The sequence below is a fragment of the Gordonia sp. w5E2 genome (genome assembly GCF_036540975.1).
Classification (GTDB): Bacteria; Actinomycetota; Actinomycetes; order Mycobacteriales; family Mycobacteriaceae; genus Gordonia; species Gordonia jacobaea.
In genome coordinates, this window is record NZ_CP144213.1 from 978,505 (window position 1) to 1,034,400 (window position 55,896).

Below are 55,896 nucleotides of genomic sequence, written 5' to 3' on the forward strand. Positions count from 1 at the left end.
CTCGATGTCGCCCTGGTCGAGCATCTTCTGCAGATAGCTCTGTGACATGCCGGCGATCCGCAACGACGCCGACGCTTCCTTGCGCCACTGCGACGCGCCCTTCGCCGGATCGTACGGTGCAGAGTCGACGAGACTGTACGGGTCGGTGACCTCCGGGTTCGTCGGCACATGGGTTCGGGAACCCCACTTCGATGACGTGCCCGCACCGCCATCGGTACCCGTATCCTCCTGCGCCTCCCCATCGCCCGATCCGCTGCCGTCGAGACCCTTGAGCTTGCGGTCGCGTTCCTGCTTGTACGGCAGCTCATCGCGGTCGTGCTGCTGTTTGAGCTTCAGCAACTCCTGGTCGCGAACACCCTCTTTCTCCTTGCCCTTGTACTTCTCACGGATCTGGCGCTGCTGTTCCTGATACTTCTGGTCACGCGGCAGCTTCGCGTTCTCGAACTCCTGTCGGATCGCGAGCTTCTCCTCGTCGGAGAGCTTGCGACCCTTGCCCTTGCCGGTTCCGGTGTCGTCGGCACTCGGGTTCTCCGACTGCTCCTTGCGGTAGCGGTCGGTGTTCTGCGCGATCTGCCATGCCTGCCCGATCGTCGTCTTCGACGGATCAGCGAGGAACGAGTTCTCCAGTCCGAACGTTTCGAGCAGTCCGCGCACACCGATCTTCGCGGCATCGGCGGCGACATCCTCGAGCTTCGGCGGGGTCGGCGGCTCAATGTATTGCCGCTCCTTCTTGTCCTTCGACTCACCAGAGATGTCGTTCTGCGCCTTACGATTTGCTTCCGCGTCCGGAATGTAGGGCGAGCGCGAATCAGACGGCGACGCCTCCTTCTGCGGCTGCGGGTTGATCAGATTCAGCGGCAGATGGAATTTGTAGGGGAACTGGCCGTCGAACGCACCAGCCGCGCCGCGACCCCACCGCACCTGCGACGGCGACGAGTTACCACCCGACTCGGTATTGACCGGGCCGTTCGCCGTCCACACCGTGGCCGCCATGTGCTCAGCCGAGGTACCCACCGTGAGCAGATCACCGTAGGAGGCGCCCGGCACCAGCCCGCCGGTCTGACCACCGATCAGTGTGTTGGTGGTGAACAAACGTTGCAACGGTTCACCTTTGGCGGCCTGCACCATCCACGACACCCACATCGAACAGTCACGAGCGCCCGTGATGTAGGGCAGGCCGTCGTTGGCGTGACCGACCTGCTCGGCGCGCACCAGGCCACCGAGACTGCGCTTCTGCGGATTAAGCAGCGATCGGCGGAACGCGAAGATCGCGGCGTGCCCGCCGGCGGCGGCGACCTGCTCGGGGAACGCGAAGTGCTCGCCGTTGGACAGGCGCACGTTCTGCATCGGTCCCGCCGACGCCGACGCCCGACCGGGGTACGAGGAGACTGCGGCGAGCCGCTCACGCAGCTGGTCATGTCCGCCAGCGGCGTCGACCTCACGCTTGGTGAACACATGCCCGCCAGCGGGTGCCACCGTCGAGATCGAGTCCGACGTCCCGGTGCCGGGTCCACGGATCGCGCCGTCCTTGCCGATACCGCCACCGACCTTGTAGCCGATAGGTCCGCCGTCGCGGCGGCCACCGCCGACAATGCCGTCCGTGTTCGTGTTCGGTGTGACTCCGATCGGCACACCCGCATACTGCTGGATCGGGTTGTAGTTGACGTTGATCGTCTTCGTCTCAGGCTTGAGGAGCTCGTCGATACGTTTGCGGGCGGCATCGGTCGCGGCCTGCACCTCGACACGGCCGTCCGGGAGCGTCTTCACGGTGACGCCGATGTCCTCGAGCTTCTTCTTCGCCTCATCCGAGATCGACGAAATGGTGATCGGCTTGTTGTCCGGAGTCTGATCGAGCTGATTCTTGATCAGGAAGATCTCTTGCTTGACGTGGTCGGAGCCGATCGCCATGAACTGCACGGCCTTCTCCGGCGGCAGCAGACTCATCTGCTGCATGAGCGCGTCGACGTCGACACCAGCCGCGCGAGCACCCTCTGCGGTCTTCATGAACCCGTCGTAGATGCCCTGCGACGCGATGACCGCCGCCTGGCGGGCCTGATCCTGCGACTGGCCGTTCTTGATCGCATACTCGTACGCCGCGGACGCCGCCGTGTTCATCGAGTTCTTCACATCGTTGATCGACGCCGACAATGCGCGAGCCGCATCGGAATCGACACGCACACGACCTGTCGTCTGATCGACGATGTTCCCGTACCCGCCGGCGGCGTCGGCGGCAGCCTGCCACAGTTCTGGCAGCTTCTCCACCGCGGCGAGGCCCTGCCCGCGGGCGGCGTCGACCGCTTCCGCACCGCCGGAAAGCACGTCGAGCGCGTTCTTGAGTGCCTTCGCCTTATCACTGGCCGATGCCGTCTTGTTACCGAGCACCTCCATCGACTCCGCGAGAGCGCGCGCCGCCGGGTCGGCCGCCTGCAGCGACGCCGCCTGCTGTTGGGCTTGTTTCTGCGACTCCGACAGATCATCGTTGGCCTGGCCGAGTTGCTGGCCGAGCTGCACAGCGTTCTTACCGGCACCGTCGAGCGACTTCGAGAACGTCTCGACGCCGAAGTTGCCCATACCGGCAACCTCGACCTTCTCGATGGCATCCTTGTTGCCGCGCAACGCAGCCGTCAGGACGTCCGCCGACACTCCACCACGCTCGAGGCTCTTCTGATACTGACCCCACGTGCTGGTCGCGGTGATCGACTTCTTCACCTGATCATCGAGAGCCTTGTTCACCGCGGCGACCTGAGCGACATCACCGCCAGCAGCTTGCGTGTACTGCTGATTGGAGACGCCGAGGTCCTTGCTCGAGGACAGCAGGTCATACGGGTTGGTCTTCTTGTCGCCGTACTGCTTACCGCGCAGGTTCGCCTCGACCTGCGCCTGCCCGGCACTACTGAGCGCGCCAGTCTGGGAGTTGATCGACCCGACTAGGCCGTCGACGATGTTCTTGTGACGAGCGGCCTCCTCGGCGGCCTGCTGCTGCTTCTGCGAGTAGAGGCTCAACGCGATCGCTGCGCCGCCGAGCGCGAGACCGAACGGCCCGCCCATCGCCGAGATCAGCCCACCCGCACCAACTTTCATGGCGGTTGCGCCACCCGCGGCGAGACCAGCGGCAGTGCCGAACCGGGATGCGTTGGCCGATGCCGTCTGGAACGATTGGCCGATCGCCGCGAGGTTGCCGGAACGCTCCGACATGGCACGCATCGTCCCCGACAACCGCGAGATCGGCTGCCCCGCAGCAGTAGCGCCAGCGCGGATCTGCGAAACCTGATCGGTGAAGCCGCGAGTGGCAGCGACCGCAGGGATCGTCGACGAGCGGTAGGCAGCCAACGCCTGCTGCGTGCGTGAGAGCGACGCTCCGTAGTTGTTCTGGGACGCGTTCAACGAGCGGAACAATGCGTTCTGGGTCGCCATCTCGCCACGGAACTGTTGCATCGCCCGCAACGGCGCGGGAGTCGCAATCTTGTTGCGCGCCAGAGCGAACGCACCCATCGCGATCGCCGCTGTCTGCACCGGCACCGGCAACCCGGCGAACACCGACAACACACCCTGGCCCGCGGCCGCGAGCGGCTTGATACCCGCCAGCGCCGTATTACCTGCAGCCTTCGCCGAATCGCCAGCCAGGTTCAGTGCGCCGCCGGCGTCGGTCGCGTTGCGGCCGATGGTCGCGAGGTCTTCCCCGACTGGACGCAGAGCGTCCCCGACACGGCGCAGACCGTTCTCGTCGCCGATCCACTCCGACAGCCCGGTCAGCTTCTCAGCTCCGAAGTTCGCCAGATCGGTGACCGGGCCCCGCATCAACTCGTACAGGCTGAGAGTGGTTGTCTCGGCAGCGTTCTGGATCTTCTCGAGCGCGCCCGGCAGACCGGCATTCATGTCAGCGGCGAGCTTCGACGCACCACCAGACTTGCCGACCTCGGCCGTCATCTTCGAGAACGCGTCGGCGTTCTCCTTCGCCGCGATCGTCGACAGGCGCATGGCGTCGGAGCCGAACAGCGTCGAGGTGGCGTGGTTGTACTCTTCCTCGGTCAGCGTCTTGTGGGCGCCGTTGAGCTGCTCGAGAATCTTGCCCATGCCGACGAACTTGCCCTGCGCGTCATAGGTTTTGATGCCGAGCGTCTCCATCGCCGCCGCAGCCGGTTTCCCGGTGTCCTGCAGGGCGAGGAGCGCCGACTTGAGCAGGGTGCCGGCGTCGGAGCCTTTGATGCCGTTGTTCGCGAGGACACCGAGCGTGCCGGCAGTCTCCTCGATCGACATGTTGAACCCGGCGGCCACCGAGCCGCCCTGCTGCAGAGCCTGCGCGATGTCTTCGATGCCGGCGGACGACTTGTTCGCGGTGTTCGCCAGGACGTCAGCGACATGCTCGGCGTCAGAGGCCTTGAGCTTGAACGTGTTGATGGCGTTCGCCTGGATCTCGGCGGCCTGGCCCGCGTCGATCTGCGCGGCCGCAGCGAGCGCGAGAGAGCCGCGCGCGGCGTCCATCGAGTCCTTGACCGACAGACCACCCTTCGACAGCTCGAGCATGGCTGTCGCAGCATCCGATGCCGACGTGGCCGGCAATGCCATGTCGTTGCCGAGTTGGCGAGCCTTGTCGGAGATCTGGGCCATCTCGGCGGCCGTCGCACCCGACGTGCCCCGGATGGTGTTCATCACGAGATCGAAGTCGCGGCCGGTGGTGATGATCTTCTCGAACCCGGCGACCACTCCGGCGGCGCCGAATGCCAGACCCATCGCACCGGCGGCACGTTTGATCGACGAGGTGGCGTTACCCATCATCCGGTCGAGGCGACGCGCAAGGTCGGCGTCGTTGAGTACGACGTCGATGCTGATCTGACCACCAGCCATCGGGCGTGCCTCCTCTCTCAGATGTGTTGGGGCTGGCCGAGACTGGCCAGCATCGCTTTCACGAACGCGTCGTGGTTGTTCTCCGACTCGGGTTGCGCGGTCGAGTCGTACTTCTCGCACAGCTGCTTGTAGCGGCGCATCGCCTCGGCATGCTCACGGGCGGGACGGTGCGCGACCGGCCGAATGATCGGGAACGGTGGGGGCTGCTTGCGGGAGCGTTTCTGCTCTGCCGCAGCCCGTTTCGCATCCTCGGGCGACGTCGTTGACTTCACGTACTCCAGCTCGAGCCAATAGTTCGCGAGGTCGTACAAGCAGGCGGTGTTCTCGTCGGTGTGCGTCCACGACGAACGAAGATCGAGGAGCAGTGCCGTGACGTCCTGCCACGGCTTGCCCCGCAACGCTGCCCGCAGATCCATGCCGTACTGGCGTTGGAACCGCGGGATGAGAGCGCCCCAGCCATCCCGGAACTGATCCAGGTAGGTCAGGGCGCTAAGGGGTTTCCCCACTGGTCAGTGAGACCGGCCTGCACATTCATGTACGCGTAGATGCGGCGGGCCTCCGGGATCGACCTGTCACCGACCGCGGCGAGAATGTCGTCGATCAGGTGGTGATCAGACTCGGGAATGATGATCTTGAGCAGCGCCCGATTACCCGCCTCGATCTCGGATGCCTTCATGTTCGTGGTGTCGCGGCGCTGCAGGTCCGCCCACTCCCAGATCGTCTCCGGCGCGTAGTAGCGGTTGATCGAGAACTCGATGTCGCGGAACTTCACCGGCACCGGCGGCAATCCCGGTTCACCGATCGCCAACGAGTCGAGCAGATCGATCCGCTCAACATCGGAGGTCGACACATCGTCGGACACAGCGGAAGCCGCCGCCGAGCCCGTGGGCTCGGCGGCGGACTTCTGCGACTTCTTGTTGCTCGGCATATACGTGCTCCTTGGCTCGGATCAGAGAACGGTCAGGCGGTCGGGTCGTAGTTGCTGATCGGGACCAGCGGATCGATCGCAAGGATCTCCAGCTCGAACCCGTCGAGGTCCTCACCGTTGAAGTTGCGCGGCGGCGGCGTCGCCAGGGTGGCGCGCTTGGTGTAGAAGCCGAACCGGTTCGTCGAGGCGTTGGACGGATCGCCGAGACGGAACAACAGCGCGAACTCTTCCGAGGTGCCCTGAATCCACTCGAAGATGCCGGTGGTGCCGATCTGCGTGATCGACCCTCCACACAGCGATGTCAGGACGGTCGCCGCGGTGAAGTCGACGGCCTTGAACTTGACGGTGTCCTCGCGAGCTCCACGACTCATCGCGTAGATGCTGTTGCGCTTGTTGAAGATCTTGTGCTTCTTGATCTCCTGGTCCGGTGTCTGCTCGAACCCCGCCTGGATGCCGCCGTAGGCCTTCCACGTCACGCCCGGACCGGTACCGGTCGTCAGCGGCAGGGTGTCGGAGAACGGGTTGGCCGGCAGTGCGGTCCCGGCCGGCGCGCGAAAGGCGTCGCCGTCCTGCCACACATAAGCCTTCGTTGAATCGGGTGTGGTGCTCACAGAGCGCCTCCTTCGTGTGTTCGCCCACGGGCTGTGAGCACGTCTGAGAATTGAGGGGGACCCCGACCGGAGTGCCGAGCAACGCCCCGGCCGGGGCCAATTCACCCGCCCGAACGCGGGTGAAGCATTGAGGTCAGTTCGCGCCGACCTTCATCACGACCTCGATCACCGCTCGGTAGATCGGGTTGTCCGCACCGCGCGCAATGTCGACCATCGTCGTCGGACCCGCATCCCACTGGCTGCGCCACGACGCGCCACGGAACACGAAACTCGGCCCCTGGCCCATCATTCGGCGCTGATCGAGGATCTGGCCGGCAGCAGCAGCGATGTTCCACGCCAGTTCCTCGGGGTCCATCGGGGTCGGCGGATCACCGTCGACGAGGATCTCGATCTTCGGCACCCACACCGACAGCATCAGCCGCACCTTCGACAGCTGAATGTTCTCGCGCCTGTTCACCGATGCCTGGATCGTCACCACGGGCCGTTCCAAGGGTGCCGGCAGCTCGCGCGTGGTGATCAACGCCGGATCATCGCCGACGAGGGTGATGAAATCCTCGTTCTGGCGCAACAACTCCCGTGCGGCACCGGGAGCGAACGGCAACGCCGCCATCAACTCCGAAGGCAGCGTGAACGGCACAACCGACATCAGTGCGGCTGCCAACCGGAGTAGCGGCCGAATCGCGACGCCGCGTTGGTCAGCGTCGCGTGCGCCGGGGTGTCCGACGTGCCGTACTCCTTGTACACAGCGTCAGGATCGCTGTCGACGATCGCGACATGCAGACCGTCGACCTCGACGCCAATGCCGTCACGGAACGCGCCCGTCAAGACAGGTGCGTCGGAGCGGGCCTCGCCAGCCGCCTCATGCCCGATGCCGGCGCGAGACTCGAGAGTGGTCGCGTACGCCTGGCGCCGAGCACGATCCCGGAACACCTGCGCCGAACGCACCCTCAACGTGATCACCGTCAGCGGCGTCCTCGCCGACGCGGGTCCGCGTCAGCGTTCTTCGCGTCAGCGTCGGCGGCGACGCTCGGAGGTACGGCAGGTGTCGCTTCGACTTCGGACGGTGTGGCGTCGACGGCCGGAACGCTCGCCGTCTCAGCCTTCGCGGGCGTTTCCACTTCGGCCGCAGGTTCCGCGGGCAGGCCGTTGATCGCCTTGTGGTCGGCCTCGGCGGCGAGCCACTTAAGCACGAAATCCTTGTAGGCGGACCCGAATCGGGATCCGCGGCAGCGGTTGCCGTTCTCGTCGTGCCACTCCACGAACTCGTCGTCGAGCGCTTCGGTCTCTGCGGGCGCGGTGGTCTGGTCTTCGGCCATGCGATCACTTCTCCTTGATGTCGGTGGCGCGCCGAACGACCAGCGCGAGATACCTCGTCGGCGCGCTGGGGCGGCGTCGACGTCGGGGCTTGGGGATTCGTACGATCGACCACACGGTGCCGTCCGGTCCGATCGCCTTGTGCGCGGCAGTGATTCCGCCCGGCACTGCGGTGTCGGCAGCCGGCGCGAGAAGCAACACCTGCTCGTCAACGAGCGCGTCGCCTACCTCACGTTGTTCGGTGCGCGGAAACCTCTGCTCAAGCGAGCCGCGCACGTCGATCGGATCAGGTGCAGGACCGAGGAGCGGATTGCCCGTCGAATCGTCGATGGTGGTGGTCCTGGGCGGCCGTATCTGCCATTGCTCGTCGAACCGCAAAGTCATTGACTCAACGACACGTTGTACATGCCGCCCGGATTCGGCTCCGGCGGCATCAGCGACTTGCGTTGGCTCTCCGTCATCTCGACCGTGAGCCGGTTCGCTGCAGCAACATTCGAGGTTTGCACCTCCGGATATTGCTCGCCGGTCGACCGGAAGCCGAGGTCGATGTTCTCGACCGCGGCGATAACCATGTCGACGGCCACACCCCGCACCCGCACCGCACTGAGCGTGCCCGCCGAGATCCGCGCATCCACCGCGACGACGCGGTGCCGAATCTCGTCGGCTGCCTGCTCACACAGCTCTGACAGCTGCGCGAACTCCAGCGAGTTGTTAGCAGGTACCTCACGCGCCAAGGTCGTGCACACGTTCTGCACGGTGACCAGTGGTGCGGGGGTGGTCATCGATCAGTCTTCCTCGGAGCCTTCGACCTTGACGATCTTGGACTCTCCGGTCTCGATGTTGCGTTCGATGTGGGCGAGCTTGCCGTCCGGGCGCACCTGCGTGTACTTCTCCACACGCGGTTCGTCCTTCGACTTCGCCGCCACCTTCTTGCGGGTGCCGGTCTTGCGCACCGCATTCACGGTGCCCGCCTTGACCGCCTCGTCACCCGGATCGGGCGTCACCGACGTCGCGACCTCGTCGGGATCGGTGGTGTCGGCGGGTCCGTCACCGGGTTCGGTGACCGAGGGCTTGGTCACGTCGTCGTCGAGCGTGGTCGTCTTCTCTTCAGCCATGATCGTCTCCTTCGATCTCAGGCGGCCAGGACGCCGCGCAGTCGGGCCGCGGCCTTGCCGCCGAACAGTGCGAGGCCGCAGTAGAACTCGATGCGGGTACGCAGCGCGGGCTTCTCCTGCAGCTGGCCGAGGTCGTCGACCATGACGCCGCCGTTGGTCAGACCGGTCACGGCCTGGTCGCCGTCCGAACCACCGAAGCGCACCGCGTAGATCGACGACGCGGCCGACGAGCTGCCCTGCGTCTCGTTCTGCGGAATGATCTGCGTCCCGGTCAGGCTGTCGCCGAGGTCGAGCATCGGCACGCCCTGCCACATCGCGACGCGCTTGCCGGTCATGTCTTCCTTGACCATGTCGACACCGCCGATGCGACGGCCAGCCGAAATGACCTTCGAACGCACCTGCCGGTTCATGTACAGCGCGTCGGCGTTCGGGCACGCCGAGAGCAGCTCGTCGAGCTTGTCGAAGAAGCCATGGGTGTCGGTGCCGCCGTTACCGAGGACCGGAGCACCGTTGGTGGCCGTGTCGATGACCTGGCTGCCGGTGAGCCGCTTCTTGAGACCGTCGAATCCCTTCGTGTCCACGGTGACATCGCCGTTGATGAACGAGTCCGAGAACTTGTAGCTCATGGCCTTGACCTTGAGCTTGTCCTGCTCGGCGCGCTGATCATGCACGTTGGAGCGAGTCTGCTGGATGAACCGATCCACGTCGGCATCGCCACCGAGGATGGCCAGCTTCTCGGTGAGCTGGTTGAAGGTGCCCGTCGACTCGACGTACGCCTCGTTCACACCACGGAACGCGACACCGGGCAGCGAGGCCTCGACGTCGTATGCGTACGCGTTACCCGCGATCGACATCAACGGCAGCCGGTCGAGGACCGGACTCTCCTGCACGAACATCTCGTGGATCGCCTTCGACAGCTGATCCTGGGAGAGGATCGCCGCCTGTGCGAGGGTTACAGCCATAGCGCTGTGTCCTTTCTTCTGGATTCCCGAGGGCTATGGCCGCCGGGGGTCTATTTCTTGGACTGGTTGGCGTAGTAGGCGTTCGCGCGACTCACACCGGGGGCCGCAGTCGCAGCGGCATCCCCGTCACCGGAGGCGCCCGCGCCATCGGTGCGCTGGCCGGCCGACGACCGTTCGTCGAGGTCCTTCTTCAATGCCTTCGCGTCGGCGAGCATCTCCTCGGGAGTTGTCCCGGCGATGCGCTCCACCCACTCCAATGACAGGCCCGCGGTTTTCGCGGCGACGGCCTGCTGACGGAACCGAGCATCGTTACGCGCCTGCGTTTCCTGCTTTTCGCGCGCCTCGCGGGCCTTCTGGTCTTCCGGCTTGTTCGCGTCCTCGAGCTGCTGCAGCCGGTCCTTGAGGGTCTTGTTCTCCTCGCGAGCGTTGTGCAGGTCGGCGAGCACTGCATTCTTCGAGTGCTCCGACTTGAACTCATCACCCGATCCGCCCGTCGAATCCTTGGTGCCACCCTGGGCGTCGTTGCCGCCGTTGGCATTACCCGAACCCGAAGCCGGTCCCTGCCCGTCACCACTGCCAGCGCCCTGCCCACCACTGTTGGCGCCACCGCCAGCTGCCGGATGACCATCAGGGTCACGACGCGGGTGCGACCGGCCAGCTCGAGCGGGTCTCCCACCCAGGTCGATCGGCAACAGTGCGGCAGCAGCCAACACACGACAGTTCAAGGCACGCATGGGTTCTCCATCTCGGAAAGGGCCGGATCTCCCGGCAGATACGCGAACGGCCGCGGCAACATGCCAGCGGGCCGGAAATGAGAAAACCCCCACGCCATCAGGGCATGAGGGAACCAACGAGATCAGTATGCCTGTGGATAACCTGCGACGCAAACATGTCGCGGCGTCGTGTCACAGCAGGTAGCCATTCAGCTTGAGCAGCCGCAACGCCTCGTCGCGACTCTCGGCAACCTCGTAGATCGCTTCCGGCATCAGCCTTTTGCGCTTACCCTTCTTGATCTCAGTCTCACGGCGCACGTCGTCGCCACGCGCGATCGTCTTGAACGCCCTACCTCGTTTGGTCATCGCCTCCGACGTCGTCGCCAGCTCGCGACCACCCGCGACCGCACTGTTACGGAGCCGGCCCGACGCGATCGCCGCGCGCTCGGCCGACGTCACCCGGCCGGCCGCCGACTCCAACCCGGCGACGCCGCGCCTCGCGTTGACGACCTGCGCCGGATCAGCGCCGTCGCGGATCGCCTGCGCGCCAGCGCGTGTGAACTTCGCATCCTGCTCAGCGGTCGACAGTGACTCGAAGAAGGAGCGCACATCAACCGCACTCCGGGCGAGGTCGGACCGGTGACGCGGCACATGCCGGCAGTCGCAGCGCGGATGCCGCTGGAACGCGGTCATCGACCCGTAGGTTCGGCCCGCGAGCACCGCGCATCTCGAGCACGACGACCCCACCAACAGCCGCGTGTATCCGGTGTGCGGACGCGCCGCTGTGCCCAGCCCGGTCGCCACGCGGCCGGCGTCGGCGATCGCGGTCTGCGCGCGCGTGATCAGCGCGGCCACTCCGTTCTCCGACCATGCACGCCGAACCACGTTGCGATCCGCACCGTCCGGAGCTTTCGCGATCGCCGCTTTCGCGTGGATCACCGCGCCATACATCAACGTGTCGAGCGGCCGACCATCACCAGCGACACCGACGAGGTTGTCGCCCACAGGATCAGCGTCCGGGGTGATGGCGCCGCCACCGGCAGCGAGAGCAGCGCCCACGTACTCGAAACCCTGCCCCACGGCCGATTCCTGCGCGGCGGTGAGGATCTCGACGAGCGCGTCAGCGTGCTCGGCAAACCATAGATCGAAGTCGACGGGTGGCCGGGTGCCCCACAGCGCGACGATCCGCCCGATCGCTCGCGCCGTGAGCCGACGCTGCCGCCCGTAGAAGGTGGTCGCCTCCTCGAGGACGGTGGTCATTCTCCGGAGGCCGGCAGCTGCAGCACGTTTGAGTCACCGAGATCCGACGTCGTCTGATCGAGCATCAAAGTCGACGCCCGGTCACGCTGCTCGGCCGCCCACTGATCCATCCACTGATCGACCTTCACCGGCGTCGCACCAGGAAGCATGTCGTAGGCGCCACGCCGCGGGAAGTCCGCCGCAATCAGCTTCGTCACGCCGTCGATGATCTGGGAGAAGCTCTTCGGCTCAGTGTCGGACCACTCAATGCGACGGTTACGTGGCTCCTCGCCGCGGGCGGCGTCGACGAGACGCAACACCTTCCGCATACCCGAGTTCGCTTCACGCTTGAGGTCATTCACCAACGATGTCAGCGTGGACTCCGCACCGGCGAGCGCATCACCTGACAGATTGGCCATGCGGTCGATGCCGTACTGCGGCGGCGTCTGAGCCTTGCTGAACAGGTCGGTGAGGAACTTGGTGTACACGGTGATGTAGTTCTGCAGATTCGACTCGTCGAGATCGAACACCTTCGTGTCCGAGCCCGGGAACACCAGCAGCCGGTCGACGCCGACACGACCGCTCGGCCGCAATTGCGGGATCGGTTGCCCGTCCGGGCCGACGATCACGTTGCCCTGCTCATCCTTGACATACACGATCTCGCCGTTCGCATCGCGCAGCACCGGGTCGTAGCCGGTCGCGACGCGCTGTCGGTACGCGGAGAACTGCATGGCGAGCAGCGTGTTGAAGCGAATCGTGTTGATCGCGTTCTGCATGGGGATCAGCTGATCGATCACCGTGTGGGTGCCGTTGTCGGCGTCGACGTTGTGACCGAACTCGACGAATGGGATCGCACCGAGGCCGTGCGGCGTCGACGCAACCCGAACCCAACCGCCCACACCTTCAGTGCCGGGCTTCTCGAACCGCACACACTCGGCCGCGTCGTACACGACGGCAACCACCTTGGCGCCGAGTGCGCCCATCGCCTGCGTCGGCACCCACAAGCCCGACGCCGGACGCTGGTTCTCCACCCACATCTTCACCGCGAACTGCGTCTCGAACGGATCAGCCGGGTCCGGATGCAGATAGACGCGGCGACAGTTCTCGACACGCGCCTTCACGCCGCCTGCAGCCGGCGACGTTTTCGACACCGACATGACACCGCGGCCCTGGACCATCATCTGCGTGTAGACGATTTTCTGCCGCGTCTCGAGATCGAACGCCACCCAGTCATTCCAGGCCTGCGTGTCGGTCTGACCAGCCTCGTCGCTGATCGACTCGACCTCCATGCGCTGCACCGGCGCATCCATCGCGGGCTGCAACCAGTTCGCGATCGCCTGGTTACGCAGCTCGTGGTATTCGAGCGACACACCCTCCGGCGCATACGGGAGCTGCTGATCGCCCTCGTAGTTCTTCTGCCGCGTGTCGAAATCGTTGTGCGCCGCCATCAGCGCTGAGACCCCTATGTGGAGGAACTCCTCGGCGTTGTCCACGCGTGCCTCCTTCCAGGTTGGGTCACGTGAATCCGTACATCACTGTCGAAATCTGGTTCTTCTTCGCAACATCCCAGCCGCCGTCGATGCTCGACGCATCACCAGCGGCCTCGCACGCGAGGACTGAAGCCACCGCGGCGTCGATCTTGCGGTGATACTCGCCGACCGGCTTACCGATGCCGTACCGCTGCTGGTTGCGGGCCACCTTCACCGCGTTCGAAACGTGCAGCGTCGTCAATGGGCAGCCGTCGTGCGTCGTCGCACCGGTCCGCAAGTCGGTCTCGAACCGCTTGAGTGCCTCGAACATCGCCTTGTCGCGGTTCGTCGGCCATTCCACAACGCGCTTCTCGCCGTAGGTGGCCGACCATTCACCGATCTCGGAGTACCAGCCCTGCGGGTCGCAGTACATGCGCGCCACCCGCCACCGCTTGAATACCTCGGCGACAGCGACATGCACCTCCCCGCGCGGAATCTCACCACCCCACTCGGCAGGATTCCAGATCGTCGGCCGACGATCCGGCCCATACCGCGGCGTGAACACCCGGCCGGTGCGGGTGCGGCATTTCAGCGCTGTCCAGTCGTCGAACTCCGATCCGTCGAAGCCGACGCAGATCTGCGTCCCTCGAGGCGGATTCGGCAACCACGTCATCTCACGCGCCGGCATACGCCTGCTCCCACAACCCGTCCTCGAGCCACGCGCCCATGCCGGTCACGAGCCGGTTACCGAAGAAGCGTTCGGCCTGGGCCGGGTCGCGCTGCGTGAGCTCGTCGACCTCGGCCTCAATCGTCGGGATCGTCACCCATGGCGAGTCCGCATACACGTACTGCAGGATCTTCCGCCGATCGCGACGATTGCCCCACGACAACGCTTTCGGTGGCTGTCGGTAAAACTTGAACACGTCTTTGGACTGAGATTCCCACGTGCGCTGCGCATCTGAGTTCTCGGCCGGGTCCCAACAGTTCGTCGTCGCCATCGACCGACCATCCATACCAGCCGCACCGCGACGCTGCGTCTCGGCCACCTTCAGGAGTTTGTTCTCCTTGGTGTAGAGGCCGTTCTCGTCATGCAGCGCAAACGAAATCGGGTTACCCAGACGGGAGTTCGCCGACGCCGTGACGATGTCGATGCGATTGTCCTCGCCAGGCAGTCGAATGAAGTCCTCGCGAATCAACATCAGGTCGGCAAGCGGACCGAGCTTGATCATGGTGCGCAACGGCCGATAGACGTTGTCCACCTGGTCTTCTGACGTCGCGGTCAACTGGATCAGAGGTGTCGGGTGCGGCATCCCCATCGGGTCGCCCTCTTTGTAGGCATACTCGAATCCACACCCGCACCCCCAATCCGAGCAGGCGTATCCGTCATCGACACCTGCCCACCCCGCGAACAACGACGGGCCGACAGCCTCAATCGCGACAACCGTCGCCGACCACGGCCCCTTCCCCGACTTCTGCGGCCCCACGATCAGCGACCGCCGATACTGGAACGCTTGCGACTTCATCGGACGTCGCGGCTGCCACTTCGCAGCCGTGCGCACCCGGTAATGGTTGGCCGCACACCAGAACTGCCAATCCGACCACACGAACGGCGCGCCCTGGTCGAAACCGTCAGGCACCAAACAGTGCTGCCGCACCCACTTGTCGTGCAGATGACCGAGAGTCGGCCACTCGACGATCCACTCCTCGGTGTCAGTCACGACGACCACGGACCGCGGTCATCCGTTTCCCGCCGCCGTTGGTGCGCGACGTACCTGCGCTCGCCTTCCGCTGCTTGTCCTGCTGATCCGGGTTCGTCGGCGCATCGTCGGCGACGATCAGCCAGCCGTTCTCCTTCAAACCGGCCGGCGTCAAACCGATCTGGTCAGCCAGACGCGTCGCGGCATTGATCGTCGCCGCAGTAGCCTCTGGATCTTCGGCGCGCACCGACCAGCGGACATACATCGCGACGACCCGCCACCGCCACTGCTCCCGAATCCACTCCGCGGCCTGTGGTGTGCGCCAAAGCTCGGCCCACACCACACCCTCACGCTCGACAGCATCGGGCATCAGTTCCGACAGTGCAGGGAAGTCGCCATCCCAACCACCGACTGGCAATCGCTTCGCCCGAATGTCTCGAGCATCCGACCGCGCCGAGTTCGCACTCGGATGCGGCCCCGACCGATTACGGGCTCCTCCGTGTCCAGCCATCGTGTTTCACCTCCTCCGACATCTCGTCGGATCGTGTGTCGTCGAGAACATCTCGCCCTCGGCATCGTTCGTCATTCGCTCGCCGCCCAGCCCTGGTACTTGCGGCTGTCCGGGTCCCGCCGCGGGTCGTACGAGCACCAGCCTGGGTGTCCAGCCCGTCGAGTGCACCCGCCCAGGCTCAGCGCGCCGCCCGTGTGGACGAACAACATGCAGCACCGTTGCGGACGTAGCCGACCATCAAAAGCCTTCATACTCACAGCCGAGTCCCTCTTCGCAGCTGCCACAGTCACACGCCGGCCAGGTCGCCAGCACCAGGCCCGACAGCGAGACATCGGCGTGGGGGCCGCGGTGGCCGTGCTCGAGCTGGCAGCGCGTTGAACCCTGGTACTCACCCTCGCCGAGGTCCCGCCAGCACGGTAGATCGCCGCAGCGGTCGTGACGGCCGAGCCGGTCGACATCGACGAACTCGCCCACCTCGGGGACGTCTTGAACCCTCCGCACCTTTCTCAGCCCTCCCCCGCGGCCACCGAGCCGCCGCGCTCCGAGGGGTACCCCCCAGGGGGTCGTCCCGCCAGACTCGAACGCCCGTTCGATAGGCGGTCCTGGGTGCGCTTGGCCTTACGGGAGTTGCACGATCGGCACAGCACCGCGAGCTCACCAGCGGGCGAGCCGCCCTCCTGCATCTCCCTGCGGTGGTCGGCGGTCAGGTCTGAGGCGCGGTGAGCTGGCCGCCCGTAGCCGGGGCACCAGTCGCCGTGACGGTCGCGGTGGGCGCGGACTGTGGCCTTGCGGCGGCGTCGGTCACGCGGCTCGGAGATCTTCGTCGGGACCGTGCGTCGCTGCTTCTGCTCCGCGAGGAGCCTGTGCGCCCGGCAGAGCGAGCCGTGCTGCATCTCAGGGCATCCGGGCACGGAGCACACCCGCTGCTTCGCCCTACTCATCGCTCCGCACTCACATAGCCGAGGAGCTTCCAGCTCGGGTCGACGAGCACGGGGTGCACGGCATGGCGGAGAGGTGTGGCGCGCAGCGTGGTTGCTTGGCGCAGACGATGTGTACAGCGACGCAATCCGCGCTGACGCATCGCCGAGTCCAACCCCAACGACAGAACCCCCACACCATCAGGGCATGGGGGAACCAACGCACCCAGTATGCCTGTGGATAACTGCGCCTGCCAAGCCACGGGTGTGGCGTGTTCAGGCGACAGCTCGACCAGACGAGCAGCGAGCCTCACCCGGAGCCACTCGCGCAGACCAGGCGGCTCGAGGAGATCTCTGCCGGAATCCAGTGGCGCATAGACGAGCGCGGCTTCACCCTCCCGTGCCGGCTTATCGATCAGTCGCCTGATGAACTCCGGTTCGTTCGTCATCGCTGCCTCACCTTGCTCATGCGCGGGAACCACTCAGTGCTTGGTGCGAAGTCCGGATGGTCACACCACACGTTCGCGACGGGCAGCAGGCCAGCCGCAACAGGATGATCGGTCGGGTCTTCGACGTCATTAGCCTCGAGGTGCGCCACCACCTGACCCGCGATCGTGCGCAGCACATCAACTGTGCGGCGGTACTTCTCGGGATCGGGCATCGCGTTGGCGGCGTCGGCCTCCTCGTTGAGCCTGGCGTCCACGAACTCGACGATGTTCGTCATTGCTGCTGTCCTCTCGAGGAAATGGCTGGCCCCAATCGCAGGGGCCGTAGAAGTCACGTGCGTGGTAGTGCCACCACAGTCCGGTCGTCGCACGCTGGTAGACGCGGCCACCGCACTCGGTGCAGAACGGGATGATCTCGGGTAGCTCCGCGAGTAGCTCGGCCTCGCTGACGAGGATCACTGCTCGGCCTCGTCGAGGTCGAGACCCGTCATCGTGTTGTGATCTCGGTCAGGCTTTGACCGATCGAACATCGTGAACGGGTTGTCCCAGAACTGCATCCACAGTTCATGGGAGCGTGCGAGTAAGCCACGGCGCGAAGGAGGCTCGGCCTTGACCATGTCGGGCCACAGCGCCGCAACGACGTGCTCGGCCCACTCGTCTAGGTCCTGGAACTCTCCTGCGGTCGGGTACTCATTCTCGCCGACACACGATGCACACCAGTACTGGTAGCTGCGGAGATTCGGAGGCGCGGCGCTTCGAATGGGTGCGTGGTCTGCGATTATGAGTGCGGCGACCGCGAGCGCCTGCTGGTCGTTCATATCGGCACACCAGCTGTCCAGTGCTGGAGCTCGTTCCGCACATCATCGGGAATCCGGGCAGGATCAGGACTGTAGTACCTGTTGCCTGCGCGGTGGCGGGTAAGGGTGATCGTCCATACCTCCTCGTCATTGCTGGCGGTGCTACTCACCGCAGTGACCGTGACGGCCTTGTTGATCGTCATGCTCTTTGCCCTTCCGGTGTTCCGAGTTGTTTTGCGAGCCATTCCCACTCGCGCATGTTCCAGGCGGGGCGGCCGTGCCAGCGGTGCCCGCAGTCTCGTGATGAGGGTGTGCAGTTGACGCCGTGGCACACGATCAGCGGGCCGGCGTCGCGCGGCTCGTCGGGTCGCGTGACACGGGTGGCGAACCCTGCGTCGGGATCGAACGGCGTCGCGAGGTCGACGTCGCGTGGGTAGTGGATGCGCAGCGTCGGCTCACCCGTCCCACGGTCGGTCAATCCGTTGCACCACGGGCAGATCCCGGCGAGATCCTGGCCGTCACGCACATCACCCATGAGTCGGGCGGCGTCGGCCGGCAACACTCCGAGACGTGCCTCCGTCCATTCGACAATCGAGTCGAGGTCGTCGACCGTCGCGTCGTGGGCCTGCGGCAGCAGTCGGGCAGCCAGCCGCAGCCAGGGCCGCGCATCATGCGACGGTGCGCGGCTCGGGCGCCACACCTCGATCCGATACTGCGGCAACACGTACAACGCCTCGTCAGCGACACGGCGTGCGACAGCGTCGATCCCGCCGATCACGTCGAGCACGGACACATCAGCGGCTGCTGGTCGAGGTACGCCCTTCCAGCCCATCGCGTCGAGCGCGTCGACGGACAGGTGCCGGCGCTGCTGGCTGTGTTGAGCCCATCGTTTGCGTGTACCCGGCACCCGCAGCGAAATCAGCCACGGCCACACCTCCGCGAGGTACTCGAGGTCGCGGACATCGTCACGCAGCTTCGCAGCGAGACGTCGGGCTCGTTGCTCGTCGGCATCGACCCGCGTGTGCTCGAGGTCCTGGCGGAGCTGCTGGATCGTCATGGTCATTCGCGACCGATCCAGTCATGCCAGTCAGCGAGCTCCTCTGACGAGAGATCACCTGATGAGGTTGTGTTCGGAGGTTTCATGCTCGAGGTGTCACCTTCTTCGAGTTGCGACGTCGACGACCACCACGAGGGCGAGGCCGATCGTCAAGGGATTCCGGCGAGGGAGAGTGATCTGGTGACCCGTCCCGTCCCGACCCGTCCCGACCCGACCCGACCAGTTCTGATAGATCCCGTACCCCTGCGATCTGTCCGGATCTGTCCGGATCAAGCAGATATCTGTCAGATCTCGCGGTGTCTGGTGGTGTGGCTGACGTTGTGGGGGTCCGGTCGGGAGCTGAGGGTGCGGTAGGCGCAACGCGCGTCAGCTCCGGGTCGGCCGGCGTCTGAGAGGTGACCAGTCCACTCTCCGAGGGTGCGAAGGGCGCAACGCGCGTCGGAGCAGGATCGGGATCAGAGGGTGCGCTGGGCGCAACGCGCGTCTGATCATCGGAGGGTGCGCTCGGCGCAACGCGCGTCCGTGATCCTGTGGTCGTGGACTGGTCGGGTGTCGGCGGCTGGCTGCCGTCGACGAGTCTCCCAGGCGGTAGGTGGCGGGCCGCGGGTTCGGGCACCGGTAGCCCTTCCGAGATCCGCCACTTGTTTTCTGTCAGCCACTTCACCGTGTACCGCGAGAAGTACGGTTCGGCGGGTGGATCGAGCAGAGCGGTGACTCCTTGTGGGAAGTCGCCGTCCTGTCGGGACGAGTTGCAGCCTTTGCAGCACACGACGTAGGTGTCGTACGTTGCTTCCTCGCCAGGCTCGATGTGATCGTAGGTTCCGGCTCTCCCGGACTTGCGGTCACTCCAGTCGACGATTCGGCCGCACCACCGGCAGCTGTCTCCATCTCGGAGACGCACCGGCACAATCAGATTGGGTCGGGATGCGTCAGCCTTACGCTGACGCTCCCACTCGATTTCCTTTCTCAACCGCAGGTGCAGGAACTCGGGATCGTCATCAACGAGCTTGTAGCCGAGAACGGTTCTCCCGTCGTCGGCGTAGAGCACCTCAGTGAACAAGCCAGCGAACAAACACACCTCGGTCAGCGTCTCAACCCTTGTGGCCCCGGCAATCTGGATCGCAGTGCCGCGCGTGACCACATAGTCGGTTGAGTGCTGACCGGACTGTGCTGCACACCGAGACACGAAACCGTGTATCTCGTTCACCAGTCGGTCGTCGCATTCCGGGTGCTCGAGCACCGTGAGCAGTAGGGGGTGCATCGCTGATCCATCACCCCATCGGACCCACGCCATCGAACACCTTTCACACCATCGGGAAACACAACACCAGGGGCAGAGCGCAGCGGAGGAGCGCGCGGATGTTGGGCGGGCATCAGATCCGTCCCGCGACAGCGAGTACCTCGGTGGCATTGAGTGCGTCGAGGTACTCCGCGCCGTAGGCTGCCTTCTTTGCCACGGACGCGAGTATCGAGAGACTGTCGTCCTCGCGGGTCGAAGGCACACGGCGGGCGATCTCACGGATCAACTTCTCTGCCGAGCCAACCGACATCCGAGGTTCGGGCACATACAGGATTCGTGCGGGCGCTTGCATCGAGCTTCCGAGGAGTCGCGACGAATCGACCGCGCGGATGAAACCGCCGTCAGCGCAGACCCATTCAGCATCGGAAGGCCACACTCCACGCACCTGGCGCACACCTGTGAGCACCCGCGTCCATACGCGGTTGATCCACAGCACTGCCGTGCCGATCGGTAGTTCGGTGAGTTGATCGGGCTCTATCGTCGGCAGCTCCCGAGGAGGCAAAAACTGGTCGACGTGCGCGGCGTCGAGCATCACCTCGACGACGAGGTTTCCGGCCTCGACAGCGGCGACGAGAACCGGCGTCTGGTTGCCGTCCTCGTCCTCAACGTTGTCGGTGGAGAGAGTGGCGGGCTGGTTGTCCGCAACGATGATCCGATCACCACCACCATGCTTGGCGACGAAATGCACGTCGGCGTACGTCTCGGTCTGGTTGTACGACATCAGATCTCCTCGAGTGCAGTGAGGGCGAGTTGAGTGGGAATGCCATATCCGCCGCCGAGAGCTCGGCGCGCGTACTGTCCGTGAATGCCCGTGGTCTGGTAGTGATAGGCCAGCTCAGTCGCACGCTGTATCCGCGACAGCAGGCCAGGTAACTGTCGAATGTCGCGCAGCTCCGGGATGTTGCGGAGCAGCCACACCACCGACAACTTCGGCAGCAGGTCGCGGACCCACTTCTCGGGTGCCTGCACCGACATCCACCGCGTGAATGGGTACACCAGGCGGATCAGCGAATCCGCCGGACACGCGGCGATCAAGTCACCGGGAAGCGCGTAGTTCTCCCACCGGCCCGAGATCGGACGCAGCGACACAGGGGCGAGCGGGCCGATAACACCAGACCCGCCAGGGTTCGGTCCGACCTGATCGTTGGGCGCCCGGTATGGGTTGCCGAACAGGCCAACGTACTTCACGCGCTGAGTCGCGCGGTCCTCACGCTCACGCAGGCATCGTTCAACGACCGCAGCGCCCTGGGAGAATCCGATGATCGCGACCTTGTCGCCCGCCCATGTCTTCGCGCGCAGTGTCAGGTGGAGCAAGGTGATGCCTCGCTGCAGGGAATCCTCGAACGACTCCGGCGTTCCATAGCTGGCCGGGTAGTCCACCCACAGCGGTTGCCAACCTTGCTGTTCGGCCTTCGTGGCGATGGCGCCGAGGAGACCCCACTTCGCCTCCCAGGTGCCTCCGACAACGACGAGTATCTTGCTCACGCCGCATCCCTCCCCGCAGCGAGCGGCGGCGTCCAGGGGCGCGCGATCCAGTACTCGACAACCACGTTCGGAGGTAGCGGACCGAGTTCGACGCGGTCACCCGGTGACCATCGCTCGAGCACCTCGCCGGGGATGAGTCCGGACACGTCGGTGACCCGTACCGCGTGCGACACGACGTCGGGACTATCGCTGGCGGTGACGGTGCGCTTCTCCAGCAGCTCGATCTGTAGCTGCCACTCCGGCTCGTCGACACCGTTGTCCTTGCCTGCGGTGAACACCGCGAGGATCATCGCTACGTCGGGCAGCGACAGGTCGATGTGCCCAACAACCGGAGTGTCACTCGAATCCCACACCGACACCAGCCCGAGCGCCGCCGAGAAGCGGTCCGTCGCAGCCACCGTCACGTTCTCGACGTCGACATAGCAACGGATGCGATTGATCATCGGGAGGTCGGAATCCCGGCACGCGTGCGGCGACACCGCGCGCAACGCCTGCCGGAAGTCCTTCGTCCCCACCGTGAACGACATGATCGAGGGACTCAGCACGATGCGACCGCGAATCGTCCGGTCGCCCAATCACGGGAGACGAGGGTGTCGTTAATCCACACTTCGCAGCCCGCGTAGTAGCCCGACGTCTGGAAAGCCGAGTTCGCGGCCTGGTACGTCGAGCGGGAGGTGACGCGTTGCACGCCTTTCCATTTCGAGTCGTCGGCATCCCACGACGGCAGGTGCGTGTTGGTGAAGCTGGTGATCTCGTTGTCTGCGTTGAACCAGTTCGACGACTCGTTGTCGGCGACGTCGGAGATGAACACGTACCCGATGTGGTCACCGGTGGTCGGATCGTCCGGGGTCGCGGCGGCGGGGCCGGCGAGAGCGGCTGTGGCGGCTGCCGCGATCAGCGTGGCGGCCAGGAAGGCGATCAGGGTTCTCATTGCTCGGTGTCTCCTGTGTGAGGTCGGGAAAGAGTTCTCGTTGGCCGGGGATCTCGGTGTGGTCGTGGGACTTTTGGGTGATCCAGGCGCAAATCTGTTGTCGGCGTTCGAGTGGCAGCGAATGCCACCACTCGTCCGGGTCGATCAACCGTCCGCGTCTTCGGTGTCCGGCTCCTCCTGCACCAGCGCCTCGCGCACCGCGTTGATGCCCTCGAGCTCAATGTCGGAGAAGACGTAGCCGCACGTCTCGAGGAGCAGTGCGTAGCGGTCGACGGCGCGCAATTCCTCCGCGTCGAGGTAGTTCGGGTTCAACGTGGAGACCAGGTGGCCGTCGATCCAGGTGAGGAACACCCAGGCGAGGGTCAGGCACAGCACGTACGGATTGGTTTGGCGATCAACCCATTCCGTGACGACCTCGCGCATTTCGTCCGAGCTCATCGACTGTCCGACGTACTCGTTGCGGATCGGCAGGAATGGCAGCACGTCACCCCACCCGAGTTCGATGTAGTCGCCAGCGGCCGGCGCGGTCTGGCCGGCCAACTGAGCGTGCTCGAGCTTTCCTCCCGCGATCACGCCAGCGATGAAGTCGCGGCGCACCGTGGTCGCCGCATCGAGTGCTTCCCTGCGCTGCTGCCGTTCGATCTGTTCCGGCGTCGGACCAACAGGCTCGTCCTCGTCGTCATCGTCGGCGGGCGTCGCCGGGTTCGGCGTCGCCGCAGGTGTGGGTGTCGTGGGCGGGGTGTCGCTGCCGACCGTCGCAGGCGCGGGTGCGGCATAGACGCGCAGCTCAGCGGTCGCCGCATTCGTGTAGCGCTCGATGAACACGAACGCGTTCTCCGGTGCGGCAAGCGCCCTGTCCAGCAACGACGAGGCCGGGGTCCAATCACGCAGACCGAGATTCGCCGACTCGATGAGTTCGATCCGGCGGCATCCCAGACGTTCGGCAATCTCATCTGTCTTGCCGCGTCGTGCCTCCCAGTCCGCGTCGATGACCGTCAGTCCGGTCTTGGCGATGTCGGCGAGCAGCTTCTTCTCACGCTTGCGGGAGGCGACCCTGTCGATCACCTTCTGCCTCGTGACAGCCCAGTTGTTGGTGCCCAACGCTTCTTCGAGGAGCGCAAGGTCGTCGGCGTTGTCGGTGTGATCGGCGACGAACACCGCGTCGTCGAGAGTCACGGCGTGCTTGGTCAGCTTGGCCGACAACTCATCCGGCAGCTTGGCGACCTTCGCACGCTGACGCACCTTGGTCGCCGACATGCCTGTGCGTTCGGAGATCTTCTTCTGGGTGTCACCCAGGTCGAGGAGTGTCTGCACACCCTTGGCTTCCTCGACAGCGGTGAGGTCGGTTCGCTGACCGTTCTCGACCATCATCACCGCGATCTGGTCGGCCTCGTCGGTGAGGTCGTGACGGATGACGCACGGCACCGACTTCACTCTCGCGACCTTCGCGGCCGCGTGGCGGCGGTGCCCGGCGATGATCACGTACCGGTCGGGTTTGCCGTTGGGCACCACAACCAGCGGTTGCAGCACGCCCTTGGCTTTCACCGATTCGGCGAGATCGGTGACGTCGCCGACGTCGGCGCGAATGTTGTTCTTGTGCGGCACAAGCTGACTCGGCTTGAGTTCGACCTGCTCGATCTGTGGTGTGGCGGTCTGACTGCTCGGCATACCGCTACCTCCTGTTTCTTGTTGTGAGGCCAGGGATTTCGAGGCCTTCGGGTTTCGGATTCGGCTTACGACGTGCACTGCACGTCTTGGTGTGGAGGGTGAACAGCATTTCCCCGGACGCGACAGCGTCAGCGAGCTCGGGGCCGGTGAGGCGTTTCCCCCAGATGCCGTCCGCGTTGACGAGTTTCTGCACCGTGCCCGACTCATCCGACGACGGATCTACCTTCAGGTATCGGTCGTCGCGATTTGCGTTGCGCCAGTACAGGACCGGCTGCTGACACTGTCCGCAGCGGCGCGGGGCACGGTGAGTACTCACGGAACCAGTACCTCCGAGGGGTGTGGTCGGAGTTGCTGCAGCAGATCGAGGACAGCCTCAGCCTCAGCCGAGCGCCGCTGCGACGGATCGGAAAGAAACTCGTCACGCGGGATCGGATCGGACACACCGACCTTCACAGAGGCAATGTGTTGGAAGGCCATGTGGCTTGCTGGGAGCGCCTCGGCGCGTACCGCAAATCCTCTTGCGGTCGTCGACGCTGGATCGACATCGAGTTCCACACCGTCTTCGTCGGTGATGGTCACCAGCAGGTGCAGATTCCGCCGATGCATGTACGCGGCTGCAGTCTGCATCGTTTGGGCGTGTGCCAGCTCCGGTCCTGCGAGGTCCGGTGTCGGCACGAGCCGCAGATGTCGATCAGCCACGGCGCACCGCCTGCCGCAGAATGTCGAGACCATCAGGAACGAACGCCGCGACCGAATAGGCTAGCGACTCAGCCGGATACACGATCGTCAACTGTGCGAGGTTCTCCGGATCGGCCGACGCCATCAGGTCGTACAGCTTGCGGCGGAAACCACCCGGCTCGTAACCCTCTTCACCGGTAACCATCCACAACACCTGATTGGCGCACACCTGATCGACCTCGGCCGCCAGCAGCGACCGCTGCTCAACCGTCAGATCCGGAACATGCTCGTGGACCGCGAACATCGGAGAACTCATCGCGCACCCCGCTTCGACTTCTCGCAGCCGACACACACACCCGACGTCAACCGCACCAACAGATTCGGGAGACAACGAGCGCACTCGACGCACTCGATGCCACCGAGATAGACGAGACGGGCGTCGCGGTCACGCAGCTGCGCGACCGGCCACTCCTCAGCCGTATGCTCGGCAACCCCGGCGCTCACGACCCGACTCCCACGAAGCGGAAGAGTCGGACGGACCACGGCCACCTTGTGCGGGACGATCGCTGGCGCGCGCGTCGGCGCCGGCGGAGTCATCGCCTCCTCGACCGACTCGGCCGGCACCGCACCACCACTGCGCATACGGGCACGCTGCTCACGCAACTCACGCGCGCGGTCCTCACGCGCATCGTCAGCGTCGAAATGTGTGGCGCTCATGCGACCACTACCCACAGCACGTAGGCCAGCAGCGGCAGCCAGAACCCCAGCAGCGACACGACGAGCGCGACAAGCAGTCCCGTGACAGCGGCGACGCCCTCGGCTCGCTCACGTCGCAGATCCCTGCCGGGAGTCTGCGGCCTCACCGGTCAGCCCTCACACACACCACCGCTGTCACCAGCGCGGCCGCCACCATGAAGATGAGGCCGGAAAACTGAAACAACATCACTCGATCCCTTCGGGTTGCTCGGACACCAGAGGCTTGAGCCCGGAGCACAGCTCGACAGGCAAGAAGTTGGGAGGGTCGACGCCGGCTGCAACCGCGGTGCGGGATGCCGCGTCGGCGGCGATCTCAGCTGTCAGCTGATACAGCTCGGAGACCGCGGACTCGGGAAAGCACCCGAACACGGCCATCATTCGGAGCACAGCCATCTGACCCGCCTGCACCAGCACGTCGGCCTGCAGCGCACGCCACACCTGCCACGCAGCGATCGCATCCACATCGCAGTCACACACGGACGCGAACTCGACGTCGCACACCTCGACCGGCGCGCTCACGCAGCCACCACCAAACCGTGTCCGGAATGACCGGAACCACCTACGATGCGTTGATGAAGAGCAGATCGGCCGCGCTGGCCGGAGCAGTTGCACTGATGTTCGTGGTGGGTGGATGCGGGGGAGTTGACGCCGCCGCCACGGATGCGGCGACGACCGATAGCGGGATGAGCAGCACTGAGCAGCGGCTGCGAGAGAAGCGGGTGAAGCGGGTGTGTGAGCAGTCGGTGCAGCAGCAACTGAAAGATCCCGACAGTGCGCAGTTCCGCAATGAGACGGCCGAACCCGAGACCGAACGTGGCGCGAAGTGGTCGGTCACCGGCGAGGTGAACGCCAACAACAGCTTCGGCGGAAAGGTGGGCTACGTGATGTTCACCTGCACCGCGACCTACGCAGACAACGGCGACACCGAGGGCCGCGCGGTCATCCTCGAGAACTAGGCGCATCACGCGACCACCTGGCCGGCGATGAGAGCTGCCAGTGGGACACCGAGGTAGTCGGCAATGATGTCGAGCTCGTCCACTGTGAACGGGACGTGGCCGTTGAGGCGCCTGCTGATGGACTGCTGGCTGAATTGCAGGTCCTGTCCCATGCGAGTCTGCGTGACGGACGCGCGCGCCATCTCGGCGCGGACATTGCTCGCTATCTGCCGGGAGCGCGGTGTCATCTGCATAGCGAATAGCTCTACTCGCTCAGGAAATGACAGTCAAGTGATTCCAAAGAATCGGCGATTCTTGGTGTGCTGTGTGTCATTCGCTGGACGCATTGCGCTTACCCACTTAGCGAGTAAGCTACTCATCCATGACGACGTTGATGGTTGTAGATGGCGACCGGGGCGAACGCCCCTCGGAGGCTGCTTCCCGCCGGTTGCGCGGGGAACTCGGCCAGCGACAGATCTCAGTGTCCGAGGTCGCGCGGCGCTTGGGCATGAAGCAGCCGGCGCTGTCGCGGCGGATGACCGGCGCCGTGCCCTTCGACCTGGACCTACTCGGAGAGATCTGCCAGGCGACAGGCATCAGCTTCGCCTACGTCACGTCTGGCATACGAGAAACGCCCAGCCCCGAAGGGCCGGACGGAGGAGCAAGTGCCCCCAGTAGGGCTCGAACCTACGACCTGCGGATTAAAAGTCCGTAGCTCTACCAACTGAGCTATAGGGGCGGACGCCTCGACGCTGTGGCCGACGCAGGAAGTGAGTTTACAGGTCGGCTATGCGGCGGTGCATCGACGGTGGGCTTGCAATTGTCGATGCCGTCGGCGTCGGATACGGGTATGGTGTTCGGAGGGCGTCAACTCGTGCGAAATGCAGTCTGACCAGCTGATTTGTGAATTGCGCGAGCGGTGTCCTAAGCTAAGTCGGCTCCCAACGGAGAACCGGCCCCCTTCGTCTAGCGGCCTAGGACGCCGCCCTTTCAAGGCGGTAGCGCGGGTTCGAATCCCGTAGGGGGTACAACTGGTCCCCTACGGGGGAGCAGGAAAATTGAAGATGGCCCTGTGGCGCAGTTGGTTAGCGCGCCGCCCTGTCACGGCGGAGGTCGCGGGTTCGAGTCCCGTCAGGGTCGCCAAAGGTTTCGGTTTTACGCCGGACCTCCTGGCCAGGTAGCTCAGTTGGTACGAGCGTCCGCCTGAAAAGCGGAAGGTCGCCGGTTCGATCCCGGCCCTGGCCACGAGGACGTTTACGCAGGTCATACGCTGTTTCTCGATTGAGGGATAGCTCGTTGACATTGATTGCAGATTTATTCTAGTCGGCCGCTGGTCGGCCATCGATGGACGTGTCGTCCGCATCGGATACAAGGCGAGCGCTCAAGTTGTCGAGCGCATCGGCCACCGAATCAAGCTCGTCGTCGTAAAGATCGGCGTAAGTGTGCGCCGTCACCGTGATCGACGAATGACCCATTGTCTTCTGGAGCAGGCGCATGTCAGCGCCTGCGGATCGTGCCATAGAGGCATAGGTATGCCGAAGATCATGGACCCGCAGCGACGGACGAGCGATCTCAGCCGCCTTCTTCTTCCACCTGACCGATCGAACCCAATTCTCCCGACTAAGGCGAGCACCCATGGGCGAGCACACCGCAGCTTCGGTTCTCCCACGACCCGCAATGCGGGCCCTCAACAGCTCGCGAACGGTAGCGGGGATCGGGATCGACCGCTGGCCTGCCCGACTCTTGGTCGCACCTGTGACGAGTTTTCCGCCGACCTGTGTCATTGACCGTCGAACGTGAATGCGCCGCCGGTCCAGGTCGATATCCTCCACGTTGAGGCCGGTCAGTTCACCCCACCGAAGCCCGGTGTACGCGAGGATCATGACGATGTCGCCTTGAGCGCCGCACAGCTTCGCCAAGCGATCCACCTCCGACGCGGTGAGGTAGGTATGCGTTGGATGAGCCAGGGGAGGGAAGATCGTCTTGGTGGCTGGATTACGCGCGAGCCAGCCCTCCTCGACTGCGTGCTCAAGCACCATCCGCAAGACCGTATGGCGCCACCGTTTCGTGCGCGGGCCCACCGACATCGAGTTGATCCAGTTCTGCACGCTGGATCGATCCACCTTCGTCACCGGCCAGGCACCGAAAGCTGGCTCGATGTGATTGCGCCAGTTGTCTTCGTAGCCACGCCGAGTCTTCGCTGTCACATCTTGACGGCTCGACAGCCACGACTTGTACGCGTACGCCACCGTGATGGTGTTTCCGAGTCGCGGGTTGTAAACGGTCCCGCGGCTCTTCGCGGCCACCACCTCTGCTTCGAATACACGGGCTTCCCGCTCCGTCCGGAAGGATTTAGTAACCTTCCGTCGGTCGGGGAGCCGCCATTCAACCAGCCAGCGCGGTTCCCCTTTGCTCGTGACCTTCTTTCGGATACTCAATGCGTCCTACTTCACTGTCGATTGGGCGATCCAGGCCTGCACGTCGGACAGTGCCCACCGACGATGGCGTGCAGACAGGCGTAGATGTGGTGGCCCCTCGGCCGGCAATCCGGCCTCGCGCTGAGCCGCCCATTTATGCAGCGTGCTCACGCCAATGCCACCACAGACCTCTGACACTTCTTTGGCCGTCAACAAGACCTCAGTCGTCGTATGGCTCATTGGAACTCACTACCTCTGAGCCGCGCCGTAGCTACACCGGCGTTGGTTCCCCGTGCAGTGAATATCGCTTGAGATACGGCTTCGCGGTATCCGGCGTAGTCGAGATGGCGTGCCTTGAAAGGGGTCGGAGCGATGCCCGCGCCGACCAAAACGCCCTGTCCGGGCCGCGCGCCGAGAATCATCGACACGAGCGATTTGTCCTCGAAGATGACTTCGCTCGCCATCTTGATCGACATCGCGTCGGTCTGAGCCATGCACATGATCTGAGTCAATTGCGATCGCACCCCCTCGAGAAGCTTCGCCTCGGGCCGTTGGACGCTGATCAGCAGGTTGATACGCACCTTGCGGCCCTCCATGCCGATTCTTGCGACTATCCGCTCCGCTTCCAGTCGTTCGGCCCGCGCCAACTGCAGCTGTAGGGCCGCCCATTCTTCGAGCACCACTACGACCAGCGGCAAGTCACGCCCGAGCCAGGAGGAGGGAATGAGATCGATTCCCACCTCGGCTAGGGCCGCGAGTCGCTTGTCTAGTTCTGACTCGATAGCGGACAGCGCCGCGGTTGCCGCAAGTAGTTGCTTTTTGGACGATCCGATAGAGATCCAGCGGTGAGTCCCTAGAGGACCCAGCAAGATGCCGGTCGGGTCCACACCGCACACACAAACGCTCGGCATTCCGACCGCGTGGCGGATTATCTCGTATGTCGCACTTGACTTTCCCGAGCCAGTCACACCGGCGATCAGTGTGTGCTGGTCAAGTCGCATGTGCACGCCACGTCCCTGTGCATCGACGGCAAACGCTATCGCCGGGGTAATCATTGCGCACCGCCGTCGCGCCGTACTTTCGCCAGTGCTTCCATAAACGCGATGCGATCGGCAACTGGATCTGGCCTGCTGGAGGAACTGGCGGATCCCGAGTGCGCCGACGAACGCTGAACATCTGCGAGGGGGTCTCGTGACTCCAGTGCGAAGGTGACGGATCGACGATCACACGCGACAACCGCCATAGGCGCGGCTCCGGGTAGCAAGCCCTCAAGGCGGTGGACGGCGGCAAGGTCTACATGAGAACCCGAAACACCTTCAGGCAATACGATCTTCGCGCGAGGCCCTGTCGGTGACATCCATATCCGATCGACTCGAGGATGTTGAGGTATCGCGTTCGGCGAGGGGTATGACAGTGACTCCAGACCAGGAGCTGCCCAATCGACAGAGCGCCAGCCGCGCATCCATGACGACTCCGCTGGAGACTCATCGGTAAGTTCGTCAGCCATTTCAAGAGCGACTGCGCACGCGGACCAGACGATGGCGGCGACTACTGCCAAGATCGCTAGGACAACAAGGAACGAGATCATGCTAGAACCTCCGCCCGCTCTGCGGGGGCGTGTAGCCCCTGGGATGATGCGGGGTTCTGCCTTTCGACGCTGGACTCAGCGCGGCGCTTGACTCCGTGCGTGGCTGTGCGGCCTACTTCGTGCAGAATGTGCGTGTCGTCACAGCGGATACGCCGCGACTTGAAACTGAGGTTGTACCCGGTCATTGGACGGCCGCCTTCGTCTGTGCGGGCTTGGCTGCCAACTCGATCCCCTCGGGTGCGTCGAACCATAGACCGCTGGAACCATTCGCTGACCACGCGGCCGCATAGAGTTGCCCACGAACACGGATCAGATCTCGACGGTTTAACTTGGGTGGGTCGGCCTGGTAGGTCGTGAGTTTCGCTCGTCGCTCTTCATCGAGTTCTGGCCACCACACCAGTACTTCCAACTCGATTCCCTGAATTCCGTTGCGCATCTTGGGTTCTCGCACGCGACCGTTGGGAGTGTCGCGTTGCTTCTCTGCGGGGCGAATGACCCTCACTTCGATCTCCCATCCTGCCGCATTGACCGGTACCTGGGTGAGTTCGCGTATAGCCATGCGCTTCTAACCTCCGTCTCTTGCTGGACGTCTCATGAGATCCACGGGACGTTGTGATAATACCACGCTTAAAAAAATGAACCACCTAAACTGTGCATCAACGCCCAGTGGTTGGCTGCCTATAATGCGTGCTGTGGGTTACTCGCGTGAGCGTCAGGAGCAGGTGATCGACCTGTGGCGTGAGTTGCGACCAGGGCTCAAGTCGGACCGACAGGCGGCGCTTGAGGTCTCCGACCGGACGGGGGTGCCCGCGGAGACGATTCGTAGGTGGGTCAAACGTGCGGACGCTACGTCGCCTCCGCCTGCGGTCAATGAAGGCGTAGCTGACGCAGCAGACCTCTTTCTGCGGCCTAATAGTGTCAAAGCGCTGGTCGCGCAGCTCGATTCGTACACTGATTCGCTAGAACGGCACCAACGTACTGTTGGAGACCTGCGCGCCAGATTCGCGGAACTGGCTGATACAGGCAACGAATCAAGTCGCGATAACGGCGCGGAGGATCTTGACGCCCTCTTGAGTAGCCTTCGCGACCATCAGAGCGATTTGCGCGACCTCACAGATTCCGTGATGAGCATCGCGGTCGGTACGTACCGGCACTCCTTGCAGGCCGTCGCGAGCAGTGTCGGGATGTCAGCAACAGGGGTCCGCCGTCGAGTCGCAAACTACGACATCGAACGTGCCTACCGATTCCTTGACTCCGGTGACCAGTTGCTAGAACAGGTGGAAGTGCTGATGACCGCGCTGAAGGGCTGCGGTGGTGTTCTGAATTCCGAGGTCGAGAACGCCTTCAAGCTCTACTTTGAACTCCTCACCAACGTTGTCGTTGCAGCTGGTTACGGTCAGCGGTGGATGACCCCGGAGCACGCCCAAGAACCTACGCTTCTGCTGCTAGACAACATGAGGTTGTTGAACAGGTCGGTCTACGATGCGATTGAGAGGGTCGGACTGCGGACTGATCGGCCGCTGCTGCGATCAGCCGTTGAACTCGAGGTAGCGCTCGATTCGATACGCGGACGCTTGGCTGAGGGGGTCCGTTCCGAAGCGGCGGGTTCGGTCCGCAGAGTCTCTAGGCCGCCCGAGGATTAACCGGATGTCGAGCCACGCAGCATCTCTCGACCTCACCAACCGGATCAACCTCGGCCCATAGCGACTTACGTATGAAGTGTCGGCTCAGCTGGCACTTGCTGGACTCAACAGCGCCGTGATCCGACGCAGTCAGGTGTCCGGCTGGTCGCAACACCTCAGCGGCCGACCTAGCTGCCCAACGAATGTCACCAAGTCCTCCAGCCCCGACCTGGGAATGGGGTACTGGCTGTCGAAGCTATCGCGGAGTGGAATGCTTATCGCACTGGTAGTGGTTTCGAGGAGGGTTAACGCGCGTGGTGAGACTGAACCTGAAGGCGGTCGAAGAGCGGGTGGCCCCGCTCGCGCGGCGCGAATCCTACGATCGCGAATTCATCTTCGATCTACTCCTAGCCTATGGGAAGCCCAAGGGTAACGTCACCCGGTTGCGTAACGGGTCGCTCAACGTCGCGGCCGATCCGAGTCGCGAAATCGCACAGAAGAACGTTGTCTACTTCCGCGAGACGGACCGCGAGCCGTTGGCTGACGTCGAGGAGCTGCGGACATCACCGGACGTCGTTCGGTACAACCCACGGTTCGTAATCGCCACCGACTACGACGAGCTGGTCGCGGTCGACATGAAGACCGGCGAGAGCAAGGTCTTCCCGATCCGCGACATCGACAAGCACTTCACGTTCTTCCTTCCCTGGGCTGGCATGGAGAAGGCGCAGTACACCTCCGAGGCCCACGCCGACGTCAAGGCCGCCGAGCGAATGGGCAAGCTGTTCGACGAGCTGTTGCAGGCGAACCCGGACCTCATCGACGAGCAGCATGGCCGTCATGCGCTGAACGTGTTCTTCACCCGACTGCTGTTCTGCTTCTTCGCCGAGGACACCGGGATCTTCGACGACGGTCAGTTCACCACCGCGGTGGGGTCGCACACCCAGGCCGACGGGTCGGACGTGCAGGAGTTCCTGACAGATCTGTTCAACGCCCTGGACACCGAGAATCCCGAGGACAAGGCGAGCTACCTGTCAGCGTTCCCGTACGTCAACGGTCGCCTGTTCGAGGTCACCAACCAGCACGTAGTGCCAGCGTTCACCAAGTCCGCCCGTCGGCTGCTTCTAGATCTGGGAGTTCTGGACTGGAGCGAGATCAACCCCGACATCTTCGGGTCAATGTTCCAGGCGATCGTCACCCCGGGAAAGCGGTCGGACCTCGGGCAGCACTACACATCGGTGCCGAACATCCTCAAGACGATCGAGCCGCTGTTCCTCGATGAACTGAAGGAGGAGTTCGACGCGGGCTTCAGCAGCGTCGGCAAGCTGGAGAAGCTACTGGAGCGGATCGGCGCGATCAAAGTCTTCGACCCCGCCTGCGGGTCGGGGAACTTTTTGGTCATCGCCTACAAGGAATTGCGACGCCTGGAGCACGCGATTCTTGAACGACTTGCCGACTTGAGCCCCAAACACCAAGTGCTGTACGCCGTGTCGAAAATTGACATCGAGAATTTCTATGGCATTGAGATCGATGATTTCGCCGTCGAGGTGGCAATCCTGTCCTTGTGGCTCGCCAAGCATCAGATGAACGCAGAGTTTAGGGAGAAATTCAGAGTTTCCATCCCCCTCATTCCCCTGCGTGATTCTGGTCAGATCAATCAGGGAAACTCCTTGACTGTCGAATGGTCTGAAATCTGCCCGAATAGAGGAGCAGAGGAAATATATGTGCTCGGTAATCCGCCGTATCTTGGGAGTAGGAATCAGTCGGCGAAGCACAAACGTGATCTTGCCACCATTACCAAAAACTATAAGAGTCTCGACTATGTTTCAGGTTGGGTAGTTAAGGGTGCTGAGTACATACGCGGAACGAGGGCAAGACTCGCGTTGGTGACAACCAATTCCATTACGCAAGGAGAGCAGGTGGCACTCCTCTGGCCGGCGGTATTGGGGGATAACTTAGAGATTTCTTATGCATATACCTCATTTCCATGGGCGAATAAAGCACGAAATTCCGCGGGCGTCACATGTGTTGTAATTTCACTTCGGAATAAGTCCATAGATGCTAAGTATCTGTATACAGATCAATTTCGACTCCGTGTTGATACTATAAACGCTTACCTTGCTGGCGGTCCAATGGTCTGGCTGTCGCGTCGCCGAAACCCTCTGAGTCCTCAGATGCCCCGTCTTGGATACGGCTCAATGCCCAATGATGGAGGAAACCTGATCTTATCGGATTCGGAAAAGAATAAACTCCTGGAGAGCCATCCGGAAGTGGAGCGCTACATTAGGGGGTATTGTGGGTCTGATGAGTTCGTTAAAGGTAAGACTAGATGGTGTCTGGTAATTCCCGACGACCATCTGCGACAGGCTTACAATATTCCGGAACTTGCATATCGCCTCGACCGGACAAGGGAGCACCGGTTAAGGAGCACTGAAAAGTCGACCAATGCACTGGCGTCAAGCCCGAATCGATTCTACTACTTCGCACATGTTGATTCGGACTCATTAATTGTTCCCAGCATCTCCTCAGAGCGACGGGAGTATATTCCCATTGGTTATGTCGGCCCCGATGTCATTGGCTCCAATAAGGCACTAGTCATGACCGAGACCAATTTCTGGGCTTTTGCATTGACGACTTCATTAATGCATATGATTTGGATGCGGTCCGTTTCTGGACGTCTTGAGAATCGATATCAGTATTCTAATACAATTGTTTACAATAATTTTCCTGTTCCTGAACTGTCTGCGCAAGTGAAGGAGAAATTGACAGTTGCGGCATTGCGGATACTGGACGTCCGTGAGTATCACTGCGAGAAAACATTGGCCGAACTTTACGATCCGGACAAGATGCCCGATGATCTGCGGGCCGCGCACGCTGAGGTTGACGCATTGGTGGATTCGATCTATTCCAAGCGTGGCTACGAGACGGACGAGGAGCGGTTGTCAGACCTGTTCGCTATGTATGAGGAGATGGCCGCTGCGGAGCAGGCGGCAAAGCCGGCGAAGAGGAGCAAGAAGTGAGTAGCACGGTGAATGTCGTTGACGTGACGTACGCGCAGACCGGTGCATCGGTGAACACTGACGCGTTGGGTATGCGGGAGATGCAGCAGCGCGTGTTCGCCAAGCGGGACGCCCAGCACTTGTTGATCAAGGCTCCACCGGCCTCGGGCAAGTCCCGGGCGTTGATGTTCGTGGGTCTCGACAAGCTATACAACCAGGGTCGCAGAAAGGTGATCGTCGCTGTCCCGGAGCGTTCGATCGGGGCATCTTTCTCGACGACAAAGCTGACCGCGCACGGTTTCTTTGCTGACTGGGAGGTCAAGCCAGAGCGAAACCTGTGCACGCCTGGGTCGTCGGCGGGCAAGGTCGATGCGTTCGTCGACTTCTTAAGCAGCGCTGATCCGATTCTGGTGTGCACGCATGCGACGTTGAGGTTCGCGTTCGAGCGGTTGGCGCCGGATGAGTTCAACGGCACCGTGCTGGCGATCGACGAGTTCCATCACGTCTCGGCCGATACCGAGAATTCCCGTCTGGGGGCACTGTTGAAGGAGGTTATGGTCGGCTCAGACGTGCACATAGTGGCGATGACCGGCTCGTACTTTCGTGGCGACTCGGTGCCGGTCCTCTCGTCCGAGGACGAGGCGCAGTTCACGCCGGTGACGTTCAACTACTACGACCAGCTCAACGGCTACCAGTTTCTGAAGTCGCTGGGGATCGGGCACCACTTCTATCAGGGCCGCTACACCGAAGCGATTGGCGAGGTGCTGGACCTGGACAAGAAGACGATCGTGCACATCCCAAGCGTGAACTCTGGTGAGTCGACCAAAGACAAGATCGAAGAGGTCGGGTTCATTATCGACACGATCGGCGACGTGATCGACACCGAACCCGACACCGGAATCATCCGCATTCGCCGCACCGACACTGGTGAGGTGCTGCGGGTGGCTGATCTCGTCGACGACACCGATCAGAAGAAGCGCGCCGACACGCTGCACTATCTGTCGACCGTCGCGGCGAAGGACCGTGACGGCGTCGACATCATCGTCGCGCTGGGGATGGCGAAGGAGGGCTTCGACTGGCCGTTCGCCGAGCACGCTCTGACCGTCGGGTATCGGGCGTCGTTGACCGAGATTATCCAGATTATCGGCCGGGTCACCCGCGACAGCCCTGGTAAGACGCATGCGCAGTTCACGAACCTGCTGGCCGAGCCCGATGCTGAGCGGGGTGAGGTGACCGTATCGGTGAACAATATGCTCAAGGCGATCACCGCGTCGCTGCTGATGGAGCAAGTGCTAGCACCGAACTTCAACTTCAAGGCCAAACGAGGCAACGACGACGCGCCTGAGCCGGGGACGATCAAGATCAAGGGCTTCAAGGAGCCGTCTAGCGAGCGGGTCAAGCAGATCGTCGAAACTGACCTGAACGATCTGAAAGCAAACATTCTGCAGGACGACACGTTCGCCAAGGCCGCGGCGGGCAGCGTTGACCCGGAGACCACGAACAAGGTCCTGATCCCGAAGATTATCCGCGAACGCTACCCGGACCTGACTGATGAGCAGGTCGAGGAGGTTCGGCAGCACGTTGTGGTGGACTCGGTGATTAAGAATGGCGAGGTTCGTGAGGTCGGCGATAAGCGGTTCATCAAGATGGGCGATACGTTCAGGAACATCGATGAGGTCAGCATCAACCTGATCGACAGGGTCAATCCGTTCCAACGAGCTTTCGAGGTGATGTCGAAGTCGGTGACGCCCTCGGTACTCAAGATCATTTCCGACGCGATCACGAGCACACGCGTGGAGATCAGCGAGGAGGAGGCGCTCGCGCTGTTCCCTAAGATTCAGAGCTGGGTCAAGGTCAACGGTCGACGCCCCGACGTGCGCTCAGACAATCCGACAGAGAAGCGGTACGCCGAAGCGCTGCTGTTTTTGCAACGGCTCAAGCAGCAGCGGCTGGCCCAGAAACAAGCAATCGAGAATGCTCAATGACGACGGATGACAAGACCGCAGGAGGCGACGATCAACCAGCGCCTGACGCGTTCCAGCAGCTCCTTGACGCCGATATTGACGGCCTTCTGGACACGCCGGAAAAGGCCAAGAAGATCACGTCCAGTGATCGGTTGGAGCGAGCGTTCTTAGAGATCGTGGAGTTCCGACGGGCACAGGCCCGGCTCCCGAGCTCGACCACAAGGGAAATTTCTGAGCGCAAACTTGGAGCACGTCTGGAGGGTATTCTTGCTGACGACAGCAAGATCGAGGCACTCAAGCATCTTGACGAGTTCGGCCTTCTCGACGTACCCGCCGCGCCTGGCTCAATTGACGAACTCCTTGAGGGCGATCCACTCGATCTTTTGGATGACGAGACCGGTATCTTCGACGTCTCCACCCTGCCCGTCCGCAAGCAGCACTTCGAGACCGAGGAAACGGCACGTCGCCAGCCCGCGAACGATTTCGCAGATTTCGCGCCGCTGTTTCAGCAGAAGCATGACGAGCTGCGTAACGGCGCAAGCCAGCTACTGCCGTATCCCGGGTTGAAGCACATCGCACCAGGTGCCTTCTTCGTCCTCAACGGAGTAATGTTGTTCATCGCTGAAGTCGGCGAGACTGAGTACAAGAAGTCGACCGTTCGCGAGAACAAGCGGGAACGCCTCCGCTGCATCTTCGAGAACGGCACCGAATCACGGATGTACCGCCAATCCTTGGCGATTCGGTTGGGTGATGAGGATGGCCAGATTGTTGTGCCCCGGCTGGGACCGGACATCCTTACAGACGATGAGGTCAGTGGCTACATCTACGTCTTGCGCTCTCAGAGCTCCGATCCGCAGATCGCCGGGATCGCCGACTTGCATAAGATTGGCTTCTCGCGTGGGCCGGTCGAAACAAGGATCAAGAACGCCGACAAGTCGCCCACATATCTGATGGCGCCGGTTGAGGTTGTCGCGACCTACCGGATCTATAACACGCGCGCCTCAGCGCTGGAGAACCTCCTCCATCGTGTCTTTGCCGACGTCCGTCTGAATCTGACCCAGATCGACAAGAACGGCCGCAACTATGATCCCTCCGAGTGGTTTGTCGTGCCGCGCAGGATTATTGACCAAGCGATCGAGCTGATCATCTCGGGAGAGATCGTTCACTACCGGTATGACGCGACCACCCGCCGACTAGTCGGACGACAGGAGTGCTAGACACGATCTCCTTGGCGAACCGCTCGCAGGCGGAGGCCGGAACTGGCGTCTTGCCCCGTCACCCTTCATGCTGCTTGAACCTCCCCAGTTTGAGTGGACACCTGAGATAGCGGGGCGAAGGGTCCTGCTGGGAGGATGTCTACATGTCCAGGACGCGTCGGTCGTTTACGCCTGAGTTCAAGGCGGAGGCTGCTCGTCGGGTGATCGACGGGGGACGGCCGGTCACCGAGGTCGCACGTGAACTCAACGTGCACGAGAACTTGTTGGGCAAATGGGTTCGCGCTGAACGGATGCGCGATGGTGTCGCCGACGAGATGCGCAATGCCCCACCGGACCGGGATCTGTCGGCTGGTGAGCACGCGGAGTTGACCCGGTTACGCGCGGAGCTCGCCGAGAAGGATCGCGATCTAGCGTTCCTGAAAAAAGTATCGGCGTACTTTGCGGCGCAGCAACATCGGTGAGCAAGTTCGAGCTCATCGCCGCGGAGTGCGCCGACCACGACATCACGAAACTCACTGAACTGCTCGGTGTTTCACGATCCGGATTCTACGCGTGGGTGGATCGGCAACGCCGCACTGAACTGACAGCGCGACAGCAGTGGCGTCGCGATTTGGAGGTGAAGATCCTCGCCCACTGGCAGGCATCCACGCGCACCTATGGTTCACCGCGGATCACCGCCGACCTGCACGCCGAGGGTGTCGCGGTCTCGGAGAACACCGTCGCCAAGATTATGGCCGAGATGGGTATCGAGGGCATCAGCCCACGCACCTTCAAGGTCAAGACCACCCAGGTCGATCCGACCGCGACGTTCCCACCGGACCGGGTCGGGCGGGTGTTCGACCAGGGTGGCATCGACCTGGTCTGGACCTCCGACATCACGTATCTGACCTGCGGTGAAGGGGATGCGTATCTGTGTGCGATTCGTGATGAGCACTCGCGGCGGGTGCTGGGCTGGTCACTGGCCGATCACATGCGCACCGAGCTGGTCGAGACGGCCGTGGACGCCGCGGTGTTCACCCGCGGGGGGTCAGTGGCCGGCACCATCCTGCACAGCGACCGCGGCAGCCAGTACACCAGCCACGACATGGCCGCAGCATGCGGCAAGTACGACCTCAAGCGCTCGATGGGCGCGACGGGGATCTGCTGGGACAACGCCGGCGCCGAGTCGCTGTGGTCAACGGTCAAGCACGAGTACTACAAGCGGCACGCGTTCACCAGCTACACGAATCTTACTGCAGGACTTGACAATTACGTACGCTTCTACAATCATGACAGGAGGCACAGCTCGCTGGGAATGATCTCGCCCATCGCCTTCGAGATCAAGTCACTGACCAGTCAGCAATCAAGCTAACCGTGTCCACTTTTTCGGGGGAGCCTCAGCTTGTATCGAGACGGCCACCCGTCTAAGACGGGCGAGTCTCGTCACTTCCAGAGAGTTCTTCGTTCAGGTCGACCAGTAGTGATCCGCTTGGCGTGCCCGCTGTGTTACAAAACGCCGACCGAAGCCATCAAGCACAAGAAGTCACCCTTTCGGAGTACCTTAAGCGCCAGTATCCGAACAGACGGCTACTCCAGATGGAGTACGAGCGTGCGGCGGGTCCGCTGGCATCGGTGAGTGCAGTCGAGTCGTTACCGCCCTCAATGGAACCCCACAAAGGAGCCTAAAGATGAGCTACCGCAACAAGACTTATGTGGCCTTCGCAAGTGAAGACATCCACTATTACCGATTGATGACGGCTTGGAGGGAAAACAAGTCAATTGATTTCGACTTCGTCAATGCACACGACATCTACACTGCGCGTGACACCAGCACGCCTGACACCATCAAGCGCCGCCTGCGTGAGCGGTTGAATAACACAAAACAAGTCGTGCTACTCGGAAGCTCAGACGCCCGGCGTAAAGGCGGGAACGGGACGTCATTTCTTGCCTATGAAGTGGGAGCGATCCTCGCTCTGAACCTGCCCGTGGTCGTTGCGAACCTGAACGGATCCCGAGTAGGTGTCAGCGGCAACATTCCTGCCCCGTTCTCCGCGAACGACTACTTCACGATGTCGGTCTCGTTCGGCCCCACAATCATTAAATATGCACTGGACCACTATGTTCCCGACTTCGCCAGTTCGGACAAGACCGGCTCCTATCACTACAAAGAGTCGGTATACGAGAGCCTGGGATTGAATAACTAGTGCGATACAAACGGTCGGTGAGACGGTACGCCGAAGGACTGGCCCGGCGATTCCTCGAAGCATTGGGCGCGTTGGCTGTTCTGGCCGGGGCGGTCGCTCTTTTCGCTCCAGATCTGATCAAGGGCCAATGGTGGCTTCTTATCGTTGCCGGAGCGATCGCCGCCGCGTGGGCGCTGATCTTCCTGCGGCAGAAGGACCCCGAGCAGCGGTTTCCTGCAGAGAACATCGTCATCAGGCTTATCACGGGCGACTTGTTCGACCAGAAGGAGTCATCGCTGATCGGGATGACCACAACTTTCGACACCGAACCGGGCATCATCGATAGGGGGAGTGTCCAGGGCAACATGCTTCGGGTGATCTACGGCGATTCGCAATCGCGACTCGATGCCGAGCTAGCATCTGCGCTGGCAGGGACAGCGACCGTTGGAACGATTACGAAGCCGGGCAAGAAGGACGTCTATCCGGTCGGCACCGTCGCGGTCCTTCGGGGCCAGGGTACATCGCACTACTACTGTGTTGCCTACACAACCATGGACGAACACAACCGAGCCAAGGGGACGATCCGGGGAATTCTGGACAGCCTCGACAGCGTGTGGGACGCTGCCGACCGCTGCGGAAACGGCGAACCGATCTGCGTGCCGCTGCTCGGTCAAGGCCAGTCCCGAATACCCGAACTCACGGCAGAAGTTGCTGTCAGACTCATTGCCTTCTCTTTCCTGCTTCGCACTCGTCGGTCGCGATTCTCCAAAGAGTTGCGTATCGTCGTACATCCCAATGAGATCGGCAAGATCGACCGTACCGAGTTTCAGGCGTTCCTACGCTCGTTGGTCGCCGGATGAACGACACCGACAGCAGTCTCGACATCCCAGATCAGAAACCCTGCGCGTTCTGTGACTACCTCAGTGGGGCAAGGCCATTCACCATCCTATGCCGCAACAACCTGATTGCCGTGCTTGTCACAAGAGAGCAGCGCGGCATCGGGCACCTGCTCGTACTTCCGGTGCGCCACTACCCGACTCTGCTTGAGTCTGAACCTGACGAACGCCACGCGATGATGGACACCCTTGCTTGGGCGGCCGCGGCAATCGATGCTGCGTTCGAGCGTCCGGGAATCGCGGTTTGGCAGAACAATGGCACGGCAGCCCACCAAGCGATTCCACACCTCCACTTTCACATCGCCGGCACTCTGCCCGGCGGTGGCACTGACTTCGATGACGTTCCCGAACTCTCGGTGGAGCAAACCGATCAGATCGCCGCACAGATCCTGGCGGCAGCACCAATTAGCTCCGAACTCGGATTCACTACCGGGTAGATATTCGCACCACAGCGATGACAGGCACTACAACCTTGAGTTCACGTCATGCTGGTCGCGGGAGGGTGGCTGATTCGCCAGCTAATCCTCTTGCGACTCAGTCACCGCCAGCGATGCGCACGCCCCTAGTCCGTCAAGGTTGAAAATCGAGTGCAGATAAGGTCAGGCCGGGTCACACAAGACGATATCGTGGACCCACAGTGGGCGTGCGTCCGCGAGAAACCCATGTTGATGACGAGGTTCATGGATCGGCCCACCGCGAGTCATGGGTCGATCGCAAGTCGAACGGAGTGGCGTAACACGATGTCAGATCCAGATCGCTGGAAGAGCTTTTCTGAGGAAGAACTTCTCGAATATATTTCCGACCGCTTGCCCGAAATCAAACATTACATCAAGAATGCTGACTGGCGTGGTGGTCTGCAGAAGTCAGAGAGCGTTGCCTCCGCGGCCGACGAGCTCCTGGCGAGATTTAAAAACTACGACGGTGCAAAGTAACGTTGATTAATTCGTGAGGGCCTTAACGCCGAATTCAGCCAAGTTGCGTTCATTCCTTGAACTCGGAGTTGGATTGGTCTGATCGTTTGTAGTACCAGTTTCAACTGGTAACCTGTGCCGATGCAAGGGGATATGGACACCGAGCGACCGTCTGGCGATGACGATGTGAGTAAGCTCGCTGAAGCTTCACGCCGGGTGGCCGCGAGTAGGGCGGTCTCTCACCAGGTGACCGCCCTCCTTCAAGAGCAGGTCGAGGCGGCGTTGGCGAAGACGGATCGCAAGGCAGATATGCCGTGGGTAACGTACGTCAGTGTCACCAGCGGGTTGACGGGCGGCAATCTGGAGCGTCTGATGCCGCCGTGTGAGGCTCGGAGACCGGCTCCAGCGAGTGACGAGAAGCCGCGCACTCCTAAGCCGAAGAAGAGAGACGCTACCGCACCTAACGATCGCCCGGCCAAGTCCTTGACCGCAGACCGCGCCGAGGTCGATGGCTACCGCGAGGCCATGGAACCAGAGGCCGCAGAGTGCCGACTCCGTGAACTGCGAAAGGACGCAGGTTACACACAGACCGCCCTGGCGAAGCTCATCGGTGTGGGAAAAAAGCACGTCTCGCAGATGGAGCACGGGCAAATCGCCGCCGCGCGGATCGCGACTCTCCGCAAATATGTCGAAGCCACCGGCGGTGAACTGGAGGTGACCGTCAAACGATCCGACGGCAGTCGGGTTCCTCTAGCCATCTGAGCTGTGGCCCGTTAGTCCGCCTATTGATTGTTCAAGGCTTTCGCTCCAGGTACCGCATCCTCTGCTCCTCGAACTCCCAAAGTCCGAGAGCGGCGTCGTCGGTCAACAACTCCACGCCGAGCGTTGTGCACGTCAGCTGCAGTGCCGACATCCCCTGAGCTTCGAGCACAGCACCCAGACTCTCTACGCACTTCCCGCCGCTGATCAGCTTTCGCACCGACTCCGCGGGCATGACTGCAACGACCTCAGCATCGTCGACTGAGGCATCCTGAGCCAAAACGTCGTCGTCGACATCCGCATCCTTCAGCTTCAACAGCTTGACTAGGCCCTTCTTGCCCGTACGTTTGTCCTCGCGACTCATCGTCACCTGACGCCGGTTCAGGCTAAACGTCTCCCATTCCTCCCAATGAGCCTTGGCCCAGCCCCACATCTTGCGTAGCTTCGCGCTGCTCGCCACACCTAGCTTCGCGTTCATACTCATCATGTCTTCCAGCTCACGAACCATCCCGAGGAGCGCGAACGGCGTGTAGCCGCCTTGCGACGTCTTGCCCGTATGAGCCAACGCCTCCAACGCGAGACGCCGACCATCGGCCAACTGCGCTGCCGATCGCGCTCCACTCTTGGCGAGATAGTCTGCAAGACTTGGATTTTCGAGCATGGCCTTCTCGATGTCGCCTTCGTGGGCGGCGAGGTTCTCCAACTTCATTGCGCGCACATCAATGCCGTGCTCCCAACCCGCATCGAATCCAGCTCGACGAAGACCGGCCGTCCAGCGCTCAAACAGCCGAACTTTCAGCGAGGCACGCTCAATCGCCGTGAGCAGTCGCTGCTCAATGAAGTACAGGACGTGAAAGTGCACGTGCCAACCATTCTCCCAGGACAGTGTGCACTCCGTGGTCCTGTGGTATCCGGCGATAGCGAAGTCCGCCTGATCCCTCTTCCATGCGCGACCACTCACCACTCGTCGCTGCGCCGTCATCAACGCGTTCCAGACATCCTCCAGGGCGTCGTCCCGGTCATGCCGAACGGTGAAAGTCACCATCACGACCGAGTTCCCCGCAGACACCCAGCGCGCAATCCCGCGACCGAGATCCATCGCGCGCTTCACCGCAATCCTGTGCGCGCACACCGGACACGCCCACACGCTGCCGCACGTCGATAACCCCGCAACAGAGACATTCCCAGCCGAACCCACTTTGAACGCCGCACCATGCGGAAACGGAGTACCGCATTTGCGCACCCGGTCCAGAGTCGTGATCCGGCGGGCTGTCGCACGCCCCTTACCTCGCTCGTCGCGTGCCTCCGCACGAGCCCGACGTCGACTCCGCGCGTTGCCGTTGTGGTTGCGATCCGATCCGCGGAAACGTTGTCCGCGTTTAGTACCCAGGTCCACCCGGCCATTGCGCTGAACGCTCCGATTGCCTGCGCTCCCGCCGCTTCCGGCCTCCCGGCTCCCACTACGGCCCTGCCCCTCCCGGCCTCCCGCTCCCGCGCGGCCGTCGGGGCCCCACCCTCCGGGCACCCCACCGTCCGCGCTCCCGCTCCCGGCCTCCCGGCTCCGGTCCTGCGTTCCCGCCGTCCGGCCTCCACCGGCTCCCGCTCCGGCCAACTCCATGCCAGGAAGGGCGGGCTCAAAACAACCTGCGCTGCCGCCCGACCCCTCCGGGGATCGGTTGCCACTGGAATTGTTCTTCCGTGGCTCGTGCGCAGATACACTGGTAGTCGGAATCGACCGCATCTCGGCTCCCGTACCCCCGGCCAGTTACCGCTGGCGCGGGGGCTCCTATTTCGGGAGCTATCCATCAATCTGGGTCGGCCAAAGGTCGGCCAACCAGTGAAACGAGACAGTTCTCACCCGTCTCGTACGACGCGTAAGAACACCTATGACGTGCGAAAACCGTTCTAGCTCAGATGATCAACCATCTGAAAAGTGGAAGGTCGTCGGTTCGATCCCGACTCTGGCCACCAGTTAGCTACTCGAAAAAGACCATCCGGCTTGCCGGATGGTCTTTTGCTTTCGGTGACGGCTGCCCAATGCTTCCGGTCGCTGGGGCCGATTCAGCGGGTGACCCCAGGCCCGTAGCGCTCCGCCATTCCGACAAGCCATTCCACTCCGACGGGGTTCGAGCTGTGCACGCGCACGATCGGAGGCCATTGGTCGTGCTCGGACAGGTAGAGGGCGATCGGCCGCGTCGTGTCGTCGCCGCCGAGGTCGTGATCCAAGGACAGCTCTTCTACGACCGCCTCGCTCCGCAAGATCGCCAAGGCTTCGGCGCTCGATCGGGCAACGGTCCAGGTGTCGTCGGGCGGGTCGCGTAAGTCATCGACGTAGAGGCGCATCGCCGTGACGCTACGGGCGGGAATGACTTGGGGCTACAGAATTTCGCTCGCGCTCATCCCCGCAAGCCGCCCCCGAGTCGCGCCATCGCGGCCAAGTATCGCCGGGTCATCAGCCGCTGAGCGAGACGCGCGACGGGACCGCCGAGGCGGGTGTACCAGCGGGCAGGGCGAGAGAAGGCGTAGATCGTCGCGACCACCGAGCCATCGGTTCGTAGCTCGACCGCGAACAATTCCTCGCCACTCTCCGGATGCCCGGGAAGTGTGCCGTAGGCGAACCCGGCACGATCTGGCTCGTCGACGACGTAGACCACCCGACATGGAATGCGAACCGGCCCGAGAAACCACGCGGTGAGGACGATGATGGTGTCGACCTGCGCCGACGTCGTACTCGCGTGAACCTGCAGCCCGGCACCTCGCTGCATGCCGTACCGGAGAACCGCGTCGCTGATCGTGTGGAAGTCGGACTCGCCGTGACCAACGAGGCGCTCGGCCCGTACGACGTGGGCACTCGCCGGAGGCGTGCCGCGGGTCGCGCCGACGTCGTCGTACGTGAACGGCTCAAGCTCCCAACGGCCGAGGTCAGACATCACGCCATTCTAGTGACCCTGTCCGATTTGGAACTCACGCTGCACCGTCACGCGCAACAATCGCCTCATGTCGGCTCGGCAAACAACCGTCCTGGTGCGCAGCGTCTACGGAACCGCGGCGGTGCAGTGGTTCCTCATCTTCGCGATCGGCACGATTCTCGTGACGCGTGCCTACCTGCGTCTGACCGGCTACCCGCAGATCGGAAACGGCACGCTGCACATCGCCCACGCACTGTGGGGCGGGGCGCTCATGATGCTCGCGCTGGTCTTCGGTTGGCTCCTGCTCGGTTCGACGCCTCGCGTCGTCGCGGTGGTGATGGGTGGTATCGGATTCGGTCTGTTCCTCGACGAAGTGGGCAAGTTCGTCACCAAGGACAATGACTACTTCTACGGTCCGTCGGCCGAGATCATGTACCTGCTGGTGGTGCTGATCTTGCTGATCAGTCGGTTCGTCCGCGATCTCAAGCGACCATCGGTGCCCGAGGCGATCGCGAACGCAGCGGTGATCGCGGCCGACGGTGTGGCGCACGGACTTCCGGAGAGTCGACGCCGCCAGGCCGCCGACCTCCTCGACTTCGCCGAGGCGCGCGACGCCGATCCTGCACTCGTGACGCACATTCGCGGTCTGCTCGACGCGAGTGTCGACACCCCGGACCGGTTGACCCGGGTGCGTGCCCGTGCGCTCGCGTTGATCCCGAACTTCTTCCGACGACGCTGGTGGGTGACACTGATCGGCTGGCTGCTGGTCGTCAGTTCCGCGCTGACGGTGATCGTGGGTGCACTCGGGTTGTACGTGAATCACCGTGACTACGGGATCTATCTCGAACTCAGTCGCGACCCCACCGCAGCATGGATTCTCTTCGTGAGCGGCGTGGTGACGCTCGCGTGCTCGGCGTCGGCGATGATCGGTCGCCGCCACACCGACCGCGTCTGGCCGCTACGCGCGCTACGGATGGCGGCGCTCGTCTTCACTATGGCCAACGCCCTCGTCGACTTCGCGCTCGACGGCTTCGGAGCGCTCTACAACCTGGCGCTCGGTCTGTTCGCGCTGGCGATCATCGACTATCACCTGCGGGCGGCAGTCGCGCGTGCGAGCGCGAACCACGAGCACGGACAGCTACGCGTCTAGCGCCCCGAACCGCCCATGCTGCGCGCATAAAAGTTCAACCCCGGTCGGTTGCTCAGCGCGGCGAGAAGAACCAGGACGATGAGGGTGACAACGATCGCGGACATGATCTGCCTTGTCTGGGAGAAGTTTTCGATTCGCAAGTGCGTCAATGGTGGCCGATCGTCGTGGTGGAGAAAAGGTGCGCCGATGCAGATCACGCGTGCGCCGCCAGTGTGTGTGCAGGCACATCGGTTAGCGATTCTTCGACCGTGGTGAACTGAATGTGTGACATCCATCGATCGCACGATCGCCACCGATCGCATCGCAGCACTTGAACGTCGCGTCGTCGACGATCCTGATGCCAGGCCCGCCGCCGTCGCCATCGTGATCTCGAATCAAGCCGACCGACAGGGAATCTGGGTTCTGCGCCGTCCGCTGACCATGCGTCGCCATGCCGCACAGTTCGCACTTCCCGGCGGACGCCTCGACCCGGGAGAGGGGATCGTCGACGCCGCGCTGCGGGAACTGCACGAGGAACTCGGGGTAGCGCTCGACACCGACGACGTACTCGGACTGCTCGACGACTATCCGACGCGATCGGGCTTCGTCATGACGCCCGTCGTCTGCTGGGCGCCGGACGACGCGCCGCCTCCGACGCCGAGCCCCGACGAGGTGTCGGAACTGTTCTTCGTGCCTCTCGACGACCTACTCGACGAACCACGGTTCATCGCGATCCCCGAATCGCCGCGTCCGGTCATCCAACTCCGCATCCCAGGGCTGCGCCGCGACCCCGACGACTACTCGCCGAGCGGTCACTCCGCGTTGCTCCACGCACCGACAGCAGCGGTGATCTATCAGTTCGTCGAGGTCGTCCTGCGAGGTCGCGATACCCGCGTCGATGGCTTTGAGCAGCCAGTATTCGCCTGGAAATAAAAACTTTGCCCCGGTGGAATGAAATCGGACCGCGGTCCGTTTAGAATGAGCGATGGGCCGAGAAGACGGTCCACGGACCACAACCCGAAACGACAAGAAGCCGAGGAGTTTCACCATGACCACAAGCACCGTCAAGGCCCCCATCGAGGCCGGCGTCTGGAACATCGATCCCACCCACTCGACCGTCGGCTTCGTCGTGAAGCACCTGATGGTGAGCAAGGTTCGCGGCAAGTTCGAGTCGTTCAGCGGAACCATCACCGTCGCCGAGGACGGCACCCCTTCGGTGCAGGCCGAGATCGACGTCACGACCATCACCACCGGAAACCCGCAGCGTGACGGCCACATCAAGTCGGCCGACTTCTTCGACGCCGACCAGTTCCCCAAGGCGACCTTCGTCTCGACCAGCGTGCGCCCCGACGGTGACAACTTCGTGCTCACCGGCGACTTCACCCTGCACGGCGTGACCAAGTCGGTCGACCTCGCACTCGAGTTCAACGGATCGAACGCGGGCATGGGCCAGGGCGCTGTTGCCGGCTTCGAGGCAACCACCGTGATCAACCGCAAGGACTTCGGCATCGACATCGAGATGCCCCTCGAGGGTGGCGGCGTCGTCGTCGGTGACAAGGTCACCATCAACCTCGAGATCGAGGCGCTCAAGGCGCAGGCCTGATCCCTTCGAGACCACTCGTGCGATGAGTCGATGACCTCGACATGACGTACGAGTCCACGGCCGGTGCCGTTCCCGTTAGTCCCCCGGGTGCGGCGCCGGCCTTTTTGGCGTTTCGGCTTGCGTCGTCACACACGATCGAGTTCTGATCGCGGCATTTCGCCTGTCACAATGAACTGTCATATGTGACACAACAGGCAGAAAGGCGCCTCGGTGCATCCGCAACGCTCCCGCGACCACGATGACAGGTGGTCTCGCGCGCGGCGTCGATACTCCACATTCGTGTGGGGAGTCGAGCGACCTCCGACGTTGCGCGAATGGGGTGGCATCGGCCGGGCGGAGCGTATTCGGCTCGCCCGCCGCGCGAGCGTGATCGCCGGTTCGGCAATCGTCGGCAGCAACGTGCTCGTCGGTCTCGAGACGTTCCTGCTGGTCCAGCTCGCGTACAACGGTGGCCAGATGACGTTCGCCACGACGCTGGGCGCACCGAACTTTCCGGCCGTCGTCGCGACGATCGGTGTTGGCCTCGTGGTCAATGTGGTGCTGGTCTTCGCGGTGATGGTGCCGCAGTTGCGCTGGTTCATCAGCGGCGAGCAGGCCGATCGGGAGCGTCGACGATCCGTCCAACGAATCCCGTTCGCGCAGGCTGCCGCCACGATTGTCGGCTGGCTACTGGCCGTGCTCAGCTACGTGTTGCTGTCGTTGGACAGGCTCAGCGCCGACGACCTGCTCGGCGTCGCGGTCGCCTTCGCGCTTGCCGGTCTGTCGATCGGATGCCTCACCTACCTCTTCGCCGAACGCTCGGCCCGCCCGCTACTGATCATTGCGCTGCAGGATCACCCGGCGACCCATGCGGTGCAGGGCGTGCGAGCCCGTATGGCAGCGGTGTGGGCGATCAGTTGCCTCGTGCCGATGAGCGGATTGCTGATCATCAACCTCGGGAGGGGATCGGGACTGTTGCCCCCGGCTGCCGGCCGGATCGATTGGACGACGGTGGTGCTGGCCGCAGTCGGCCTCGCTGCGGGAGTGCGCGTGATCATGCTGGTCGGGCAGGCCATCATCGATCCGCTCACCGAACTGCGGCACGCCGTGCAGCGGGTCCAGGATGGCGACCTCACCACCCACGTCGACGTGTACGACTCGTCGGAGCTCGGCGTGCTGCAACACGGCTTCAACGAGATGGTGGAGGGCCTCGACGAACGTGAGCGGATGCGTGAACTGTTCGCGCGGCACGTCGGCGACACCGTCGCGCAACTCGCCATCGAACACGGTGCAGGTATGCACGGATCGAACTGCCAGGTCGGGGTGCTGTTCGTCGACATCGTCGGATCCACCACGCTGGCCGAGCATCGGGCGCCGGAAGATACCGCGGCGCTCCTCAACTCGTTCTTCTCTGTTGTCGCCGACGTGGTCGATAGACACGGCGGCTTCGTCAACAAATTCGAGGGCGACGCGGCGCTCGCTGTGTTCGGTGCCCCCGTCGAACTCGACGACCCCGCAGCGGCAGCACTCGCCGCCGCGCGCGACCTCGCCAGGGGCCTGACCGAGGCGCTCGAGATCCGGTGGGGGATCGGGGTTTCCTACGGAACCGTGTTCGCCGGCAACATCGGTGCCGAACGGCGCTACGAGTACACCGTGATCGGCGACCCGGTCAACGAGTGTGCCCGGCTGTCGGAGGCGGCCCGCAGCGGTCGGTATCCGGTTCTTGCCAGCGGCGAGGCGATCGACGCGTCGGAGGACGAGAGCGAAAACTGGACGGCGGTTGATCGTCGAGTGGTGCGCGGGCGCAGTGAGATCACCGAGATGTATGCCCCGATCGGCCTCGACGGCCAGACCCCGTTGTCGATCGGCGGGTTGATCTCCGGACTGCTCGGACCCGCGATCCGGATGGCGACGGGCTCGTCCAAACACTCCGACAAGTAAACGCGCGCAGGTCATTTCGGTAGTCGCATCATTTCGGCGGTCTCATCATTTCGGCAGGCGCAGCGGGACGTCGGGAAGGCCGGGCACGTCGATCACGCCTGCTTCCGCCAGGTGCTTCAGTGCCCCGACGATCGGAATGTCTGGTGCTCGATAGACGTACGGGGTCGGCTCCTCGCCGACGACGACGCGCGCGATGTTGTTGAAGGCGTCGGAGTTCGGGTCGTCCCAGTAGTCGCCGTGGCCTGCGGTGCCTGCCACGAGCCGCCGGGGATGCTGTCCGTCATCACCGAAGTAGCCCGAGTCCATGCGCGTCACGCCAGGGGCGGTGTCGGGATCGGCGCCGTGCGGATTGCCGGGTAGCGATTGGATGCCCTGGATGAGGTCGCCCGGTGCGGTCATCGAGAACCGCTCGACGTGCGGGTTGGCGTTGTCCCACCCGCCCTCGAACACTCCGGTGCCCGCCGACGACGCATAGATCACCCGATCGGCGCGCAGTCCCAATTGTTCGGCCGATCCGACGACCGAACCCCCGTAGGAGTGGCCGATGAAGGTGGTCTTCGCGTCGGGGGCGTGGCGGGCGATCTCGGCGTCGAGTTCACGACCGAAATCGACGAGTCCCGGTGCCATCCTGCGAGCGAAGGCGGGGTCGGCTGCCGAATCGTCCAAGGACTTCTCCGCCCCCGACCGAGCGCCGTCCCGCGCACCCGGCAGGCCATCCCGCAGGCCGCCCTCCAGCGCGTCGAGCGCGGCGGAGGGCGCACCCTCGTAACCCATCTTCTGCGGTAGTTCACCGTTCATGTACACGAAGACCGGCCCGTTGGTTTCCTTCGCGAGGTTCCATGCGGAGTTGCTGTTGCGCAGGCTGCCATTCATGTTGCTGTTCGTTCCGGGAACCACCACAGCAGCGTTGCGTGTGGTGGACTCGAAGGTACCGATCATCTCGATGTGACGGCCGTTGCCGGTGTTGTCGAATGCGATGAATCTGCGCTCGGTCTGATTGTCGTCGGCAAAGTAGGCGCCTGCGTTGTCGCGGTCGACGGCGGAGGCGGGGTCGTTCTTCTGTCGCAGGAACTCGGTCAGCATCTGTGCGCGTTGACCCTCACCACGTCCGGCTGCGATCTCCGCTGCCAGTGCGGTGCGGATGTTGATCTCGTTGGCATCGGCGCGGGTGTCGAACGGCACGCCGTCGAGGTTGCCCATGACGTTCGGATCGGCCTGGATCAGACGACGCACGTCGGTGGGACTCATTGACTCCAGGTACTGGCGTCGGTGTTCGGCGGGTAGGTTACGCAGATCAGCGACCACCCGGTCCGGGTCGGCGCGGGTGCCGCCGGGCAGCGTGACGTCGGGCTGTCCGTTGACCATGGCTGCGATGTCGGATGCCAATTCGCCGATCCGACGGCCATAGTCGGTGTCGAATTCGGTGAGGGTGTCGATGCCGATGGCGATCCGGTTCTCGCGGACGAAGGCGTTCATGTCCTCGTCGGGATCGGCGTGGGTCACCTCGCCGGTGTCGGACACGGTGAACCCGTCGGCGATCGCGTTGTCGACCTCGCGGATCAGATACGCCCGTGCATGGGCGATGTCTGTGGCGGCGTCCTTGGCCTCGTCGGCGATTTGGTTCAGCACGTTACGTACCTCGGAGGCGTGGTCGCGTTCTTCGGTGATCCGCATCTGCGCGGCCTCGTGGGTTGCGCCTCGCCACGAGGCGGCGTCGTTCAGTGATCGCTCGACTGCCGCGAGGGACGTGTCGAGCGTCTGAGCTGCGGCCTGTGCGGCCGCGCCTGCGGCCGAGATCGCGTTGGTACTCCATCCGCGCACCGCTGAGATGGTCGGTTTCATCAGCGGGTCGGCACGCTGCGTAGGGATGCCGCTGCGCGATCGTCGCGATCGATCGCCATGGCATTGAACGTCATGAGCGAATCGGCCAGTGTCGCAAGCCGAGCCGAGATCGAGGCGATCGTCGGAACCGCCGAGGTTGACGCCGAGTGGAGTGCCGTCGTCACGTCACTCATCGCACCGGACACCGCCGACAGCGCGTCGAGTTTCAGCTCCGCCACGACCTTCGATTCACGTCGCCATGCACTCGCGGTCTGCTCGATCTCCTCGGGTCGAACTCCGAAAGGCGCTCGGGCAGAAGCGGATTGGTCAGGGTCTGATCGATTAGGGCCAGGCCCAGGAGCAGGGGTGCTGTCCTCGCGGTCCGGCTTCCTCGCTCTGTTGAGGAGTTCGGCCAAACCTTCTCCGATGACATCCGCCATGCCATCGAGCGGCAGTTGAGGTGCTGTCACGTGTCGGTCCCCCTGATGTCACAGTCAGATGTTCCCGTCGGCTGGCACCGACGGCACAGACTCTGACGCACCCAAGGGGGTAGAGGTTCCAAAAATCTTTGGGTTCCGAAAATCTTTTGGGAGTCTCCCGCTCACCACACGCCGGGTGGGCGGAACTGCACGCTCATTCGCGCCCCGACGCCGCGGACCTTCGGCACCGCGTGCTCCCAGGTGCGTTGACAACTCCCGCCCATTACCAACAGATCGCCCGCCGACAACGTGAACTTCAATGACGCTCCGCCGCCGCGCGGCCGCAGTGCCAACGGGCGCGGTGAGCCGAGGGAGACGATCGCGACCATCGTGTCGTGGGTGGCGCCACGCCCGAACCGGTCGCCGTGCCACGCAACCGAATCCGACCCGTCGCGATACAGGCACAGGCCCGCGGTCGCGAAGCCCTCGGGCAACTCGTCGCGGTAATGCGCTGTCAGGGCCGCCCGCGCGTCGATGAGTAACGGGTCGGGGAGTTCGTCACTCGCGTGGTAATTGCAGACGAGGCGTGGGACGTCGACAACTCTGTCGTACATCCGACGACGTTCGGCCCGCCACGGAACGTCGGCGTGCAGAGCGTCGAAGAGGTCGGTGCTGCCTGCTATCCATCCCGGCCGCAGATCGACCCACGCGCCGTTGGTCAGGACTCGACGCTCGACGTGCGATCCGAGATCGCGCAGCCGCGGCGACTCGGCGTCAAGGTCGAAGATCGATCCCTGGACTCCTGCGCTCATGGACGTCAGCCTACACCGATATCGAACGTGTGTTCGCAAGGCGGTCGCAGGCGCTCGCGTGGGACGTCGCTCACAATCGCGGCTCGGAGGTGGCACATCGGCCGGAACGATCTGTATACCGGAGCACAAGTGTTAGCAACTAACACTTCTTAGTTGCTACCGGAATGTCGGAGTCTTCTCGAGGGAGTGCACAGATGGCGTCGTTGTTGTTTCGGGTGGGACGGTTCTCGTTCCGCCACAAGTGGTGGGTGATCGGGGCCTGGGTGGTCATCGCCGCGTTGCTCATCGGGCTCGTGGGTGCGTTGACTCCGAAGTTCGCGAAAGACTTCGAACTCCCCGGAACCGACTCCGGGACCGCGACCTCGCAGGTCGAGGAGTACTTCCCTGAGGCGATGAAGCAGCAATCGCAGGCGTCGACCAGCGTCCTCGTCGCCGCGGACGACGGGCTGGCCGCCCATTCCGCTCAGATCGACGCACTCGTCGCCGACCTGCACACCCTGCCCGACCTCACCGACAAGGCAACGGTGCTGAACCCGGTCACCGTCGCCGCGGCCAAACCCGAGCTCGCGTCGTCGGTTCTCGGTGACGGCGGCAAGGTCGGTTTGATCCAGGTGCGGCAGAACATCGAGCTGACCGACCTCACCGTCGAGAACAAGAAGCAGTTGACCGACATCCTCGAGAAGCATCGGGGCAATGGGCTGCAGGTCGAGGCCACTGGTTCGCTGATGAGTGTCATGGAGGCGGGCGGCAAGGCCGAGCTGATCGGTTTCGCGGTCGCCTTCGTGGTGATGATCGTCGCCTTCGGGGCGCTGGTCGCCGCGTTCATCCCGCTGATCACCGGACTGATGGGCGTGATGATCACCATCATGCTGCTGCGGCTGAGTGCCGAGGTCATGACAGTCAACGAGACCGCGACCGCGATCGTCACCATGCTCGGCATCGCCGTGTCGATCGACTACGCGCTGTTCATCGTCTCGCGCTACCGCGGCGAGGTGAAACGCGGCGGAGACAGGGCCGACGCCGCGGGTCGCGCGGTGGGTACGGCAGGCTCCGCGGTGGTCTTCGCCGGTTTGACCGTGATCATCGCTGTCGTCGCGCTGATGGTGGTCGGGATCCCGCTGATCACCCAGATGGGTGCGGGCGCCGCCGTCGCGGTGTTCATGGCCGTGATCGCCGCGCTCACCCTGATCCCCGCGCTGCTCGGCGCCGTCGGACGTTTCGCGTTCACCCCGCGCATCCCGTGGATCAAGCACGCAGAAGAATCCGACACCGCCGACACCAACGGAGTTCGCTTCGGCCGCATGGTGGTTCGACGACCGATCCCGTTCATCGTCGCGGGTCTCGCGGTGCTGGTGCTCGCGGCGATCCCGGTCGGCAAGCTGCAACTGGGACTCTCGCTCTCCAGCGACGACGAGGCTCCCGCGCAGGCACTGCTGCAGCGCGGCTTCGGTGAGGGCATCAACGGCCCGCTGCTCGTCGTGCTGCACTCGGAGAACGGCACGGTCGAGAAGGCGGCCAGCGAGACGGTCGCGCACATCAAGACGCTGCCCGACGTCGCCAACGCGTCGACGATGACGTGGCTGGGCAACGGCACACCGCAGCCGAACGTCGGGGCAACCGCCGCGCTGATCTCGGTGACGCCCGAGAGCGCGCCGTCGGATCAGGCGACGCACGACCTCATGGAGCAGATCCGCGCGTTCAGCCCCGAGGCTCAGCGGGCAGGGGCAGAGCTGCACGTCGGTGGCCAGACGGCGATCATGTCCGACCTCTCCGCCAAACTCGACAAGGCGCTGATCCCATATCTGATCGTGGTGGTCGGGTTGGCATTCCTGATCATGATCGCGGTGTTCCGGTCGATCTGGGTCCCGCTGATCGGAACGATCGGCTTCATCTTCTCGGTGTTGGCGACGTTCGGTGTGACGGTCGCGATCTTCCAAGAGGGTTGGTTCGGTCTGATCGACAACACCAAGCCGATCCTGTCGTTCCTCCCGATCTTCCTGATCGGCGTGGTGTTCGGCCTCGCGATGGATTACCAGGTGTTCCTGGTGACGCGAATACGTGAGGAGTACATCCACGGGATGAGTGCGAAGGATGCGATCATCGCCGGCTACCGCCACGGCGCGCGTGTCGTCACATCGGCGGCGATCATCATGATCAGCGTGTTCGCCGCGTTCATGCTCTCGCCCGACACGACGGCCAAGATGCTCGGCTTCTCGCTGGCAACAGCGGTCCTGTTCGACGCCTTTATCATTCGCATGATGGTCGTGCCCGCTGTGATCACATTGCTGGGCGATAGGGCATGGGGTCTGCCACGATGGCTGGACAAGCTGGTTCCCAACCTCGACATCGAGGGCGAGAAGGTGCGCGACCGCGGCAT

At 63.2% G+C, this 55,896-nt stretch carries 61 protein-coding genes, 4 tRNA genes and 1 pseudogene (2 of these 66 cut by a window edge); 21 read left to right on the forward strand and 45 right to left on the reverse strand.

Features of this window, described 5'->3' with window-relative positions; all coding sequences use genetic code 11:
- The 33 genes from RND64_RS04420 to RND64_RS04580 all read right to left on the reverse strand — a co-directional run.
- Window positions 1–4,845, reverse strand: partial view of a phage tail tape measure protein gene (locus RND64_RS04420; protein ID WP_331436435.1) — the 5' portion only. 669 nt of this gene lie to the left of the window's left edge; 4,845 of the gene's 5,514 nt are visible here — the first part of the coding sequence; its start codon is at window positions 4,843–4,845; the stop codon falls past the left edge of the window.
- A gap of 17 nt (window positions 4,846–4,862) precedes the next feature.
- Window positions 4,863–5,351, reverse strand: a complete 489-nt coding sequence (locus RND64_RS04425; protein WP_331436436.1) for a hypothetical protein — start codon at window positions 5,349–5,351, stop codon at window positions 4,863–4,865.
- On the reverse strand, window positions 5,327–5,773 hold the full coding sequence (locus RND64_RS04430) for a hypothetical protein (protein WP_331436437.1): 447 nt from the start codon (window positions 5,771–5,773) through the stop codon (window positions 5,327–5,329). Before RND64_RS04430 ends, RND64_RS04425 begins: the two co-directional genes overlap by 25 nt.
- A gap of 32 nt (window positions 5,774–5,805) precedes the next feature.
- Window positions 5,806–6,384 carry a hypothetical protein gene (locus tag RND64_RS04435; protein WP_270483407.1) on the reverse strand — a complete coding sequence of 193 codons (579 nt, stop codon included), beginning with the start codon at window positions 6,382–6,384 and terminating at the stop codon, window positions 5,806–5,808.
- Between the two features lie 133 nt (window positions 6,385–6,517).
- Window positions 6,518–7,045, reverse strand: a complete 528-nt coding sequence (locus RND64_RS04440) for a hypothetical protein (RefSeq protein WP_270483406.1) — start codon at window positions 7,043–7,045, stop codon at window positions 6,518–6,520.
- Window positions 7,030–7,344, reverse strand: coding sequence for an HK97 gp10 family phage protein (locus RND64_RS04445; protein ID WP_270483405.1), 315 nt, complete (start codon window positions 7,342–7,344; stop codon window positions 7,030–7,032). Before RND64_RS04445 ends, RND64_RS04440 begins: the two co-directional genes overlap by 16 nt.
- A 2-nt stretch (window positions 7,345–7,346) precedes the next feature.
- Window positions 7,347–7,700, reverse strand: coding sequence for a hypothetical protein (locus tag RND64_RS04450; RefSeq protein WP_270483404.1), 354 nt, complete (start codon window positions 7,698–7,700; stop codon window positions 7,347–7,349).
- A 4-nt stretch (window positions 7,701–7,704) separates the two neighbouring features.
- The gene (locus tag RND64_RS04455) at window positions 7,705–8,082 is read right to left on the reverse strand and encodes a hypothetical protein (protein ID WP_270483403.1); all 378 of its coding nucleotides are present in this window, start codon (window positions 8,080–8,082) and stop codon (window positions 7,705–7,707) included.
- On the reverse strand, window positions 8,079–8,480 hold the full coding sequence (locus tag RND64_RS04460; RefSeq protein WP_270483402.1) for a hypothetical protein: 402 nt from the start codon (window positions 8,478–8,480) through the stop codon (window positions 8,079–8,081). Before RND64_RS04460 ends, RND64_RS04455 begins: the two co-directional genes overlap by 4 nt.
- A 3-nt stretch (window positions 8,481–8,483) precedes the next feature.
- Window positions 8,484–8,813 carry a hypothetical protein gene (locus tag RND64_RS04465; RefSeq protein WP_290723828.1) on the reverse strand — a complete coding sequence of 110 codons (330 nt, stop codon included), beginning with the start codon at window positions 8,811–8,813 and terminating at the stop codon, window positions 8,484–8,486.
- 17 nt (window positions 8,814–8,830) lie between these two features.
- A complete protein-coding gene (locus tag RND64_RS04470; RefSeq protein WP_331436438.1) occupies window positions 8,831–9,775 on the reverse strand; it encodes a major capsid protein in 945 nt (314 codons plus the stop codon).
- A gap of 50 nt (window positions 9,776–9,825) precedes the next feature.
- Window positions 9,826–10,509, reverse strand: coding sequence for a hypothetical protein (locus tag RND64_RS04475; RefSeq protein ID WP_331436439.1), 684 nt, complete (start codon window positions 10,507–10,509; stop codon window positions 9,826–9,828).
- Between the two features lie 171 nt (window positions 10,510–10,680).
- Window positions 10,681–11,748, reverse strand: coding sequence for a VG15 protein (locus RND64_RS04480; protein ID WP_331436440.1), 1,068 nt, complete (start codon window positions 11,746–11,748; stop codon window positions 10,681–10,683).
- Entirely contained in the window at window positions 11,745–13,220 is a 1,476-nt protein-coding gene (locus RND64_RS04485; protein ID WP_331436441.1) for a phage portal protein, read from the reverse strand. The genes RND64_RS04480 and RND64_RS04485 overlap by 4 nt, the downstream gene beginning before the upstream one ends.
- Before the next feature lie 22 nt (window positions 13,221–13,242).
- Complete coding sequence (locus RND64_RS04490) at window positions 13,243–13,884, reverse strand: terminase (RefSeq protein WP_331436442.1); 642 nt, start codon at window positions 13,882–13,884, stop codon at window positions 13,243–13,245.
- A complete protein-coding gene (locus tag RND64_RS04495; RefSeq protein WP_331436443.1) occupies window positions 13,871–14,914 on the reverse strand; it encodes a terminase in 1,044 nt (347 codons plus the stop codon). Before RND64_RS04495 ends, RND64_RS04490 begins: the two co-directional genes overlap by 14 nt.
- The gene (locus RND64_RS04500; protein ID WP_270483394.1) at window positions 14,907–15,263 is read right to left on the reverse strand and encodes a hypothetical protein; all 357 of its coding nucleotides are present in this window, start codon (window positions 15,261–15,263) and stop codon (window positions 14,907–14,909) included. Before RND64_RS04500 ends, RND64_RS04495 begins: the two co-directional genes overlap by 8 nt.
- A gap of 647 nt (window positions 15,264–15,910) precedes the next feature.
- Window positions 15,911–16,345 carry a hypothetical protein gene (locus tag RND64_RS04505; protein WP_331436444.1) on the reverse strand — a complete coding sequence of 145 codons (435 nt, stop codon included), beginning with the start codon at window positions 16,343–16,345 and terminating at the stop codon, window positions 15,911–15,913.
- Window positions 16,342–16,770 carry a hypothetical protein gene (locus tag RND64_RS04510; protein WP_331436445.1) on the reverse strand — a complete coding sequence of 143 codons (429 nt, stop codon included), beginning with the start codon at window positions 16,768–16,770 and terminating at the stop codon, window positions 16,342–16,344. The genes RND64_RS04505 and RND64_RS04510 overlap by 4 nt, the downstream gene beginning before the upstream one ends.
- Window positions 16,767–17,045: a hypothetical protein gene (locus RND64_RS04515; protein WP_331436446.1), complete on the reverse strand. Its 279-nt coding sequence runs from the start codon at window positions 17,043–17,045 to the stop codon at window positions 16,767–16,769. The genes RND64_RS04510 and RND64_RS04515 overlap by 4 nt, the downstream gene beginning before the upstream one ends.
- A 177-nt stretch (window positions 17,046–17,222) precedes the next feature.
- A complete protein-coding gene (locus RND64_RS04520) occupies window positions 17,223–17,585 on the reverse strand; it encodes a hypothetical protein (protein WP_331436447.1) in 363 nt (120 codons plus the stop codon).
- Complete coding sequence (locus RND64_RS04525) at window positions 17,582–17,767, reverse strand: hypothetical protein (RefSeq protein WP_331436448.1); 186 nt, start codon at window positions 17,765–17,767, stop codon at window positions 17,582–17,584. The genes RND64_RS04520 and RND64_RS04525 overlap by 4 nt, the downstream gene beginning before the upstream one ends.
- Window positions 17,764–18,627 carry a hypothetical protein gene (locus RND64_RS04530; protein ID WP_331436449.1) on the reverse strand — a complete coding sequence of 288 codons (864 nt, stop codon included), beginning with the start codon at window positions 18,625–18,627 and terminating at the stop codon, window positions 17,764–17,766. Before RND64_RS04530 ends, RND64_RS04525 begins: the two co-directional genes overlap by 4 nt.
- Before the next feature lie 1,367 nt (window positions 18,628–19,994).
- Entirely contained in the window at window positions 19,995–20,642 is a 648-nt protein-coding gene (locus RND64_RS04535; protein ID WP_270483386.1) for a hypothetical protein, read from the reverse strand.
- Window positions 20,642–21,406 carry a cutinase family protein gene (locus RND64_RS04540; protein ID WP_270483385.1) on the reverse strand — a complete coding sequence of 255 codons (765 nt, stop codon included), beginning with the start codon at window positions 21,404–21,406 and terminating at the stop codon, window positions 20,642–20,644. The genes RND64_RS04535 and RND64_RS04540 overlap by 1 nt, the downstream gene beginning before the upstream one ends.
- On the reverse strand, window positions 21,403–21,951 hold the full coding sequence (locus tag RND64_RS04545; RefSeq protein WP_331436450.1) for a hypothetical protein: 549 nt from the start codon (window positions 21,949–21,951) through the stop codon (window positions 21,403–21,405). The genes RND64_RS04540 and RND64_RS04545 overlap by 4 nt, the downstream gene beginning before the upstream one ends.
- Window positions 21,945–22,337, reverse strand: a complete 393-nt coding sequence (locus tag RND64_RS04550; RefSeq protein WP_290723874.1) for a hypothetical protein — start codon at window positions 22,335–22,337, stop codon at window positions 21,945–21,947. The genes RND64_RS04545 and RND64_RS04550 overlap by 7 nt, the downstream gene beginning before the upstream one ends.
- Before the next feature lie 144 nt (window positions 22,338–22,481).
- Window positions 22,482–24,005: a ParB/RepB/Spo0J family partition protein gene (locus tag RND64_RS04555; RefSeq protein ID WP_331436451.1), complete on the reverse strand. Its 1,524-nt coding sequence runs from the start codon at window positions 24,003–24,005 to the stop codon at window positions 22,482–22,484.
- Between the two features lie 312 nt (window positions 24,006–24,317).
- Window positions 24,318–24,704, reverse strand: coding sequence for a hypothetical protein (locus tag RND64_RS04560; RefSeq protein ID WP_331436452.1), 387 nt, complete (start codon window positions 24,702–24,704; stop codon window positions 24,318–24,320).
- A complete protein-coding gene (locus tag RND64_RS04565) occupies window positions 24,697–24,999 on the reverse strand; it encodes a hypothetical protein (RefSeq protein ID WP_331436453.1) in 303 nt (100 codons plus the stop codon). Before RND64_RS04565 ends, RND64_RS04560 begins: the two co-directional genes overlap by 8 nt.
- Window positions 24,996–25,400 carry a hypothetical protein gene (locus tag RND64_RS04570; protein WP_331436454.1) on the reverse strand — a complete coding sequence of 135 codons (405 nt, stop codon included), beginning with the start codon at window positions 25,398–25,400 and terminating at the stop codon, window positions 24,996–24,998. The genes RND64_RS04565 and RND64_RS04570 overlap by 4 nt, the downstream gene beginning before the upstream one ends.
- On the reverse strand, window positions 25,397–25,546 hold the full coding sequence (locus RND64_RS04575; RefSeq protein WP_331436455.1) for a hypothetical protein: 150 nt from the start codon (window positions 25,544–25,546) through the stop codon (window positions 25,397–25,399). The genes RND64_RS04570 and RND64_RS04575 overlap by 4 nt, the downstream gene beginning before the upstream one ends.
- A gap of 79 nt (window positions 25,547–25,625) precedes the next feature.
- Entirely contained in the window at window positions 25,626–25,958 is a 333-nt protein-coding gene (locus tag RND64_RS04580) for a hypothetical protein (protein WP_331436456.1), read from the reverse strand.
- 26 nt (window positions 25,959–25,984) lie between these two features.
- Here RND64_RS04580 and RND64_RS04585 point away from each other — a divergent pair, with 26 nt between their 5' ends.
- A complete protein-coding gene (locus RND64_RS04585; protein WP_331436457.1) occupies window positions 25,985–26,395 on the forward strand; it encodes a hypothetical protein in 411 nt (136 codons plus the stop codon).
- Between the two features lie 5 nt (window positions 26,396–26,400).
- Here the strand turns inward: RND64_RS04585 and RND64_RS04590 are convergent, their stop codons facing one another.
- Window positions 26,401–26,622 (reverse strand): helix-turn-helix domain-containing protein, encoded by a 222-nt coding sequence (locus tag RND64_RS04590; protein ID WP_331436458.1) that lies wholly within the window; start codon window positions 26,620–26,622, stop codon window positions 26,401–26,403.
- A gap of 146 nt (window positions 26,623–26,768) precedes the next feature.
- Here RND64_RS04590 and RND64_RS23110 point away from each other — a divergent pair.
- Window positions 26,769–26,924 (forward strand): annotated as a pseudogene (locus tag RND64_RS23110) (helix-turn-helix domain-containing protein); the annotation flags it as partial.
- 116 nt (window positions 26,925–27,040) lie between these two features.
- Here the strand turns inward: RND64_RS23110 and RND64_RS04595 are convergent.
- A tRNA-Lys gene (locus RND64_RS04595) sits at window positions 27,041–27,113 on the reverse strand.
- Window positions 27,114–27,329: 216 nt separating this feature from the next.
- Between RND64_RS04595 and RND64_RS04600 the strand changes: the two genes are divergently transcribed.
- From RND64_RS04600 to RND64_RS04610, 3 genes are all read left to right on the forward strand, one after another.
- Window positions 27,330–27,402 (forward strand) — tRNA-Glu (locus RND64_RS04600).
- A gap of 38 nt (window positions 27,403–27,440) precedes the next feature.
- Window positions 27,441–27,517: transfer RNA gene (locus RND64_RS04605), tRNA-Asp, on the forward strand.
- A gap of 28 nt (window positions 27,518–27,545) precedes the next feature.
- Window positions 27,546–27,619 (forward strand) — tRNA-Phe (locus RND64_RS04610).
- Window positions 27,620–27,693: 74 nt separating this feature from the next.
- On the opposite strand, the gene RND64_RS04615 is transcribed toward RND64_RS04610, so the two are convergent.
- The 4 genes from RND64_RS04615 to RND64_RS04630 form a co-directional block, all read right to left on the reverse strand.
- Window positions 27,694–28,680, reverse strand: coding sequence for a tyrosine-type recombinase/integrase (locus tag RND64_RS04615; RefSeq protein WP_231895605.1), 987 nt, complete (start codon window positions 28,678–28,680; stop codon window positions 27,694–27,696).
- A 138-nt stretch (window positions 28,681–28,818) separates the two neighbouring features.
- Window positions 28,819–28,962 carry a helix-turn-helix transcriptional regulator gene (locus RND64_RS04620; RefSeq protein ID WP_245551835.1) on the reverse strand — a complete coding sequence of 48 codons (144 nt, stop codon included), beginning with the start codon at window positions 28,960–28,962 and terminating at the stop codon, window positions 28,819–28,821.
- 65 nt (window positions 28,963–29,027) lie between these two features.
- Window positions 29,028–29,846 (reverse strand): hypothetical protein, encoded by an 819-nt coding sequence (locus RND64_RS04625; protein WP_005172716.1) that lies wholly within the window; start codon window positions 29,844–29,846, stop codon window positions 29,028–29,030.
- A gap of 714 nt (window positions 29,847–30,560) precedes the next feature.
- Window positions 30,561–30,938, reverse strand: a complete 378-nt coding sequence (locus tag RND64_RS04630; RefSeq protein ID WP_005172721.1) for a hypothetical protein — start codon at window positions 30,936–30,938, stop codon at window positions 30,561–30,563.
- A 133-nt stretch (window positions 30,939–31,071) separates the two neighbouring features.
- On the opposite strand from RND64_RS04630, the gene RND64_RS04635 reads away from it, so the two are divergent.
- The 11 genes from RND64_RS04635 (at window position 31,072) to RND64_RS04685 (ending at window position 42,909) form a co-directional block, all read left to right on the forward strand.
- Entirely contained in the window at window positions 31,072–32,022 is a 951-nt protein-coding gene (locus tag RND64_RS04635; protein ID WP_040517856.1) for a hypothetical protein, read from the forward strand.
- Window positions 32,023–32,315: 293 nt separating this feature from the next.
- Window positions 32,316–35,018 carry a DNA methyltransferase gene (locus RND64_RS04640; RefSeq protein ID WP_005172726.1) on the forward strand — a complete coding sequence of 901 codons (2,703 nt, stop codon included), beginning with the start codon at window positions 32,316–32,318 and terminating at the stop codon, window positions 35,016–35,018.
- Window positions 35,015–36,982: a DEAD/DEAH box helicase gene (locus tag RND64_RS04645; protein WP_005172735.1), complete on the forward strand. Its 1,968-nt coding sequence runs from the start codon at window positions 35,015–35,017 to the stop codon at window positions 36,980–36,982. Before RND64_RS04640 ends, RND64_RS04645 begins: the two co-directional genes overlap by 4 nt.
- The gene (locus tag RND64_RS04650) at window positions 36,979–38,178 is read left to right on the forward strand and encodes a GIY-YIG nuclease family protein (RefSeq protein WP_005172738.1); all 1,200 of its coding nucleotides are present in this window, start codon (window positions 36,979–36,981) and stop codon (window positions 38,176–38,178) included. Before RND64_RS04645 ends, RND64_RS04650 begins: the two co-directional genes overlap by 4 nt.
- Before the next feature lie 143 nt (window positions 38,179–38,321).
- The gene (locus RND64_RS04655; RefSeq protein ID WP_005172740.1) at window positions 38,322–38,639 is read left to right on the forward strand and encodes a transposase; all 318 of its coding nucleotides are present in this window, start codon (window positions 38,322–38,324) and stop codon (window positions 38,637–38,639) included.
- The gene (locus tag RND64_RS04660; protein WP_005172744.1) at window positions 38,636–39,529 is read left to right on the forward strand and encodes an IS3 family transposase; all 894 of its coding nucleotides are present in this window, start codon (window positions 38,636–38,638) and stop codon (window positions 39,527–39,529) included. Before RND64_RS04655 ends, RND64_RS04660 begins: the two co-directional genes overlap by 4 nt.
- Window positions 39,530–39,845: 316 nt before the next feature.
- Window positions 39,846–40,361, forward strand: coding sequence for a TIR domain-containing protein (locus tag RND64_RS04665; protein WP_005174202.1), 516 nt, complete (start codon window positions 39,846–39,848; stop codon window positions 40,359–40,361).
- Between the two features lie 17 nt (window positions 40,362–40,378).
- Window positions 40,379–41,200, forward strand: coding sequence for a macro domain-containing protein (locus RND64_RS04670; protein WP_217999514.1), 822 nt, complete (start codon window positions 40,379–40,381; stop codon window positions 41,198–41,200).
- Entirely contained in the window at window positions 41,197–41,673 is a 477-nt protein-coding gene (locus RND64_RS04675; protein WP_005174206.1) for an HIT family protein, read from the forward strand. The genes RND64_RS04670 and RND64_RS04675 overlap by 4 nt, the downstream gene beginning before the upstream one ends.
- Before the next feature lie 303 nt (window positions 41,674–41,976).
- The gene (locus RND64_RS04680) at window positions 41,977–42,168 is read left to right on the forward strand and encodes a hypothetical protein (RefSeq protein WP_156525565.1); all 192 of its coding nucleotides are present in this window, start codon (window positions 41,977–41,979) and stop codon (window positions 42,166–42,168) included.
- A gap of 225 nt (window positions 42,169–42,393) precedes the next feature.
- Window positions 42,394–42,909, forward strand: coding sequence for a helix-turn-helix domain-containing protein (locus RND64_RS04685; RefSeq protein WP_231895604.1), 516 nt, complete (start codon window positions 42,394–42,396; stop codon window positions 42,907–42,909).
- Window positions 42,910–42,940: 31 nt separating this feature from the next.
- Here the strand turns inward: RND64_RS04685 and RND64_RS04690 are convergent, their stop codons facing one another.
- From RND64_RS04690 to RND64_RS04700, 3 genes are all read right to left on the reverse strand, one after another.
- The gene (locus RND64_RS04690) at window positions 42,941–44,647 is read right to left on the reverse strand and encodes a protein rep (protein ID WP_005174213.1); all 1,707 of its coding nucleotides are present in this window, start codon (window positions 44,645–44,647) and stop codon (window positions 42,941–42,943) included.
- 320 nt (window positions 44,648–44,967) lie between these two features.
- A complete protein-coding gene (locus RND64_RS04695; protein WP_049697786.1) occupies window positions 44,968–45,249 on the reverse strand; it encodes a cyclic-phosphate processing receiver domain-containing protein in 282 nt (93 codons plus the stop codon).
- Window positions 45,250–45,302: 53 nt separating this feature from the next.
- Window positions 45,303–45,836 carry a DUF1990 family protein gene (locus RND64_RS04700; protein ID WP_270483373.1) on the reverse strand — a complete coding sequence of 178 codons (534 nt, stop codon included), beginning with the start codon at window positions 45,834–45,836 and terminating at the stop codon, window positions 45,303–45,305.
- 67 nt (window positions 45,837–45,903) lie between these two features.
- Between RND64_RS04700 and RND64_RS04705 the strand changes: the two genes are divergently transcribed.
- The 4 genes from RND64_RS04705 (at window position 45,904) to RND64_RS04720 (ending at window position 50,467) form a co-directional block, all read left to right on the forward strand.
- Window positions 45,904–46,965, forward strand: a complete 1,062-nt coding sequence (locus RND64_RS04705; protein WP_270483372.1) for a hypothetical protein — start codon at window positions 45,904–45,906, stop codon at window positions 46,963–46,965.
- A 264-nt stretch (window positions 46,966–47,229) separates the two neighbouring features.
- Window positions 47,230–47,877 carry an NUDIX hydrolase gene (locus tag RND64_RS04710; RefSeq protein ID WP_270483371.1) on the forward strand — a complete coding sequence of 216 codons (648 nt, stop codon included), beginning with the start codon at window positions 47,230–47,232 and terminating at the stop codon, window positions 47,875–47,877.
- 115 nt (window positions 47,878–47,992) lie between these two features.
- A complete protein-coding gene (locus tag RND64_RS04715; RefSeq protein WP_270483370.1) occupies window positions 47,993–48,547 on the forward strand; it encodes a YceI family protein in 555 nt (184 codons plus the stop codon).
- A 210-nt stretch (window positions 48,548–48,757) separates the two neighbouring features.
- The gene (locus tag RND64_RS04720) at window positions 48,758–50,467 is read left to right on the forward strand and encodes an adenylate/guanylate cyclase domain-containing protein (protein ID WP_270483369.1); all 1,710 of its coding nucleotides are present in this window, start codon (window positions 48,758–48,760) and stop codon (window positions 50,465–50,467) included.
- 45 nt (window positions 50,468–50,512) lie between these two features.
- Here RND64_RS04720 and RND64_RS04725 read toward each other — a convergent pair whose 3' ends face one another.
- The 3 genes from RND64_RS04725 to RND64_RS04735 all read right to left on the reverse strand — a co-directional run bounded on the left by RND64_RS04725 (window position 50,513) and on the right by RND64_RS04735 (window position 53,519).
- The gene (locus RND64_RS04725; protein ID WP_270483368.1) at window positions 50,513–52,309 is read right to left on the reverse strand and encodes an alpha/beta hydrolase; all 1,797 of its coding nucleotides are present in this window, start codon (window positions 52,307–52,309) and stop codon (window positions 50,513–50,515) included.
- The gene (locus RND64_RS04730) at window positions 52,309–52,527 is read right to left on the reverse strand and encodes a hypothetical protein (protein WP_270483367.1); all 219 of its coding nucleotides are present in this window, start codon (window positions 52,525–52,527) and stop codon (window positions 52,309–52,311) included. The genes RND64_RS04725 and RND64_RS04730 overlap by 1 nt, the downstream gene beginning before the upstream one ends.
- A 362-nt stretch (window positions 52,528–52,889) precedes the next feature.
- Window positions 52,890–53,519 carry an alpha-ketoglutarate-dependent dioxygenase AlkB gene (locus tag RND64_RS04735; RefSeq protein ID WP_270483366.1) on the reverse strand — a complete coding sequence of 210 codons (630 nt, stop codon included), beginning with the start codon at window positions 53,517–53,519 and terminating at the stop codon, window positions 52,890–52,892.
- A gap of 194 nt (window positions 53,520–53,713) precedes the next feature.
- On the opposite strand from RND64_RS04735, the gene RND64_RS04740 reads away from it, so the two are divergent.
- A protein-coding gene (locus RND64_RS04740; protein ID WP_270483365.1) for an MMPL family transporter crosses the window boundary here: on the forward strand, window positions 53,714–55,896 show its 5' portion. The gene runs 52 nt beyond the window's last position; 2,183 of the gene's 2,235 nt are visible here — the first part of the coding sequence; its start codon is at window positions 53,714–53,716; the stop codon falls past the right edge of the window.

Excerpts from the sequence above, each read along its gene's own strand:
- RND64_RS04515 (WP_331436446.1), bottom strand. The coding sequence starts at position 17,045 with ATGACGAACATCGTCGAGTTCGTGGACGCCAGGCTCAACGAGGAGGCC.
- RND64_RS04555 (WP_331436451.1), bottom strand. The coding sequence starts at position 24,005 with ATGCCGAGCAGTCAGACCGCCACACCACAGATCGAGCAGGTCGAACTC.
- RND64_RS04675 (WP_005174206.1), top strand. The coding sequence starts at position 41,197 with ATGAACGACACCGACAGCAGTCTCGACATCCCAGATCAGAAACCCTGC.
- RND64_RS04625 (WP_005172716.1), bottom strand. The coding sequence starts at position 29,846 with ATGATTACCCCGGCGATAGCGTTTGCCGTCGATGCACAGGGACGTGGC.
- RND64_RS04655 (WP_005172740.1), top strand. The coding sequence starts at position 38,322 with ATGTCCAGGACGCGTCGGTCGTTTACGCCTGAGTTCAAGGCGGAGGCT.
- RND64_RS04450 (WP_270483404.1), bottom strand. The coding sequence starts at position 7,700 with ATGGCCGAAGACCAGACCACCGCGCCCGCAGAGACCGAAGCGCTCGAC.
- RND64_RS04550 (WP_290723874.1), bottom strand. The coding sequence starts at position 22,337 with ATGAGAACCCTGATCGCCTTCCTGGCCGCCACGCTGATCGCGGCAGCC.
- RND64_RS04705 (WP_270483372.1), top strand. The coding sequence starts at position 45,904 with ATGTCGGCTCGGCAAACAACCGTCCTGGTGCGCAGCGTCTACGGAACC.
- RND64_RS04700 (WP_270483373.1), bottom strand. The coding sequence starts at position 45,836 with ATGTCTGACCTCGGCCGTTGGGAGCTTGAGCCGTTCACGTACGACGAC.
- RND64_RS04525 (WP_331436448.1), bottom strand. The coding sequence starts at position 17,767 with ATGACGATCAACAAGGCCGTCACGGTCACTGCGGTGAGTAGCACCGCC.
- RND64_RS04725 (WP_270483368.1), bottom strand. The coding sequence starts at position 52,309 with ATGAAACCGACCATCTCAGCGGTGCGCGGATGGAGTACCAACGCGATC.
- RND64_RS04630 (WP_005172721.1), bottom strand. The coding sequence starts at position 30,938 with ATGGCTATACGCGAACTCACCCAGGTACCGGTCAATGCGGCAGGATGG.
- RND64_RS04715 (WP_270483370.1), top strand. The coding sequence starts at position 47,993 with ATGACCACAAGCACCGTCAAGGCCCCCATCGAGGCCGGCGTCTGGAAC.
- RND64_RS04520 (WP_331436447.1), bottom strand. The coding sequence starts at position 17,585 with ATGAACGACCAGCAGGCGCTCGCGGTCGCCGCACTCATAATCGCAGAC.
- RND64_RS04505 (WP_331436444.1), bottom strand. The coding sequence starts at position 16,345 with ATGAGTAGGGCGAAGCAGCGGGTGTGCTCCGTGCCCGGATGCCCTGAG.
- RND64_RS04585 (WP_331436457.1), top strand. The coding sequence starts at position 25,985 with ATGACCGGAACCACCTACGATGCGTTGATGAAGAGCAGATCGGCCGCG.
- RND64_RS04565 (WP_331436453.1), bottom strand. The coding sequence starts at position 24,999 with ATGAGTTCTCCGATGTTCGCGGTCCACGAGCATGTTCCGGATCTGACG.
- RND64_RS04535 (WP_270483386.1), bottom strand. The coding sequence starts at position 20,642 with ATGTCGTACAACCAGACCGAGACGTACGCCGACGTGCATTTCGTCGCC.
- RND64_RS04590 (WP_331436458.1), bottom strand. The coding sequence starts at position 26,622 with ATGACACCGCGCTCCCGGCAGATAGCGAGCAATGTCCGCGCCGAGATG.
- RND64_RS04530 (WP_331436449.1), bottom strand. The coding sequence starts at position 18,627 with ATGACCATGACGATCCAGCAGCTCCGCCAGGACCTCGAGCACACGCGG.
- RND64_RS04665 (WP_005174202.1), top strand. The coding sequence starts at position 39,846 with ATGAGCTACCGCAACAAGACTTATGTGGCCTTCGCAAGTGAAGACATC.
- RND64_RS04465 (WP_290723828.1), bottom strand. The coding sequence starts at position 8,813 with ATGGCTGAAGAGAAGACGACCACGCTCGACGACGACGTGACCAAGCCC.
- RND64_RS04460 (WP_270483402.1), bottom strand. The coding sequence starts at position 8,480 with ATGACCACCCCCGCACCACTGGTCACCGTGCAGAACGTGTGCACGACC.
- RND64_RS04500 (WP_270483394.1), bottom strand. The coding sequence starts at position 15,263 with ATGCCCGATGCTGTCGAGCGTGAGGGTGTGGTGTGGGCCGAGCTTTGG.
- RND64_RS04510 (WP_331436445.1), bottom strand. The coding sequence starts at position 16,770 with ATGACGAACGAACCGGAGTTCATCAGGCGACTGATCGATAAGCCGGCA.
- RND64_RS04690 (WP_005174213.1), bottom strand. The coding sequence starts at position 44,647 with ATGCGGTCGATTCCGACTACCAGTGTATCTGCGCACGAGCCACGGAAG.
- RND64_RS04490 (WP_331436442.1), bottom strand. The coding sequence starts at position 13,884 with ATGCCGGCGCGTGAGATGACGTGGTTGCCGAATCCGCCTCGAGGGACG.
- RND64_RS04470 (WP_331436438.1), bottom strand. The coding sequence starts at position 9,775 with ATGGCTGTAACCCTCGCACAGGCGGCGATCCTCTCCCAGGATCAGCTG.
- RND64_RS04680 (WP_156525565.1), top strand. The coding sequence starts at position 41,977 with ATGTCAGATCCAGATCGCTGGAAGAGCTTTTCTGAGGAAGAACTTCTC.
- RND64_RS04570 (WP_331436454.1), bottom strand. The coding sequence starts at position 25,400 with ATGAGCGCCACACATTTCGACGCTGACGATGCGCGTGAGGACCGCGCG.
- RND64_RS04695 (WP_049697786.1), bottom strand. The coding sequence starts at position 45,249 with ATGCGCCTCTACGTCGATGACTTACGCGACCCGCCCGACGACACCTGG.
- RND64_RS04480 (WP_331436440.1), bottom strand. The coding sequence starts at position 11,748 with ATGACCACCGTCCTCGAGGAGGCGACCACCTTCTACGGGCGGCAGCGT.
- RND64_RS04735 (WP_270483366.1), bottom strand. The coding sequence starts at position 53,519 with ATGAGCGCAGGAGTCCAGGGATCGATCTTCGACCTTGACGCCGAGTCG.
- RND64_RS04455 (WP_270483403.1), bottom strand. The coding sequence starts at position 8,082 with ATGACTTTGCGGTTCGACGAGCAATGGCAGATACGGCCGCCCAGGACC.
- RND64_RS04430 (WP_331436437.1), bottom strand. The coding sequence starts at position 5,773 with ATGCCGAGCAACAAGAAGTCGCAGAAGTCCGCCGCCGAGCCCACGGGC.
- RND64_RS04650 (WP_005172738.1), top strand. The coding sequence starts at position 36,979 with ATGACGACGGATGACAAGACCGCAGGAGGCGACGATCAACCAGCGCCT.
- RND64_RS04475 (WP_331436439.1), bottom strand. The coding sequence starts at position 10,509 with ATGCGTGCCTTGAACTGTCGTGTGTTGGCTGCTGCCGCACTGTTGCCG.